The sequence below is a fragment of the Micromonospora solifontis genome (assembly GCF_003725545.1).
In the GTDB taxonomy this organism is placed as follows: domain Bacteria; phylum Actinomycetota; class Actinomycetes; order Mycobacteriales; family Micromonosporaceae; genus Micromonospora; species Micromonospora solifontis.
The window spans coordinates 57,672-101,048 of record NZ_RJLN01000010.1 but is presented as its reverse complement, the minus strand read 5'-3'; the positions used below and the strand labels follow the sequence as shown (position 1 = coordinate 101,048).

The following is a 43,377-nucleotide window of genomic DNA, read 5'->3' as shown; positions in this document are numbered from 1 at the left end:
CACGCTACCCGGTGGTTTCTGCCGTGTCAAACCGGTGTTTCGCGGTTTGTCGTGCTTCCACCCTTTTTCCGGGCACCCCGATTCGACCGACTTCCGTCGGACGTTCCGAGGATTTCAGCAGGACGGCCGCTGCGGTTTCCCGCTCGCTCGTCCGTTTCCCTGCCGGCCGATAACCTTACCCGGTTGGTTCCGCCTCGCCAAATCCGCCTCTCGGCGGATCCGGGGCACCACCCGGCTCTCCGGTCCTGCGCTCCGGCCTCCCAGGTCTTTCGCCTGTTTCGTCCGTTCCGCGCTGGCAGAGAAAAAGTTACGCGCCCAGCGGTTTGATCGTCAAATCCGCTGGGCGCGTCCCGCGTCACACTGTCGACGTACGGCTATTTGCGCAGCTCAACGCCGGCAAAGGAACGCTTGCCGCGGCGCAGCACCAGGTACCGGCCGTGCAGCAGGTCCGCCGGCGACACGGCGGCGTCCACCTCGGAGATCCGGGTGTTGTTCACGTAGGCGCCGCCCTCGGCGATCACCCGTCGGGCCTCCTTCATGCTCGGCACCAGGCCCGACTCCTTCAGCAGGCCGGCGACGTCCGGCAGCTCGTCGAGGTGGACCAGACCGGCCTCGGTCAGTGCCGCGCGCAGCGTCTCCGGCGACAGCTCGTCGAGCGCGCCGCGGCCGAAGAGCGCCTGGCTCGCCGCGACCGCCTGCGCCATCTCCCGCTCGCCGTGCACCAGCGTGGTCAGTTCCTCGGCGAGGGCGCGTTGGGCCAGCCGCGCCTGCGGACGCTCGGCGGTGGCCTTCTCCAACTCCTCCAGCTCCTGCCGGGAGCGGAAGCTGAAGTACCGCAGGTAGCGGGTGACGTCCCGGTCGTCGGCGTTGAGCCAGAACTGGTAGAAGGCGTACGGGCTGGTCATCTCCGGGTCGAGCCAGACCGCGCCGGTCTCGCTCTTGCCGAACTTGGTGCCGTCCGACTTGGTCACCAGGGGCGTGGTGAACGCCTCCACCGGACCGGCGCCGCGCCGGCGGATGTAGTCCACCCCGGCGGTGATGTTGCCCCACTGGTCGGAGCCGCCGTACTGGAGCTGGCAGCCGTGCCGGCGGTGCAGCTCGAAGAAGTCGTTGGCCTGGAGCAGCTGGTAGCTGAACTCGGTGTAGCTGATACCGGTCTCCAGCCGGGCCTTCACCACTTCCCGGGCCAGCATCTTGTTCACCGGGAAGTGCTTGCCGACGTCCCGGAGGAACTCCACCACCGACATCTCGCCGGTCCAGTCCAGGTTGTTGACCAGCTGGGCGGCGTTTTCCCCCTCGTACGAGACGAACGGGGCGAGCTGGTCGTGGATCCGCCGGACCCAGCCCTCGATCACCTCGGGCGGGTTCAAGGTGCGCTCGGCGCTCTCCTTGGGATCGCCGATCTGACCGGTGGCCCCGCCGACCAGCAGCAGCGGCCGGTGCCCGGCGAGCTGGAGCCGCCGCGCCATCACGACCTGCATCAGGTTGCCGACGTGCAGGCTGGGCGCGGTCGGGTCGAAGCCCACATAGAAGGTGGCGCTCCCGCCGTCGAGCAGCGCGCGCAGCTCGTCGAGGCCGGTCGAGTCCTGGATCAGGCCCCGCCACAGCAGGTCGTCGGTCAGGGAGTCCCGCCCCTGCGGGAGGTTGCTGTCGGTCACGGTCACCGATTCTCCCCCATCGCCGGCCCCGGCCCGTACCGGGTTTGCCGACGCGGGCGGCGGCTAGGCTGGCGGCGCCGTCGAGCGCGAGGAGAACCGCCGTGGAGATGCCGGACCTGACCGGGGGCTTCGTCGCCCTGCTGGGGCTGAAGTTCGACGAGGTCAGTGGAGACCGGGTGGTGATCCGCTGGCAGGTCCGCCCGGAGCTGCACCAGCCGTACGGGATCCAGCACGGCGGGGTCTACTGCGCGGTGGTGGAGACGGCGGCCAGCATCGGCGGCGCGCTCTGGCTGGGCGACCAGGGCAAGGTGGTCGGGGTGTCGAACCAGACCGACTTCCTGCGCGCGGTCCGGGACGGCGAGCTGACCGCGGTGGGCACTCCTGTGCACCGGGGGCGCAGCCAGCAGCTCTGGCTGGTGGAGATCACCGACGAGGGCGGCCGGCTGGTGTCGCGCGGCCAGGTGCGGCTACAGAACCTCACCGGCGGCTGATCCGGTCCGGGAACCGCAGCCTGGTCGATTCGCCCGAAAAGAGGTCCGCCGCGCGGATATCGTCGCGTCGATGAGACCACCCACCCCCGATCCGACGTGAGGAAGCTCCTCGCCGTCACCCTGGGCGTCCTGTCCGCCATCGGCGGCTTCGTCGACATCGGCGACCTGGTGGCGGCGAGCCAGGCCGGCGCCCGCTTCGGGATGGCCCATGCCTGGGTGCTGCTCGTCGGCGTCGTTGGCATCTGCGCGTACGCCGAGATGTCCGGACGGATCGCGGCGGTGAGCGGCCGGGCGGTGTTCGACCTGGTCCGGGAGCGGCTCGGGCCGCGGGTGGCGCTGCTCAACCTGGTCGCGTCCTGGCTGGTCACGGTGATCACCCTCGCCGCCGAGCTGGGCGGGGTGGCCCTGGCGCTGCAGCTGGCCACCGGGCTGAGCTACCTGCTCTGGGTGCCGGTGGCCGCGGCGGCGGTCTGGCTGGTGCTCTGGCGGCTGCGCTTCGAGCTGATGGAGCGGATCTTCGGGCTGGCCGGGCTGGCGCTGCTGGTCTTCGCCGTCGCGCTGTTCGCGCTGCCGACCGACTGGGCGCGGCTCGGCCACGGCGCGCTGCACGTCGGCTCCGCCGGTCAGGGCTGGTCGGTGTACTGGTTCGTGGCGGTGGCGCTGTTCGCCTCCACGGTCAGCCCGTACGAGGTGTTCTTCTTCTCCTCCGGCGGGGTGGAGGAGAACTGGAGCACCCGGGACCTGGCCCACGCGCGGTCGAACGTGCTGATCGGCTTCCCGGTGGGCGGGTTCCTGGCCCTGTCGCTGATCGCCGTCGCGGCGGTGGCGTACCACCCGTCCGGAACGTCGCTGGACACCCTCGACCAGGTGGCCCGGCCGGTGGCGACCGCGCTGGGCGGGGCCGGGCTGGCGGCCGTGGTGCTGGCGTTCTTCGCGGTGACCTTCGGCGCCGCGCTGGAGACCGGCCTGTCCGCGGCGTACGCGGCGGCGCAGTACTTCGGCTGGCAGTGGGGCAAGCGGGTCAGCCCCCGGGAGGCGGCCCGGTTCCACAGCGTGCTCCTGGTCAGCGTGCTGCTCGGGGTGCTGATGCTGATGACGACCGTGGACCCGGTGCGGCTCACCGAGTACATGCTGGTGCTCAGCGCGGTGGTGCTGCCGCTGACCTACCTGCCGATCCTGGTGGTGGCGAACGACCGCGGCTACCTGGGCGACCGGGTCAACGGGCGGTGGACCAACCTGCTCGGTGCGCTGTTCCTGCTGCTGATCGTCGCCGCGTCGGTGGCGGCGATCCCGTTGGCGATCATCACGAGGATGGGGCGGTGAGACTTCAGCTGGCCAAGCAACTGCTCGACCGGCAGATCGTCGACGCGGACGGCCGGCTGGTCGGCCGGGTCGACGACATCGCGTTCGCCGTCGACGCGGACGGCCACCCGTACGTGGACTGCCTGCTCACCGGGCAGGGGGCGCTCGGGCAGCGGATCGACGGCTGGATCGGCCGGCTGCTGGTGGCGGTCGCCGACCGGTTCACCGACGACCCGCCGGTGCCGCCGCTGCGCGTCCCGCTGGCCCAGGTCGCCCGCCTGGACAGCGCGGTACGGCTGCGCTGCCCGGCCAGCGAGCTGCCGCCCTCGCCGGTGGAGTCGTGGCTGCGCCGGCACCTGGTCGACCGGATCCCGGGATCGCACCGTGCGAGCGGGTGAGCTGCTCGGCCGGACCGCGTACGACCTGCACGGGCGGCGGCTGGGGCGGGTGGTCGACGTGGTGGTCCGGGGCGGCTGGCCGCCCGACCGGCTGCGGATCACCGACATCATCGTGGCCGGCCACTGGTGGACCCGGGTGACCTCGCGGCTGATCGGGCCCGAGCTGCACCCGTCGGGGCCGTGGCTGCTCCGGGCGGCCGCCCGGGTACTGGGCCGCAGCACCCACCAGTACCCGGTCGACGCGGTGCTGCTCCTGCCGCCGGTGCCCGGCTTCCCGTTCGGCTCGTCGAGCGAGGCGGGTTGACCCGCCGGCTCAGCTCCGGGCCTCGTCGAGGGCCGGGGCGTCGGCCACGTCCTCGGTGTCGTCGGCCCCGTCGGGTCGGTGCCGGCGAGCCCGACGGCGGATCCGCACCTCGGTGATGGCGTGGTGCTCGACCCCGCCGACCGCGAGGTCCCAGCCGTCCACCCGGACGCTCTCCCCCGCCACCGTGGGGATGTGCCCGAGGCAGATCAGCACCAGCCCGGCGATGGTGGTGTAGTCGCCAGGCGGCCGGTTGGGCAGCTCGACGCCGAGGTCGGTGAGGTCGTGCACGGGGAAGGTGCCGGGCAGGACCAGGGTGCCGTCCTCCTCGGTGCGGACCGAGCTGAGGTCCCGGTCGGTCTCGTCGTAGATCTCGCCGACGATCTCCTCCAGGATGTCCTCGAGGGTGACGATGCCGTCCACCGCGCCCCGTTCGTCCACCACCAGGGCGATGTGCTGGCGCTCCGCCTTGAACTGGCGCAGCGCGTCGACCACCGGCAGCGAGTCGGGCAGCAGCATCGGCGGGCGGGTGATCTCGTCGACCGGCCGGTCGTCGGGGACGCCGACCAGGTCGCGCAGGTGGATCACGCCGACCGCGTCGTCCAGGCCGCCGTGCCGGACCACCGGCGCCCGGGAGTGGCCGGTCGCGGCGAGGACCAGCCGGGCGGCCTCCGCGGTCGTGCCGCTGTCCAGGGTGAAGACCTGCAACCGGGGTACGAGCACCGCGCGCAGCTGCCGGTCGGCGATCTCCACGGCGCCGGCGATGATGGTCCGTTGCTCCTTGGTGAAGCCGTGGTTGCCGGCCACGATGTCGCGCAGCTCGTCCAGGCCGATCTCGTCCGGCTGGTGCTGCGGGTTCAGCCCGAAGAGGCGGACCACCAGGTCGCTGGTGGCGCCCAGCGCCCAGACGGCCGGCCGGGTGAAGGCGGCCAGCAGGTCGAGCGGGCGGGCCACGACCAGCGCCCACCGCTCGGCGGACTGCATGGCGATCCGTTTCGGCGCCAGCTCGCCGAAGACCAGGGTGACGAAGGTCAGGGCCAGCGTGACCGCGACGATGGCGACCGTCTCGGCGGCGTCACCCAGCACCCCGAGCAACGGGACGAGCGGCTTGGCCAGGGAGACCGCCGCCGCGGCGGAGGCCAGGAAGCCGGCCAGGGTGATACCGATCTGGATGGTGGCCAGGAAGCGGTTCGGGTCCTTGGCCAGCCGGGCCAGGGTCCGGCCGGCGCGGCTGCCGCGTTCCAGCCGCTGGAGCTGGCTGTCCCGCAGCGAGACCAGCGCCATCTCGCTGCCGGCGAAGGCCGCGTTGACGATCACCAGAACCCCGACCAGGGCCAGTTGGCTCCAGTAGCTCTGCACGCGGTTCTCTCCCTCGACCCGACCCGTCCGGCCGCGGTGGCCGACCGGTCGCCGCCCGGGGCACCGGCCGGCTTAGGGCCCCTCTGTGCCCCGCCGGCCGGCGGCTGAATCCTCCGACGCGCCCGGAGGCGGTTGTTAAAAAGGGGCCCCTGCTATGCACGAGGCGTTAAGAAGGGGCCCTTCCTTGCAGCCCGGTCAGCTGGGCGGCGCGGGCAGGTCGAGGACGTAGGCGTCACCCTCCGGGCGGAAGCCGAGCCGGTGGTAGTACGGGGCGACCATGCCCGGCGGGCTCACCACCCGGCGGAAACCCCGGTCGGTGAAGAGCCGGCTGCGCCGGTAGACGAACTCCCCGGGAGTGAAGTCGCGGAACGGCGGGGTGACGTAGTCCAGGTCGATCTGGGCGATCCCGCCGGCTTCGGCGTGCGACACCACGACGCCGACCACCTCGTCGGCCCGGACCACCAGGAAGGCCGAGCGGTCCCCCGCCGGGTCCCAGCGGAAGTCCGGGTTGAACCGGGCGATGTCGGCCGCGTGCACCCGCAGCGTGTGGGCCAGGAAGGCGTCGCCGGTGCCCACCTCGACCACCTGGTAGGTCTGCTCGTCGTGCCGGGTGCCCAGCAGCTTCCGCAGGTACCAGACGTTGATCACGGCGAGCACCACGTTCAGCCCGACCATCGGCCAGACCTGCACGGCGGCGTTGTAGCCGATCAGGATCAGGCAGCCGACCAGGTTGAGGGCGCGCAGCCGGAGGATGCGCGTCTGCAGCAGGGACCAGACCAGCAGCGCGGAGCCGGCCCAGCCGACGAGTTCCAGCCAGTTCACCCGGGGGAGACTAGTGGTCGCGCTGGTCAGCACCACCGGCGGGCAGCTCCAGCACGTACTCCTCGACCTCCTCGCCCCGGCCGGCGGCGTACCCGGCGTCCTCGCCGATCACGACGAAGCCGCACTTGCGGAGCACGGCGAGGGACGCGGCGTTGTCCTTCGCGGCGCGGGCGTGCACCGGCCGCTGCGGCAGCTCCCGCAGCAGCGCGGCGAGCGCGGCGGTGGCGTGTCCCCGGCCCCACCGGGCCGGGTCGATCCAGTAGCTGACCTCGGTGCGCTCCCCCACCGGGAAGGCAGCCACGTGCCCGACCACCTCGCCGTCGACCATGATCGTGCGGTTGACGATGCGCTCGTCGGCGCGGATCCGGGCCCAGTGCGCGTCGAAGGCGGCGCGGTCGGACGGGTCCTTCGGGCCGAACGCCGCCATCCAGTTGGCCTGCGGGTCCTGCTCGAAGGCGAAGAACACGGGCAGGTCGTCGTCACGTACCGGGCGGAGCCGCACCTCACTGGTCATCGCCGGAGGATACGCGGACCCGCCGACAGGTTCGGGACCTCTGGCCCGGTGCCGGTCCCGTCCGGCCCTGCCGGGCCCGCCGGCCGCCGCGCTACCAAGAAGGAGGAACGACGCAGCCGAGGAGGCCGGACCATGGGCAAGTACGTCTACGACTTCATCGAGGGCGACCGGAGCCGGGCCGACCTGCTCGGCGGCAAGGGCGCCAACCTGGCCGAGATGACCCGGCTCGGACTGCCCGTCCCGCCGGGGTTCACCGTCAGCACCGACGCCTGCCGGGCGTTCCTGGCCACCGGGTCGCCGCCGGCCGGGCTGTTCGAGGAGGTCAACGCGCACCTGCGGGAGATCGAGGCTCGGCTGGACCGGCGGCTCGGCGATCCCCGCGACCCGCTGCTGCTGGCCGTCCGCTCGGGCGGGCGCTACTCGATGCCCGGGATGATGGAGACCATCCTCGACATCGGGCTCAACGACGTCACGGTGGGCGGGCTGGCCGCGCGCAGCGGTGACGAGCGGTTCGCCTGGGACTCGTACCGGCGGCTGATCCAGATGTTCGGCCGCACCGTGCACGGCGTGCCGGCCGAGGAGTTCGAGCACGAGCTGGCGGCGGTACGGGCCACCGCCGGGCCGGGCGGGCCGAGTGCCGGGCAGCTGCGCGACCTGGTCGACACGTACAAGAAGATCTTCGTCCGACACGTCGGGCACGACTTCCCGCAGGCCCCGCACGAGCAGCTCTTCCTGGCCGTCCGCGCGGTGTTCGAGTCGTGGAACTCGGAGCGGGCGCGGATCTACCGGCGGCAGGAGCGCATCCCGGACGACCTGGGCACCGCGGTCAACGTGATGGCGATGGTCTTCGGGAACCTGGGGCCGGACTCCGGCACCGGGGTGGCGTTCACCCGCGACCCGGCCACCGGCGCTCCCGGCGTGTACGGCGACTACCTGACCGACGCGCAGGGCGAGGACGTGGTCGCCGGCATCCGCAACACCCTCCCCCTGCCGGAGCTGGCCCGGCTCGACCCGGTGAGCTTCCGCCGGTTGCGGGAGATCATGGCGACGCTGGAACGCCACTACCGGGACCTGTGCGACATCGAGTTCACCATCGAGCGCGGCCGGCTGTGGATGCTGCAGACCCGGGTCGGCAAGCGCACCGCGGCGGCCGCGTTCGTGATCGCCGCGCAGCTGGTCGACGAGGGGCTGATCACCGCGGACGAGGCGCTCACCCGGGTGACCGGGGCGCAGCTGGCCCAGTTGATGTTCCCCGCGTTCGACCTCGCCGGGGCGCCCGAGCCGCTGACCGTCGGGGTGGGCGCCTCGCCGGGCGCCGCAGTCGGGCGGGTGGTGTTCGACTCGGCCGCCGCCGCGGCCGCCACCGACCCGGTGATCCTGGTCCGCCGCGAGACCAACCCGGACGACCTGCCCGGCATGATCGCCGCGGCCGGGGTGCTCACCTCGCGCGGCGGGAAGACGTCGCACGCCGCGGTGGTCGCCCGGGGCATGGGGCGGACCTGCGTGTGCGGGGCGGAGTCGCTCGACATCGACGCCGAGCGCGGCGAGTTCGTCGTGGGCGACCGGGTGGTCCGGGCCGGCGACGTGCTCTCGATCGACGGCACCACCGGCCGGGTCTGGCTCGGCGCGGTGCCGGTGCAGCCCTCCCCGGTGGCCCGCTACCTCGCCGGGGAGCTGAGCCCGGAGGCGGACGGGCTGGTCGCCGCGGTGCACCGGCTGCTCGGCCACGCCGACGCGGTTCGCCGGCTGGGCGTCCGGGCCAACGCGGACACCCCGGAGGACGCCCGTCGGGCGCGCCGCCTCGGCGCCGGTGGCGTCGGGCTGTGCCGCACCGAGCACATGTTCCTCGGCGAGCGCCGCGAGCTGGTGGAGCGGTTGATCCTGGCCGACGGCCCGGCGGAGCGGGAGGCCGCCCTGGCCGCGCTGCTGCCGTTGCAGCGGGCCGACTTCGTCGGCATCCTGGCCGCGATGGACGGGCTGCCGGCGACGATCCGGCTGCTCGACCCGCCGCTGCACGAGTTCCTGCCCCCGCTGGCCGAGCTGACCGCGCGGGTGGCCCGCGCCGAGGCGCGCGGCGAGGATCCCGGCCGGGACGCCACGCTGCTGGCCGCGGTGCGCCGGATGCACGAGGCCAACCCGATGCTGGGGCTGCGCGGCGTACGGCTCGGGCTGGTCGTGCCGGGGCTGTTCGCCATGCAGGTCCGGGCGGTGGCCGAGGCGGCCGCCCAGCGGATCCGGGCCGGCGGCGACCCGCGCCCGGAGATCATGGTGCCGCTCGTCGGCGACGTCCGGGAGCTCGCCGCGGTGCGGGTCGAGGTCGAGCGGGTGCTCGCCGAGGTCGACGGCGCGCCGGAGATCCCCATCGGCACGATGATCGAGGTGCCCCGGGCGGCGCTGACCGCTGGGGAGATCGCCGCCGAGGCGCACTTCTTCTCCTTCGGCACCAACGACCTGACCCAGACGACCTGGGCGTTCTCCCGCGACGACGTGGAGGGCTCGTTCTTCGGCGCGTACCTAGAGCGGGGCATCTTCCCGGTGTCGCCGTTCGAGAGCATCGACGCGAAGGGCGTCGGGCGGCTGATCCGGCTGGCCGTCGCCGAGGGCCGGGCGGCCCGTCCCGAGCTGACCGTCGGGGTCTGCGGGGAGCACGGCGGCGACCCCGACTCGGTGGAGTTCTTCGCCGAGGCCGGGCTCGACTACGTGTCCTGCTCGCCGTACCGGGTGCCGATCGCCCGGCTGGCCGCCGGCCGGGCCGCCGTCGCCGCCACCACCGGCACGTCCGATTCCCGTTAGGAGGGCAGCGCGATGACCGCGATCTTCAACCCGACCGGGCTCGCCCCGGTGGCGCCGGTCCCCCGGCAGCCGGCGCCGGCCGCGCCGCCGGCCCCGGCACCGCCGCCCGGGCCGGTCGGCCCGGTGCTGGAGCTGCCCGGCACGCCGGCCGCCGCGCTCGTGCCGGTGACCCACGAGGGCCGGCCGATCGGTGCGTTCGTCCTGGACCGGGGGCGGGTGCGGTACCGGCGGGTGGTCGACCCGGACCAGTTCGTCGCGGCCGCCGCCGGGGCGTTCGCCGTCGCCGCCCTCACCGCCGCCGTCGCGGTGGTGGCCCGCCGCCGGCCGCCGGCCATCAACACCGTACGCATGGGACCGGGCGGCTGGGTGAGCCTGCGCGGCGCGCCGGCGCCCGCGCTGACCCCGGACCGGCGGCCGTGGTGGGCCCGGCTGCTGCGGGCCCGCCGGCTGGTGGTCGAGCGCTGACCCGCGCCGGGGTACGCCCCGCGGCGTACCCCGGCCCGGCCCGCCGGTCGGGGCGGCAGGCTGCCGGCCGGCGCGATCGACTCGGGGTGCGGCCGGACCGGTGCCAACCCGCACGCCGAGACCACCGGATGACGCAACCGGGGCGCCCCTCGCCGACCAGCCGGCGTGATCGACTCCGGCTGCGGCAGGGCGGGGTCACCCGGCACGCCGAGAGCACGGGATGCGGCAAGCCGAGGGGCGGTCCTCGACCGGTCGAATCGGTGCCTCGGCGGCCGGGCGGCCGGGTCGTCGCCGAGCGGGATCACCCGGGCGGGGGACGAACCGCACGGCGCATCCCGAAAGAGCCGCAAGGGCCCCGAGAATCGGGGACATGGCCAGCTCCCGGCGTTGTGCCCACCACCGCTACGGCCCCGCCGGCCACGTCCGCGCCCTGGCCGCTGCCCGGTTCCGGGCCGGCGGAGCACGGGTGGTGGGTCCCACGGCGGCCGGGCCACGGGCGCTCGGCCCCACGGCCGCCGCGCCGCTGGCGCTGGGGGCGGCCGCGCTCGGCGCGGTGGCGGTGGGCGCGCTGGCGATCGGCCGCCTGGCCATCCGCCGGGCGGTCATCCGGGAGCTGCGCATCGGCCGGCTGGAGGTGGCGGAGCTGGTGGTCCGGCGGCACGTCGACCCCGGCACGGACCGGCCCCCCGGGGCGCGCTGACGGGCGGCCAGCGCCGGCTGCGGTACGGCGGCTCAGCTCGCCGCGGACGCCGGATAGCCGTACAGGTCGAGCAGGCGTACCCGGGAGGCCTGGAGCCGGTCCACCACCACGGACATGAAGCGGGTGGTGAGCTGGCGGCCCAGCGCGTCGTCGGACTCCATCAGCCGGCGTACCCCGGCGGCGCTGAACTCGACGGCGGTGCTGCGCTGCACGGCGACCGCGCCGAACTGCCAGCGGTACGGCGGGAAGAGCCAGGACCAGCCGAGCACGCCGCCCGGACCGATGCTCTCGATCCCCACGTCGCCGCGGCCGGGCACCGGGAAGTCCAGCGCCACCTCACCGCCGCGGACCAGCCAGAACCGCTCGGCGGACTGGCCGGCGCGGAACAGCCGGTGCCCGGGGTGCCAGACCACCGGGCGGGCGTAGCCGGTCAGCCGGGGCAGCCACTCCTGTGGCAGCCCGGCGAGGAAGGGGTGTTCGCGGAGCATCTCCAGCGGGGTCATCACGCCTCCACGATCGGGTGAGGGACCCGGCAGCGGGCCGGGTCCCTCGTGGGCGGGGTCACTTCTCGGCACCGTGCTCCACGGTGATCGGGATCTCCCGCGCGGTCGGCTCGGTCGTGCCGACGGTCGCGGTGATCTCGAGGATGCCGTTCGCGTACCGGGCCGCGATCGTCTCCTCCTTGACGCCGGCGGGCAGCGGGATGAGCCGGGAGAAGGACCCGTAGTGGAACTCGGAGTGGACCTTGTCCGTGTGGCTCTCCCGGCGGACCACGTCCAGCCGCAGGGTCTCGCCGGTACGCGTGATCCGCACGTCCTTCGCCGGGTCGATGCCCGGCAGTTCGGCGCGGACGACGTACCGGTCGCCGTCGAGGTAGTCCTCGACCCTGATCGTCGGCGCCAGCATCGGCAGCCAGGACAGGTTCGTCCAGTCGAACGGCGCCAGCGCGCCGCCCCGGAACTTGGTGACAGTGGACATCTTCGACCTCCTTGTCGATCGTCCCGACTCCATCCCACTCCCGTACGACCCGGACCGTCAGGGCCGATGGTCCCGGGGTACGCGGGCACAGGGCCTCTGCCGGCCGGCGCACGGCGGGCGGACCCTGGAGGTGGACGAAGGAGGACGTGATGACCGACAGAGCTGGTGCACCGGTTGTCGTGGGTGTGGACGGATCCGCCTCGGCGCTGGCCGCGGTGCGGATGGCCGCCCGGGAGGCGGCGGCCCGGCACCGGCCGCTGCGGGTGGTGAACGCGTTCCTCTGGCCGCTGCTCGGCACCCCGCTGGGTCCGGTCGCTGTCGCGCTGCCCGACGAGGAGGTGCGGCAGGAGGCCGGGAAGCTGGTGGCGGAGGCGGTCGACGAGGCGCACAAGGTCGACGCCGAGCTGGAGGTCACCGGCGCGGTGGTCGACGGCGGTCCGGTCGCGGTGCTGCTGCGGGAGAGCCGGGACGCCGCCCTGATCGTGCTGGGCCATCGGGGCCTGGGCGGCTTCGCGGAGCTGCTGGTCGGTTCGGCGGCGGTGCACCTGTCGGCCCGCGCCGACTGCCCGGTGCTGGTGGTGCGGGACGAGCCGCGCGCCGACGGCCCGGTCGTGGTCGGGGTGGACGGCTCCGCACTCTCCGACGAGGCGGTCGGCTTCGCCTTCGCCGAGGCGGCACAGCGCGGCACCGAGCTGGTCGCCGTGCGGGCCTGGCTCTACCCGGCCGCGGTGGGGGCCCGCGAGGCCTACGGCGACATCATGCCGCTGGTGTACGACCCGGAGAAGCTCCGCGCCGACGAGGAGCGAGGGCTCGCCGAGGCGCTCGCCGGCTGGGCCGAGCGCTACCCGGAGGTCCCGGTGCGGCGGAAGCTGGTCGCGGCCAACCCGGCCCGGGCGCTGGTCGAGGAGTCCACCGACGCGCAGCTGACCGTGGTCGGCGCGCACGGCCGGGGCAGCCTCGGCGCGCTGCTGCTCGGCTCGGTCAGCCACGCGGTGCTGCACCACTGCCGCAGCCCGCTGGCCATCGTCCGGCACCACAAGGGTCGGGCCGCCGCCTGACCCGACCCCGGCTCCGCGCCGGCCGCCGCATCACGGCCGGCGCGAAGCCGCGCCTGGCGCGAAGTCGGAGCGGACGTCCGGTGCTCCGCCGAGACGCCGAGACGCCGAGACGCCGAGACGCCGAGACGTTGGGACGCCGGGACGCCGGCGGGCGGGTCGGGCGCGGCCGGCGCGGCTTCGGCGGGCAAATGCGGTCCGGCCGGGCCGTCGCCGTCGACAATGGCCTGAGCCGAACGGAAGGGATCCCCGATGAACCGACCTGTCGTGGTGGGGGTCGACGGATCGTCGTCCAGCCTGACCGCCGCCGAGCACGCCGCCCGGGCCGCCGTCCAGCGGTCCCGGCCGCTGCACCTCGTGCACGGCTATCTGCACCCGCTCGGCTACGGGGTGCCGCTCAACCCGTACGACCTCGGGGTGCCGGCCCCCACCGAGGCGGCGCAGCAGATGCTGGACCAGCTGGCGGCCGAGCTGGCCGAGCGTCATCCCACCCTGGCGGTGCAGGTCCGCCAGGTGGCCGGCGGTCCCGCCGCCACGCTGGTCGAGGAGTCCCGCCGGGCCGACCTGGTGGTGCTGGGCAGCCGGGGCGTGGGCGGCTTCGCCGGGCTGCTGCTCGGCTCGGTCAGTGGGCAGGTCGCCCAGCACGCGCACTGCCCGGTGCTGGTGGTACGCCCCGCCGAACAGCCGATCCCGGTGGACGGGCCGGTGCTGGCCGGGGTGGACGGTTCCGAGTCGGCGGCGCTCGCCGTCCGGCTGGCCGCCGACGAGGCGGTACGCCGGAACACAGAGCTGGTGCTGGTGCACGTCCGGGCGGCCGAACGCGGCGGCGCGGTGCCGGAGGAGGCGGCCGAGTCGGCGGCCGCCGGGCAGGCGGAGTCGGCGGAGCTGCTGGCCCGGGCGGCCGCCCGGATCCGGTCGGACCATCCGGTGCTGACCGTGGTGGAACGGCCGGTCCGGGCCGCCGCGCCGGAGCAGGCGCTGATCGCGGCGAGCGGGGAGGCGGCCCTGGTGGTGGTCGGGTCGCGCGGTCGGGGCGGCTTCGTCGGGCTGCTCCTCGGCTCGGTCAGCCAGGCGCTGGTGCAGCACGCCCACTGCCCCGTGCTGGTGGCCCACCCGTACGAGCCGGCGGACTGACGACCGATCGGGTCAGGCCGGGTCGCGGCCGGCGAGGAGCTCCTCGAAGCTGGTGGTGAGGGCGAACGGGTCGGCCGGTCCGGTCGCCGCGGGACGGCGGTCCACCTGCTCGGCCAGCTCCGCGCCGGCTCGCCGGATGCGGGCCCGCAGCGCCCCCTCGGCGCCGTCGCCCGACCAGTCCTCCGGGGCGGCGAAGACGGCCGTCGGCACGACCACCGCCCGCAGGTACGTGAACATCGGCCGGACCGCGTGCTCCAGGGCCAGCGAGTGCCGGGCGGTGCCGCCGGTCGCCCCGATCAGCACCGGGCGGTCGGCCAGGGTGTCCCGGTCGACCACGTCGAAGAACGACTTGAACAGCCCGTTGTACGAGGCGTTGAAGATCGGGGTGACGGCGATCAGGCCGTCCGCCGCGGCCACGGTGTCCAGCGCCTGCCGCAGGGCGGCCGGCGGGAAGCCGGTGAGCAGGTGGTTCACCACGTCGTGGGCGTGCTCGCGCAGCTCCACCGGGCGGATCTCCACCTCGGCGCCGCGCCGGACCAGCTCGTCGCGGGCAGCCGCGGCGAGCTGGTCGGCGAGCAGCCGCGTTGACGACGGCTGACCGAGGCCGGCCGAGACGACGGCCAGGGTACGGCGGGTCATCGGGCCTCCTCGGGCGCCTTGCCGGTCACGTCGTCGACGGCCCGGACCGTGCTGTCCGTGGCGCCGCCCGCGGCGGCCAGCAGCGAGGCGTGGGTCGGCGCGTCGGGCACGTGCGCCGGGCGCAGCGAGTCGAACTCCTTGCGCAGCACCGGGACGACCTCCTCGCCGAGCAGGTCGAGCTGCTCCAGGACGGTCTTCAGCGGCAGACCCGCGTGGTCGATCAGGAACAGCTGGCGCTGGTAGTCGCCGACGTACTCGCGGAAGCCGAGGGTGCGGTCGATGACCTGCTGCGGGCTGCCGACGGTCAGCGGCGTCTCCCGGGTGAACTCCTCCAGCGACGGGCCGTGGCCGTAGACCGGGGCGTTGTCGAAGTACGGCCGGAACTCGCGGACCGCGTCCTGGGAGTTGCGCCGCATGAACACCTGCCCGCCGAGGCCGACGATGGCCTGGTCGGCGGAGCCGTGGCCGTAGTGTTCGAAGCGCTGCCGGTAGAGGCCGACCATTCGCTGGGTGTGCTCCTTGGGCCAGAAGATGTGGTTGGCGAAGAAGCCGTCGCCGTAGTACGCGGCCTGCTCGGCGATCTCCGGGCTGCGGATCGAGCCGTGCCAGACGAACGGCGGCACGCCGTCGAGCGGGCGCGGCGTCGAGGTGAACGCCTGCAGCGGCGTGCGGAACCGGCCCTTCCAGTCGACCACGTCCTCCCGCCACAGCCGGTGCAGCAGGTCGTAGTTCTCGATCGCCAGGGGGATGCCGTTGCGGATGTCCTGCCCGAACCACGGGTAGACCGGGCCGGTGTTGCCGCGGCCCAGCATCAGGTCCACCCGGCCGTCGGCCAGGTGCTGGAGCATCGCGTAGTCCTCGGCGATTTTCACCGGGTCGTTGGTGGTGATCAGCGTGGTCGCGGTGGAGAGCACCAGCCGCTCGGTACGGGCGGCGATGTGACCGAGCATGGTGGTGGGCGAGGACGGCACGAAGGGCGGGTTGTGGTGCTCACCGGTCGCGAAGACGTCGAGGCCGACCTCCTCGGCCTTGCGCGCGATGGCCACCATGGCCTTGATCCGCTCATGCTCGGACGGCAGCCGCCCGTTGGTCGGGTCGACCGTGACGTCGCCGACGGTGAAGACTCCGAACTGCATGACCAGCTCCTCGCGTGACGTCCGGACCGCTGCGGCCCGGGATCGCACCGCACAACATACTTGACGAGTCAACTATTCCGTCGGGGCCCCGCCGCCGGGTGGCCCCGCTCACCCGTCCGGCCGTTCAGCGGCGGACGCGGGGCACGTGCCGGCGGTAGGCGCTCACCGTCGGGTCACCGGCCAGCCAGAACCGCCACGGGACGTCGTGCGCCCCGGTCACGCCGACCCGAGGGCCGGCCGTGACCGCCGCCTCCGACACCGCGGCGGCCGGCGGCCGCAGCCGGACCGGACCCTCGCCGAGCAGGTCGGCGCCGTAGACCGAGCGGTCGATGCCGAGGGCCGCGCAGAGTCGGGCCGGACCGCGGGCCAGATCCACGTCCCGGCGTACAGCGGGGCGGCGGGCCCGGGCGAGGTCGAGGCCCTCGACCACCTCACCGGCCCGCAGCAGCACCGCCGACGCCTCCCCGTCCGGGCCGGTGACCACGTTGACGCACCAGTGCATGCCATAGGTGAAGTAGACGTAGGCGTGCCCGGCGGGGCCGAACATCACGGCGTTGCGCGCGGTCCGCCCACGGTGGGCGTGTGACGCCGGATCCCCGGCGGTGCCGGCGTACGCCTCGACCTCGGTGATCCGGACGGTGACACCGTTGCCGGTGAGCCGGCAGCCGAGCAGTCCCCGGGCGGCCGGAACCACCGGGCCGGCGAGGAGGTCGGACAGGGTGGCGAGGTCGGTGCCGGTCACGGGGAAACCTTATCCGGCCCGGAAGATGAGCACGAATTGCTTTCAACGGGCTGTTGACAAGCGCTTGTTCAAGACTGTCTGATGGAGGGCATGGTCACGCTGAACAACGACCCGTTCACCGCTCCGGATGCTGCCCAGGCCCGCGCGCACCGCAACTACGCGGCGCTGATGCGGATCGCCGAACGGCACGCGGGCACGAACGCCCGGCGCCGGCGGTACGCCCACCCCGACGTGCCGGACGCGTACGAGGCGGCGACCCTGGTGATGGCCCTGGCGGGCGGCGCGGAGCTGGAGCCCGGCGAGGAACCGGTCGACCAGGCGGACCTGATGGCCGCGCTGACCCTGATCCCGCACGTCCGCGCCGAGGTGGACGCGCTCGAGACGGGCCTGTTGCAGGCGGCCCGCGGCCGGGGCATGACCTGGCAGGCGATCGCCTTCGGATTGGGGCTGGGCAGCGCCCAGGCGGCCCGGCAGCGCTACGAGCGGCTGACCGTCCGCACCGGCACCGGCGACTGACCCGTCCCCTCCAGCCCGGCACGGCAGTATGCCGGGCACCGGGGCCGGCGTGGGCTGTCGGACCGGCGGGCCAGACTGTCCGGACAACCGCCACGGGAGGACGGAATGACGCGCGAGAAGATGCTGGCGTACTGCCTGGCGAAGCCGGGGGCCTGGCTGGACCGGCCCTGGGAGGGCGACGAGGTGATCAAGGTGGGCAGCCGGATCTTCGCCTTCCTCGGCTCGCCCGAGGGCGAGGCCCGGGTCGGGGTGAAGTGCGGCCCGTCCCGGGACGTGGCCGACGAGTGGCTGCACCGCTTCCCCGCCGACGCGCGCCCCTCCCCCTACATCGGCCGGTCCGGGTGGAACACGCTGCGGCTGGACGGCGGCATCCCCGACGACGAGCTGATCGACGCCGTCGACGGCTCGTACGACGCCGTGGTGGCGAAGCTGCCGAAGCGCGAGCGCCCCACGCCCTGATCGCGGAACATCGGGACCGGGCCGCGGATCAGGCGCTCGCTCGGGCCAGGCTCACCCCGCTGGCGATGATGCCGATGTGACTGAATGCCTGCGGGAAGTTGCCGACGAAGCCACCGGTGGCCGGGTCGATCTGTTCCGACAGCAGACCGAGCGGGCTCGTCCGCGCACACAACGACCCGTACAGTTCGTGCGCCTCGTCGAGGCGCCCCTGCTGGACCAGGTTCTCGACCAGCCAGAAGCTGCACAGCACGAAGGCGCCCTCGTCGCCCTCGATCCCGTCCGGCGCTTCCTCGTGCAGGTACCGGTAGAGCAACCCGTCTCCGGCGGACAGCCGTTGTGCGACAGCGGCGGTGGTGGCGACCATCCGCGGATGGGTGGCCGGGATCACCCGGCGCAGGGGTAGGGCCAGCAGGCTCGCGTCCAGCACACCGCCGCCGTCGAGATGAGCGCTGAGCGTCTGTGCCTTCTCGTCCCAGGACCGCTCGAGGATCACCCGGGTCAGTTCGGCGGCCGCCGCCCGCCACCGTGCCGTCGGTTCGGGCAGGCCGAACCGTTCACCGAGGGCCGCCGCCCGGTCGAGCGCCACCTGACACATCGCGGCTGAGTAGGTGAACACCCGGCCGTCGTTGCGCAACTCCCAGATCCCTTGATCCGGTTCCCGCCACGCCCACTCGGCCGCGTCGGCGAGCCAGCGTAGTCGCGTCCACAGCGCCGGCTGGAGCTCCCCACCCGAGCGCACCCACTGGTCAGCACAGTCGAGCACCTCGCCATAGACGTCGTGCTGGCGCTGATCGGCCGCGCCGTTGCCCCAGTGGACCGGGGCCGAGCCGCGGTAGCCCTCCAGCCCGGGGTCCTCGACCTCGTCGGGCACGGGGCCGCCGTCGAGGGTGTACATGATCCGTGGTTGCCGGCTGCGCTCGAAGGCGTCGAGTACCCAGCCGAGGAACGCGTCCGCCTCGTTCTCGAACCCGATGCGGCGCATGGCGAAAACGCTAAAGGCGGCGTCGCGAACCCAGGCGTACCGGTAGTCCCAGTTGCGAACGCCGCCGATCGGCGCCGGCAGTGAGGACGTGGGGGCGGCGACCATGACGCCGTTGACCCAGTCGTCGCACAGTTTGAGAGTGATCGCCGACCGGCGGACCAGGGGTTCCTGGGGACCGCTGTAGGTGCAGCCGCCCATCCAGCGTCGCCACGCGTCCGCGGTCATCGCCAGCAGGCCCGCGGCATCGAAACAGTGGTGCCGGTGGATTCTGCCCCAGGAGAGAACCAGCTCCAGATGTTCCCCCTCCCGCAGGTCGACGGTGACCGGCAGGCTGGTCAGGGGCCGATTGGCGCGCAGGTGCAGGCGCAGGTCAGGCCGCCGGGCGGAGGTGACCTCCAAGCCGTCGAGCGCGGGGCGGAACTGGCCGCCGTCGCGGGGCCGCAGGTGGACGTCCAGCCGGACGGTGCCGTTGAGGACGCGCGCCGAACGGACGAGTTCGCTGCGGCCGGCCGGTACGTCGTCGGCCAGGTCGGCGCCGGAGCGCACCACGATCGCGTCGGTGATCTGGAGCAGGCCGGTGGCGGTGCGCAGCTCGGTGACGAGGACAGCGGTGTCCGGGACGTAGTGCTGCCGCGCCTCCCGCAACTCCTGGGCGGTGACGGTGAAGTGCCCGCCCCGCTCGGCGTCGAGCAGGCCGGCGAGCACCGGATCGGAGTCGAAGCGGGGTAGGCACAGCCAGGGGATCGAGCCGTCGAGGCCGACGAGCGCGACGGTGCTGCCGTCCCCGATCACGCCCAGGTCCTCCAGACGAAGGTAACCGTCCGGCCGACGCACCGGCCGCAGGGGAGGGTCCAGATCCAGCATGGCGCGCCGTCACCGGGCGAGGATCCGGCCACCGAACAGGGCCAGCGTCTCACCGGTGATGTAGCTGCTGTCCGCGTTGCTGGCGAAGAACAGGAAGGCGGGGGCGATCTCCTCGGGCTGCGCCGGCCGGCCCAGCGGTACGCCGTCGGTCTGGTCGCCGTATCCGGCCATCTGCTCGGGCGTACGGCTGGAGGCGTTCAACGGCGTCCACACCGGTCCGGGCGCCACACAGTTCACCCGGATGCCGCGTGCGATCAGTTCCGTCGCCAGCGACTTGGTGAAGGTGTGAATCGCTCCGTTGGTTTCCGCGTACCCGATGAGCGACGGGTTCCCCTCGAAACCGGCGACCGAGCCGCAGTTGACGATGCACCCGCCAGCTGGCAGGTGCGGCAGCGCCGCCCGCGCCATATAGAAGTAGCCCGACACGTTGGTGCGGAACATGTCGTCCAGATCGTCGTCTGGGACGTCCGCCAGCGACGAATACTGGAACAGGATGGCGGCGTTGTTGACGAGGATGTCCAGCCGGCCGAACTCGGCGACGGTGCGCTCCACGGCCGCGTTGCAGAACGAGGAGTCCTTCACATCTCCGGTCAGCACCAGACAACGCCGTCCCTCCTGCCGCACCAGTTCGGAAACGTGGTCCGCGTCCTCCTGCTCGGCGGGCAGGCAGACGATCGCCACGTCCGCGCCCTCCCGGGCGAACAGGACCGCCACGGCGGCGCCGATCCCACTGTCCCCGCCGGTGATCAGGGCGGTGCAATCGGTGAGTTTTCCGGATCCGCCCAGCGCGGCCGCCTGGTTGCGCGGGCGAGGATCCATGCGGGCGTCCAGTCCCGGCCTCGACTGGGACTGGCCGGGAAATGGCGGCGTCGGCTGCTCCACAACTCTGTTGTTCACTTCGCCCCCTTGAGCTCCGGGCGCGGATCCCCGTTGCCGAACGGCTCAAACCCGCCCGGGATCCGCCAGCGGACCGTGGTTGCGGGGGCACCGGCAGGGAAGGCGTCGGCGATGCGGCGGCTCGACGACAGAGCGCTACCGAGGCGCCCCGCCTGCCCGTGAGGGGCAGACGGGGCGACGGTCAGCGGGGCACGACCCGCTCGGCGGCCCAGTCCCGCCAGCCGGTGAGCTTGTCCGCGGCGGCGGCGAGCTGGTCGGCCACCGGCCCGGGGCCGGTGGAGCCGGGGGTGATCCGGGCGGCGAGGGCGGAGCGCACCGAGAGCACGTCCCGCACCGACGGGTCCAGGTGCGAGCTGATCGCGGCGAGGTCGTCGTCGGACACCTCGTCGAGGGCGCACTCCCGGGCCGCGCAGAGCGCCACCAGCTTGCCGGTGATCTCGTGCGCCTCGCGGAACGGCACGCCCCGGAGGACCAGCCAGTCCGCCACCTCGGTGGCGAGCGAGAAGCCCGCCGGCGCGTCGGCGACCAGGCGGTCGGCGCGTACCGTCATCGTGGAGATCATCCCGGCGAGGGCCGGCAGCAGCAGTTCCAGGGTGTCGACCGCGTCGAAGGCCGGTTCCTTGTCCTCCTGCATGTCCCGGTCGTACGTCATCGGCAGGCCCTTGAGCATGGTGAGCACGCTCATCAGCCCGCCGACCAGGCGGCCGGACTTGCCCCGGGCCAGCTCGGCGATGTCCGCGTTCTTCTTCTGCGGCATGATCGACGACCCGGTGGCGAAGGAGTCGTCCAGCTCCACCCAGCCGAACTGCTGCGAGGTCCAGAGCACCATCTCCTCGCCGAGGCGGGACAGGTGCACACCGATCATCGCGGTCACGAAGAGGAACTCGGCGACGAAGTCCCGGTCGGCGACCGCGTCCATCGAGTTGGCGAAGGACGTCCGGAAGCCCAGTTCCTTGGCCACCACCACCGGGTCCAGCGGCAGGCCGGAGCCGGCGAGCGCGCCGGCGCCGAGCGGGCTGATCGCCGTCCGGTGGTCCCAGTCGCGCAGCCGTTCCAGGTCGCGCAGCAGCGGGTGCACGTGGGCGAGCAGCCAGTGCCCGAAGGTGACCGGCTGGGCGTGCTGGAGGTGGGTCATGCCGGGCGCGGCGGTGTCCACGTGCCGGCCGGCCTGCTCGACCAGCGCCTCGGCCAGCTCGACCAGCCGGGCGGCCACCCCACGGGCGTGGTCGCGCAGGTAGAGCCGCAGGTCGGTGGCGACCTGGTCGTTGCGGGAACGGCCGGCGCGCAGCTTGCCGCCGAGGCTGCCGAGCCGCTCCAGCATGCCGCGTTCCAGCGCGGTGTGCACGTCCTCGTCGTCAACGGTGGGGCGGAACGCCCCGGAGGCGCAGGCGGCCTCCAGGTCGTCCAGCGCGGCCAGCATCCTGCCCAGTTCGTCGGGGTCGAGCAGACCCGCGCCGGCCAGCACCCGGGCGTGCGCCCGGGAGCCCGCGATGTCGTACGGGGCGAGACGCCAGTCGAACTGCACACTCACCGACAGCCGGGCCAGGGCCTCGGACGGGCCGCCGGCGAACCGCCCTCCCCAGAGGCTCGTGCGGTTGGCGGCGGCGCTGTTCTCGGTCAGGCTCTTGTCGTCCACCCCACCCATTGTGCTGTTCGCCATCAGGCGCCACCGAACCGGGCGTCCCGCGCGGCGGCCATCTTGCTGGGCAGGCCCCACAGCTGCACGAAGCCCTTGGCGAGGGACTGGTCGAAGGTGTCGCCGGTGTCGTAGGTGGCCATGCCGAAGTCGTAGAGGCTGGCCTCGGAGCGCCGGCCGGTGACCACGGCTCGGCCGCCGTGCAGGGTGAGCCGCACCTCGCCGGAGACGTGCCGCTGGGCGTCGTCGATGAACGCGTCCAGCGAGTTCCTCAACGGCGAGAACCAGAGGCCGTCGTAGACCAGCTCGCCCCAGCGCTGGTCGACGCCGCGCTTGAACCGGGCCAGGTCCCGCTCGACGGTGACGTTCTCCAGCTCCTGATGGGCGGTGATCAGCGCGATCGCGCCGGGCGCCTCGTACACCTCGCGGCTCTTGATCCCGACGAGCCGGTCCTCGACCATGTCGAGCCGGCCCACGCCCTGGGCGCCGGCCCGCCGGTTCAGCTCCAGGATCGCCTGGTACGGGGTGACCGTCTCGCCGTCGATGGCCACCGGCACGCCGGCGTCGAAGGTGATGACCACCTCGTCGGCGTCGCGCGGCTCTGCCGGGTCGGCGGTGTACGAGTAGAGGTCCTCGATCGGGCCGTTCCAGATGTCCTCGAGGAAGCCGGTCTCGACGGCGCGGCCCCACAGGTTCTGGTCGATCGAGTACGGCGACCTGGCCGTCACGTCGATCGGCAGCCCCTTCTCCTCGGCGAAGGCGATCGCCTTGTCCCGGGTCCAGGCGAAGTCCCGGGCCGGCGCGATGATCTTCAGGTCGGGCGCGAGGGCGCCCAGGCCGACCTCGAACCGGACCTGGTCGTTGCCCTTGCCGGTGCAGCCGTGCGACACGATGGTGCCGCCGTGCTTCTTCGCCGCGGTGACCAGGTGCTTGACGATCAGCGGCCGGGACAGCGCGGAGACCAGCGGGTAGCGGTCCATGTAGAGGGCGTTGGCCCGGATGGCCGGCAGGCAGTACTCGGCGGCGAACTCGTCGCGCGCGTCGACCACCTCCGACTCGACCGCGCCGCAGTCCAGGGCGCGCTGCCGGATCACGTTCATGTCCTCGCCGCCCTGGCCGAGGTCGACCGCGACCGCGACCACCTCGGCGCCGGTCTGCTCGGCCAGGTACGGAATGGCGACGGAGGTGTCGAGACCCCCGGAGTACGCCAGGACGACCCGCTCGGTCATATGGTGTTCCCTTCAACGTTCTCGTCCCGGCGGGCCCATCCGGCGAGCTTGTCGCCGAGCGCGGCCCCGCCGTCGGCCTCGCGGGCCACGACCAGGATGGTGTCGTCGCCGGCGATGGTGCCGACGATCTCGGACAGGCCCGCTCGGTCCAACGCGCTGGCCAGGTAGTGGGCTGCGCCCGGCGGGGTGCGCAGCACCGCGATGTTGCCGCTGGAGTCCACCCCGTTGAGCAGCTCGCGCAGCAGCCGGACGAGTCGGGCCGGCGCGGCCTCGGCCTCCCGCAGCGGCCGGTGGCCGTCCTCGGGGATCAGGTAGACGCCCCGCCCGTCGCCGCCGCGCGCGGTGACCGCCCCCAACTCCTTGAGATCCCGGGAGAGGGTGGCCTGGGTGACCTGGATGCCGTCACCGGCGAGCAGGTCGGCCAGCTCGGTCTGCGAATGGATGGCCTGCTCGCGGATCAGCTCGACGATGCGGGCGTGCCGCGCGGCACGGGTCAGCGGGGCGGTCATGGGTGGGATGCCTCCAGGAGAAACGTCAACAGCGCCTTCTGGGCGTGCAGCCGATTCTCCGCCTGGTCGAACACCGCGCTACGCGGCCCGTCGAGTACCTCGTCGGTGATCTCCTCGCCGCGGTGGGCGGGCAGGCAGTGCAGCACGATCACGCCGGCGGCGGCGTGGCCGAGCAGCGCGTCGTTCACCTGGTACGGCAGGAACGGGGTGATCCGGTCCAGCCCGTCGGACTCCTGGCCCATCGAGGTCCAGGTGTCCGTGGCGACCACGTCGGCGGCGCGGACCGCCTCGACCGGGTCGGTGAGCACCCGCACCGAACCGCCGGTGCCGGCGGCGATCTTCTCGGCCCGGGCCACGATCTCCGGGTCCGGCTGGAAGCCGACCGGCCCGGCGACCCGCACGTGCATCCCGGCGGTCGCCCCGGCCAGCAGGTACGAGTGGGCCATGTTGTTCGCCGCGTCACCGACGTACGTCAGGGTGCGCCCGGCGGTGGCCCCGCACCGCTCCCGGACGGTGAGCAGGTCGGCCAGCAGCTGGCACGGGTGGTACGTGTCGGTGAGCGCGTTGACCACCGGCACGGTGGCGTGCGAGGCGACCTCGGCGATCCGGTCGTCGCCGTGGGTACGCAGCACGATCGCCGCCACGTAGCGGGAGAGCACCCGGCCGGCGTCGGCCAGGCTCTCGCCCCGCCCGAAGTGGGTGACCTGGGTATCCACCACGAGCGGGTGGCCGCCCAGCTCGGCGATGCCGGCGTCGAAGGAGATCCGGGTGCGCAGGCTCTGCTTGTCGAAGAGCACCGCCACCGACCTCGGCCCGGCGAGCGGCTGGTGGCCGAAGCGGTCCGCCTTCATCCGCGCCGCGAGGTCGAGCACCGCCGACTGCTCGGCGGGCGAGAGGTCGTCGTCGCGCAGGAAGTGCCGGATCATGCGGGGACCTCCGTGGTGGTCGGGTCGGCGGAGTCCGGCGCGGGTGCGGCCGGGGTGGCCGCCGGAGCGGGGGCGGCCGCGTCGAGGGCGGCCGGGAGGGCGGCCAGGAGGGCGTCGACCTGCTCGGCCGTGAGGATCAGCGGCGGGGCGAGCCGGACCACGCCCGGCTGCACCGGGTTGACCAGGAAACCCGCCTCCCGCAGGGCGTTCGCCACCGTGCCGGAGACCGGCTGGTCGAGCACGACGCCGAGCAGCAGGCCGGCGCCGCGTACCTCGACGACCAGCGGGTGGCCGAGCGCCTCGATCCCGCGCCGCAGCCGCTCCCCGATCCGCTTGACGTGGTCGAGCAGCCCCTCGTTGGCGATCGTGGCGACCACCGCGAGGGCGGCCGCGCAGCTGACCGGGTTGCCGCCGAAGGTGGTGCCGTGCATGCCGGGCGTCAGCAGCTCGGCGGCCCGCCCGAAGGCCAGGCAGGCGCCGATCGGCAGGCCGCCACCGAGCCCCTTGGCCAGGGTGATGACGTCCGGCTCGACGCCCTCGGCCTGGTGGGCGAACCAGTGGCCGGTGCGGCCGACGCCGGTCTGCACCTCGTCGAGCACCAGCAGCGCGCCGTGCGCGGCGGTGATCCGCCGGGCCTCGGCGAGGTAGCCGGGCGGCGGGACGACGACGCCGTTCTCCCCCTGGATCGGCTCCAGGATCACCATGGCGGTGGCGTCGGTGACCGCCTCGGCGAGGGCCGCGGCGTCACCGTACGGGACGTGGGTGACGTCGCCGGGCAGCGGACGGAACGGGTCGGCCTTGGCCGGCTGGCCGGTGAGCGCCAGCGCGCCCATGGTCCGGCCGTGGAAGCCGCCCCGGGTGGCGACCACGTGGGTGCGGCCGGTCAGCCGGGAGAGCTTGAACGCGGCCTCGTTCGCCTCGGCGCCCGAGTTGGCGAAGAAGACCCGGCCGGGGCGGCCGGCCAGGGCCAGCAGCAGCTCGGCGAGGGCCACCGGCGGCTCGGCGACGAACAGGTTGGAGACGTGCCCGAGGGTGGCGACCTGCTTGGACACGGCGGCCACCACGGCCGGGTGGGCGTGGCCGAGGGCGTTGACCGCGATGCCGCCGAGCAGGTCGACGTACTCCCGGCCGGCCTCGTCGACCACGACGGCGCCGGAGCCGGAGACGAGCGCCAGCGGCGGGGTGCCGTAGTTGTCCATCATGGCCGCGCCCCAGCGCTCGACCAGCGTGCTCATGACGCGATCACCATCGTGCCGAACCCTTCCGACGTGAACACTTCCAGCAGCGTGGAGTGGGCGACCCGGCCGTCGACGACGTGCGCGGCGGGCACTCCCCCGCGCACCGCCCGCAGGCAGGCCTCCATCTTGGGCACCATCCCCGACTCCAGGGACGGCAGCAGTTTCGCCAGGTCGTCGGTGGTGATCTCGCTGACCAGGCTGGCGGTGTCCGGCCAGTCGGCGTAGAGGCCGGCGACGTCGGTGAGGACGACCAGCTTGCGGGCCTGCAGGGCGACCGCGAGCGCGGCGGCGGCGGTGTCCGCGTTGAGGTTGTGCAGCACGCCGTCGGCGTCCGGTGCCACGGTGGAGATCACCGGGATCCGGCCGGCCGCGATCAGGTCGGCCACCGCCGAGACGTCCACCGACTCCACGTCGCCGACCTGCCCGACGTCGACCGCCTCCCCGTCCACGTACGCGGGCCGGCGCACCGCGGTGAACAGGCCGGCGTCCTCGCCGGAGAGGCCGACCGCGAACGGGCCGTGGGCGTTGATCAGGCCGACCAGCTCCCGGCCGACCTGGCCGACGAGGACCATCCGGACGACGTCCATCGCCTCCGGGGTGGTGACCCGCAGGCCGCCCTTGAACTCGCTGGCGATGCCGAGCCGGCCCAGCATGGCGGAGATCTGCGGCCCGCCGCCGTGCACGACGACCGGCTTGAGGCCGGCGTACCGGAGGAAGACCATGTCGGCGGCGAAGGCCCGCTGCAGCTCGGGGTCGACCATGGCGTTGCCGCCGTACTTGACCACGACGGTGGCGCCGGAGAAGCGGGCCAGCCAGGGCAGGGCCTCGATCAGCGTCTCGGCCTTGGCCTGGGCCCGGGTGAGGTCGGCGGTGAGGCTCATGCCCGAGCCCGCCTTTCGTCCCGCGCGGCGTTCCTCGCGTTCACGTCGAGTACGCCGAGTTCTCGTGCACGTACGCGTGCGACAGGTCGTTGGTCCAGATCGTCGCCGCGGCGTCGCCGGCGTGCAGGTCGATCCGGATGGTGACGTCGCGCCCGGTGAGGTCCACCTTGGACCGGTCCTCGGCGGCGGCCCCGCCCCGGCACACCCAGACCCCGTTGACGGCGACGTCGACCTCGTCCGGCTCGAACGCGGCGGCGGTGGTGCCGACCGCGGCGAGGATCCGCCCCCAGTTCGGGTCGTTGCCGAACAGCGCGGTCTTGACCAGGTTGTTGCGGGCCACCGAGCGGCCCACCTCGACCGCGTCGTCCTCGTTCGCCGCGCCGGTCACGTCGATGGCGATCTGCTTGGTGGCGCCCTCGGCGTCGGCGATGAGCTGCTGGGCCAGGTCGTGGCAGGCGGCGGTGACCACGGCGGCCAGCTCGGCCTCGGTGGGCTGGATGCCGGACGCGCCGCTGGCCAGCAGCAGCACCGTGTCGTTGGTGGACATGCAGCCGTCGGAGTCGATCCGGTCGAAGGTGACCCGGGTGGCGGCGCGCAGCGCGGCGTCCAGGGTCTCCGGCCCGGCGACCGCGTCGGTGGTGAGCACGCAGAGCATGGTGGCCATCGCCGGGGCGAGCATGCCGGCGCCCTTGGCCATCCCGCCGACGGTCCAGCCGCTGCCCCGGGCCACGGTGTTCTTGGCCCGGGTGTCCGTGGTCATGATCGCCTCGGCGGCGGCCTGACCGCCGTCCCGGGCCAGGCCGCGGACCGCGGTGCGGACCCCCGGCAGCAGCTTGTCCATGGGCAGCCGCTCGCCGATCAGGCCGGTGGAGCAGACCGCGACCTCGCCGGCGCCGACCATCAGGCGGGGGCTGCTGGCGGTGAGCACGGCGGCGGTGTGCTCGGCGGTGGCGTGGGTGTCCTGGAAGCCGGCCGGGCCGGTGCAGGCGTTGGCGCCGCCGGAGTTGAGCAGCACGGCGCGGACCACGCCGCCGCGCACGACCTGCTGGGTCCAGAGCACCGGGGCGGCCTTGACCCGGTTGGCGGTGAAGACACCGGCGACCCCGGCGTCGGGGCCGTCGTTGAGGACCAGGGCGACGTCGCCGGCACCGCCGGCCTTCAGCCCGGCGGCCACGCCGGCCGCCCGGAAGCCCCGCGGGGCGGTGACGCTCATGGGGCCACTCCAAACCCGGACAGTCCGGTGGTCTCGGGAAGGTCGAACATGAGGTTGGCGTTCTGCACGGCCTGGCCGGCCGCGCCCTTGCCCAGGTTGTCGACGGCGCTGACCACGATCACCCGGCCGGAGTCGACGTCGACGGCGGCCTGGAGGTGGCAGGAGTTCGAGCCGGCCGTGGCGGCGGTGTGCGGCCAGGCGCCCTCGGGCAGCAGGTGCACGAAGGGCGCGTCGGCGTACGCGGCGGCGAGCACCTCGCGCGGGTCGGCGTCGCCGGTCGGCACGGCGGTGACGGTGGCGAGGATGCCCCGCGGCATGGGGGCGAGCACCGGCGTGAAGGAGAGGCTCGTCGCCCCGGTGGCCTGCTTGATCTCCGGCACGTGCTGGTGCGCGCCGACCTTGTAGGGCGACAGGTCGCCCATCACCTCGCTGCCGAGCAGGTGGGCCTTGGCTGCGCGGCCTGCGCCGGAGGTGCCGGAGGCGGCCACCACCACCACGTCGGTGGGGAAGACCGCGCCGGCGGCGATCAGCGGGGCGAGCGCCAGGGTGGTGGCGACCGCGTAGCAGCCGGTGCTGGCCACCCGCTGCGCCGCCGCGATCGCGGCCCGCTGGCCGGGCAGCTCGGGCAGGCCGTAGGTCCAGGCGCCGGCGTGCGCGCCGCCGTAGTAGCGGGCCCAGGCGTCGGCGTCCCGCAGCCGGTGGTCGGCGCCGAGGTCGACCACCTTGACCGGGTCGGGGAGGGCCGCGGCGAGGGCCGCCGACTGGCCGTGCGGCAGCGCCAGGAAGACCAGGTCCGCGTCGGCCAGGGCGGTCGGGTCGGTCGCCCCGAACACCAGGTCCAGCCCGGCGAGCTGCGGGTGTACGGCGGCGACGGGCCGGCCGGCGGAGGAGTGCGCGGTGGCGGCGATGAGGTCGAACTCGGGGTGGCCGGCGAGCAGGCGCAGCAGCTCGCCGCCGGCGTACCCGCTCGCCCCGGCGACCGCAACCCGGATGCCCATGCTTACCTCCGTATGACTATGCAGTCGAGGTTAGCAGTGGATCAGGCTCTCTGCAAGTTCATACAGTGCACCGCATGAATCTACGGTCGGCTCGGCTCGCATTGACGGCCCATTGGGGACCGGTGCTGGGAGAGCGCTCTCACAGCCCCGTTCCGCCGGGTCGAGCGCCGCTCCACCGCGCCCGCACCACCCCGTGCCCGCCAACACCAACGCGGGCTGAAGGAGCGGTCCCTTGCCTACCCGTAGGCGGCCAGTCGCAGATCACCCTGCCGTGCACGGCCTGAGGCGGCAGCGGCGCCACCTGACGACCTCGACTCCAACCGGTCCCGGCCCGAGCGACGGCCGGCGCTGACGGCGACGGCCCGGCGGGAACTCCCGCTGGGCCGTCGCCGCGTACCTGGGGTCGTCAGGCGCCGCGCAGGGTGGCGCCGAAGCGCTGCGCCGCGAGCGCGACCGCCGCGTCCCGGGCGGCCACCGCCTCCTCGACGGTCAGCGTCCGGTCCGGGGCCCGGAAGGTCAGCTTGTACGCCAGCGACTTCCGGCCCGCGCCGAGCTGCTCGGACGCGTACACGTCGAAGAGCCGGACGCCCTCGAGCAGCGCACCGGCCCCCTCGACCAGGGCCCGCTCCACCTCGGCGGCCGGGACCGACTCGTCCAGCACCAGCGCCACGTCGATCAGCGCGGGCGGGAACGTGGAGATGGCCGGCCCGGACACCAGCGGCGCGGCGGGCAGCGCGTCCAGGTTCAGCTCCATGGCGCTGGTCCGGCGGGGCAGCTCCAGCGCCGCCACCACCACCGGGTGCAGCTCGCCCGCGTAGCCGACCGGGGTGTCGTCGACCCGCAGCTCGGCGCAGCGCCCGGGGTGCCAGGGGGCGTGTTCCGCGGCCCGGACGGTGACCCGGTCGGCCGGGATGCCGGCGGCGGCCAGCACCATCCGGCCGGCCTCGACGGCGTCCGCCCAGCCGGCCGCCCGACCCGCGCCCCACCAGCCGGCCGGCTCGATCTCGCCGGCCAGCGCCACCGCGACGTGTCGCGGCTGGTCCGGCACCACCGCGTCGGCGGCGGCGAACTCCTCGTCGGTGGGCCGCCGGTCCACGCCCATCGCCGGCGGGCTGCCGGCACCCGGACGCGGGTGGAAGACCGCGCCGATCTCGTAGATCGCCACGTCCCGCTGGCCCCGGCCGACGTTGCGCTTGAGGATGCCGAGCAGCGGGCCGAGCAGCGTGGTGCGCAGCAGCGGCTCCTCCTCGGACAGCGGGTTGGCCACCCGGACCGCCGGCCGGCGCGGGTCGTCGGCGGGCAGGCCGAGCTGGTCGGCGAGGTCGGCGGAGACGAACGGATGGGCGAGAACCTCGACGTACCCGCGCTCGGCGAGCGACCGGGCGACCGCCCGGCGGCGCACCTGCTGCCAGGTCAGGCCCCGGCCGGCCGGTGCGGTGGGCAGCTCCGACGGCACCCGGTCGTACCCGTCGAGGCGGACCACCTCCTCGACCAGGTCGGCCGGGTCGGTGAGGTCGGGCCGCCAGCTCGGCGGGGTCACGGTCAGCACCTCACCGGCGCCAGCGGCGGGCACGCCGACCTCGCCCGGGTCCTCGCCGAGCCGGTCAGCGCCCCGGACGACCGTGCAGCCGACCTGCTCCAGCAGCTCGACCACCCGCTCCGGCGGGTAGCTCACCCCGATCCGGCGCGACGGCAGGTCCGCCGGCAAGGTGACCGGGGTACGGGGCCGGACGTGGTCGATGTCGAGGATCTCCTCGCCGACCGCGCCGCCGCCGTGCTCGGTGAGCAGCCGTACCGCCTTCTCCAGCGCGACCAGCGCGAGCGCCGGGTCGACGCCGCGCTCCCAGCGCTTGGCCGCCTCGCTGAACAGCTTGTGCCGGCGAGCGGTCCGGCCCACCATCGCCGGGTCCCAGTGCGCCGCCTCGAACAGCACGTTCGTGGTCGAGGCGACGACCTCGCTGGTCTCGCCGCCCATCACCGCGGCGAGCGAAACGGGCCCGGTGTCGTCGCAGATCACCATGTCCTCGGCGACCAGCGTGCGGGTGACGCCGTCCAGGGTGGTCAGCTTCTCCCCCGGCGCGGCGCGGCGGACCACCAGCGGGCCGCTGATCCGGTCGGCGTCGAAGGCGTGCATCGGCTGGCCGAGTTCGAGCATCAGGTAGTTGGTGATGTCGACCGGCAGCGAGATGCTGCGGATGCCGGCCACGGTGAGCCGCTGGGCCAGCCAGCCGGGGGTCTGCGCGGTCGGGTCGACGCCGCGCACCATCCGGGCGGCGAACCGGTCGCAGCCGACGGTGTCCCGCACCTGCACCGGGTAGGCCGGCTCGGCGGTGGCGCCGGGCGCCGGGACGTCGGCCGGGTCGCGGAACGGCACGCCGAGGGCGTGCGACAGCTCTCGGGCGATGCCGCGCACGCTGAGCGCGTAGCCGCGGTCCGGGGTGATCTCCATCTCGACCACGACGTCGTCGAGGCCGACCACCGGGCGGGCGTCGTCGCCCGGCTTCGCCGGAGTGTCCTCGGGCAGCACGATGATGCCCGAGTGGTCGTCGCCCAGGCCCAGCTCCTTAGCGGAGCAGATCATGCCGTGGGAGTTGCGCCCGTACGTCTTGCGCGCGCCGATGGCGAAGTTGCCGGGCAGCACGCCGCCGGGGAGGATCACCACCACCCGGTCGCCGGGGGCGAAGTTGCGCGCCCCGCAGACGATCTCCTGCGGCTCGCCGGTGCCGTTGGCGGCCCCGACGTCCACCCGGCAGAACCGGATCGGCTTCTTGAAGCCGGTCAGCTCCTCGATCTCCAGGACCTCACCGACCACCAGCGGACCGGTGACGGTCTCCCGCAGGTCCACGATGGACTCGACCTCGATGCCGAGGTCGACCAGCGCCTGCTCCAGGTCGCCGGCGGGCAGGTCGGCGGGGAGGTCGACGTACTCCCGCAGCCAACTGACAGAAACTCGCATGACTGTTAAACCACCGTCTCCGTAACTCGTGCCCGGACCGTCTACGCGCCGAACGCGCGGGTGAACCGCACGTCGCCCTCGGCCATGTCCCGCATGTCGCTGACCCCGTGCCGGAACATCACGGTCCGGTCGATGCCCATGCCGAACGCGAATCCGGAGTAGACCTCCGGGTCGATGCCGCAGGCCCGCAGCACCCGCGGGTTGACCATGCCGCAGCCGCCCCACTCGACCCACTGCGGGCCGTCCCGGTGCTCCGGGAACCAGACGTCGAACTCGGCCGACGGCTCGGTGAACGGGAAGTAGTGCGGCCGGAACCGGGTCTTCGCGCCCTCGCCGAACATGGCCCGGGCGAAGTGGTCCAGCGTGCCGCGCAGGTGCGCCATGGTGATGCCCTTGTCCACCACCAGGCCCTCGACCTGGTGGAAGACCGGGGCGTGGGTGGCGTCCAGCTCGTCGGTGCGGTAGACCCGGCCGGGCACCACCACGTAGATCGGCGGCTTGCGGGTGAGCATGGTGCGCGCCTGCACCGGCGAGGTGTGGGTGCGCAGCACCAGGCCGGAGGACTCGGCGCCCTCGGGTGCGGCGATGTGGAAGGTGTCCATCAGGCCGCGCGCCGGGTGGTCGGCGGGGATGTTCAGCGCGTCGAAGTTGGTCCACTCCAGCTCGACCTCGGGCCCCTCGGCCACCTCGTAGCCCATCCCGATGAACAGGTCGCTGATCTGCTCCATCAGGGTGCTCAGCGGGTGCCGGGCGCCGCGCGGCCGCCGGTCGTACGGCAGGGTCACGTCGACCCGCTCCTCGACCAGCACCCGCTCGGCCCGCTTCCGCTCCAGGGTCTCCTGCCGGGCGGCGTACGCGGCCTCGATGGCGCGGCGGGCCTCGTTGACCCGCTTGCCGGCGTCGGCCTTGGCGGCCGGCGGCAACGCGCCGATCTCCCGGCGGGCCAGCGAGACCGGGGCCCGGTCGCCGAGGTGCGCGGGGCGCAGCGCGGCCAGCGCGTCCGGGTCGCCGGCGGCGGCGAACGCCTTCTCGGCGTCGGCCACGGCCCCGGCCAGGGCGTCCGGATCGAGCAGGGCGACCTGCTTCGGGTCGTACGGATCGTTGCGGTAGCTCATGGTGAACGGGCACTCCCTCACGGCGGCGCCGGCCCGCACGGGCGGCTAGGCGAGTCTACGGACGCGCGGCTTCGCCGCAGCCCGCCGGTGGGAGGTACGCAGGGGGAAGGGTCAGACCCGCCGCCCGCCGACACCGGCGGGCTGGCTAAACGAACGCCGTGGCGCGTTCATCATCCGGCTGACTCCCCTGCTCTGTCGCCCGCGCGACCCGTCGGCCGGCGCAGTGCTCTCGCTGAAGCGTACAGGCAGACGGCCGCGGCCGCAGCCAGGTTCAGGCTCTCGGCGCGCCCGTGCAGCGGCACCCGCACCCGGGCGTCGGCCGCCGCGGTCAGGTCCTCGGGCAGGCCGTGCGCCTCGGAGCCGAAGAGCCACGCGGTGGGGTCGGCGAGCCGGCCGGCGTCGGCCAGGTCGTCCAGGTCGCTGTCGCCGTACCCGGTGGTGGCGAGGACGGTGAGTCCGGCGGCCCGCAGCGCGTCGACCACCGCGACCGGGTCGGCGGCGCGCACCACGTCGACGTGGAAGAGGCTGCCGGCGGAGGCCCGCACGCACTTGCCGTTGTACGGGTCGACCGCGTCGCCGGCGAAGATCACCGCGCCCGCGCCGGCCGCGTCGGCGGTGCGCAGCACGGTGCCGGCGTTGCCCGGGTCGCGGATCTCGGCGAGCACCGCGACCAGCCGCGGCCCGCGCGCCAGGGCCTGCTCCAGGGGTACGTCGAGGTGCCGGCAGACCGCGACCAGGCCCTGCGGGGCGACGGTCTCGGTGAGCGCGGCGAGGGCCTCGTCGGTGACCTCGGAGACCGGGAGGTCGGCCCGGGCGGCCGCGGCGGCCAGCTCCGCGTACCGGTCGAGGGCGGCCGGGGTGCCGAAGAGCTCGACCACCGTGCCGGCGCGGGCCAGCGCCTCGCGGACCGCCTGCGGCCCCTCGGCCAGGAACCGGCCGGTGTTGTCGCGGTCCCGGCGGCGGTGCAGCCGGCGGGCCGCGACGACCCTGGGGGTACGCGGGGTGAACGGGCCGGAGATAGCGTCGAGGCGCCTCCCGCGCGATGGTGACGGCATGGGAGACGCCTCGATCTGCTGGTACGGGTGGATCAGGCGGCCTGGGCCGCGGCGCCACCGGTGCCCTCGGCCGCCACGGCGGCGCGGGCCAGCTCGACGATCGCGGCGAACGCCGCGGCGTCGTTGACGGCCAGGTCGGCCAGGATCTTGCGGTCCACCTCGATGCCGGCCAGGCGCAGGCCCTGGATCAGCCGGTTGTAGGTCATGCCGTTGGCCCGGGCACCCGCGTTGATCCGCTGGATCCAGAGCTGCCGGAAGTCGCCCTTGCGGTCGCGACGGTCCCGGTAGGCGTACTGCATCGAGTGCAGCACCTGCTCCTTGGCCTTGCGGTAGAGGCGGGAGCGCTGACCGCGGTAGCCGCTCGCGGTCTCCAGCAGGGTACGACGCTTCTTCTGGGCGTTCACAGCCCGCTTGACGCGTGCCATCTCAACTCCTTCTTCGGTTCAGGTGGCGCGCGTCAGCGGCCGAGCAGCTTCTTGATTCGCTTGACGTCGGCCTTGGCCAGCTCGACCGTGCCGGTCAGCCGCCGGGTCTGGGTGGAGGCCTTCTTCTCCAGGTTGTGGCGGAGGCCGGCCTGCTGGGCAACGATCTTGCCCTTGCCGGTCACCTTGACCCGCTTGCCCATACCCGTGTGGCTCTTCATCTTCGGCATTTGGAACGTCTTCTCCCCTGTTACTCGCCGGTGTTCTCGGCGACTGCGCCGGTCTCGCCGGCTGCTGCGGTCTCGCCGGTCGCCGCGGTCTCACCGGCTGCCGGAGCGGCGGACTCCTCCGCGGCCCGGTCCCGGGGTCCACCGCGGGACGCCGTGGCGGCGACCGCGGAGGCCTTGACGGCCCGGTGCGGAGCGAGAACCATGATCATGTTTCGGCCGTCCTGCTTCGGCGCGGCCTCGACGTATCCCAGGTCCGTGATCTCGGACTCGAGCCGGCGCAGGAGCCGGTAACCCAGCTCCGGGCGGCTCTGCTCGCGACCGCGGAACATGATCGTCACCTTGACCTTGTCGCCGGCCTTGAGGAACCGCACCACGTGACCCTTCTTGGTCTCGTAGTCGTGCGGGTCGATCTTCGGCCGGAGCTTCATCTCCTTGATGACGGTCTGTTGCTGGTTACGCCGCGCTTCGCGCGCCTTCAGTGCGCTCTCGTACTTGAACTTGCCGAAGTCCATGAGCTTGCACACCGGCGGGCGCGCCATCGGCGCAACCTCGACCAGGTCCAGGTCGACGTCCGCGGCCAGCTGCAGGGCGCGCTCCAGCGGGACGATGCCCACCTGCTCACCCTCAGGGCCGACCAGTCGGACCTCACGTGCCCGGATCTGCTCGTTCACGCGTGGTTCGACGCTGATGGGGCCTCCTCGAGTCGAGTCTCCTACGGTGCCGACTCCGCGGGCTCCCGGGCGGGAGCCGACCCGGAAAGCAGAAGGCCCCGGCGCATGCCAGGGCCCGCTCGACCGGTCGGCACGATCCTATGATCGCGCATCCGGGACCGGGACATGCCCGGAACCGGGGACCGGACCCGGCCACCTACAGGGGCGACTCGGGTGGGAGCAGGCGCTCCGCTTCAGGACTGCCCACACGTCGGTGACGGGGGCAGTCTGGTCGACTCCGCAACACTACACCCCCACCCCTGCGCCCCCCAAACCGGGGCCGCGCCGCCGGCGGGGCGAGGTGAGGGGCCTCGTTCCCGGAAATAGTGGTCATCCGCCGCCCGATGACCACTGTTTCCGGGAAACAGCGTCCTCGCCTCCGCCGGAGGATGCTCGGCGGGCGGTGGGGCGGGAGGGTCGCGGGGCGGGGGGCTCAGCGCGGGGTGGCGCCGGAGGCGAGGGTGGCCAGGTGGGCCTGGTGCAGGCGGCGCAGGGCGCGCACGGCCTCGACGGCGTGTTCCTTGTCGGCGGCCTGGAGGGCGACCATCGGGAGCAGGTCGTCGTCGTGCAGCTCCAGGCTGGCCCACGGGGCGCCCCGGTCGAACCGGACCCCGCGGATCACCTCCCAGGGCAGCTCGTACGAGCCGATCACGTTGCGGACCCGGACACCCCGGGCGTCGGCCACCACCCGGGGCCGGGTGAAGAGCAGGATGGCGAGGGCGCCGAAGACGCCCAGCCCGACCATGGCGAGCTGGTCGCCGCGCTGGAAGGTGCCGTACCCGTCGCCGGTGGCGCCGGTCAGCGAGGTGGCCCCCGCGCTGAACACCACCAGCAGCGCGGCTGCGGACACCCAGCAGACCAGCCGGATCCGGCGCGGTCGCACGGTCACCACGGAATCGCTCACGAAACCAGTCTGCCATCCGTCCCGGGCACGGGCTCGGCCGCCACACGGATCGGCGCCCGCCGGCGACGTACGCCGGCCACCAGCACCGCCAGCACGGTGAGCGTCGCGCCGACCAGCACCGGAAGCCGGACCCCGGCGCCCCCGGGCAGCACCGTGTCCAGCAGCAGCGCCCCGCCGAGCTGGCCGGCGACCAGCGCGAGGCCGGTGCGCAGCACCCCGGCGGCACGGACCCCGACCAGCAGGGCGAGCACGATGCTGACGCCGAACAGGCCGCCGACGTAGAGCCACCACTGGGTGGGCCAGCCGGAACGGGTGACCAGCGCGCCGGCCAGCCCCGCCAGGGCGAGGATCGTCGCGGTGCTGACCGCGAAGTTCACCGCCAGCCCGGCGGCCGGGCCCACGGCCGCGGCCAGCCGCCCATTGAGCGCGGACTGCAGCGCCACCGCCAGACCGCCGGCGACCGAGAGCAGCACCAGCCCCACCGCCAGGTCGCCCACCGGCCGGCCGAGCTGGGCCAGGGTCACCGCGGCGATCCCGAGCAGCGCCCCGGCCACCCGCGGCCCGGTGAGCGGCAGCCGGCCCGTGGCGGCCAGCCCGGCCCGGTCGACGGCCAGCCCGCCGAGGCTGCCCCCGGCCACCTGGGCGATCGTGAAGACCGCCACGCCCAGCGCCGGTACCACGAACGGGCCGATCACCACGATCGCCGCCCCGCCGAGCCCGCCCAGATACGCCCACCAGGGCAGGCCGGCGCGCCGCAACCCGGCCAGCCCGGCGCGCATCGACGGCACGGCGGCCAGCCCGAGCAGGACGATCAGGCAGCCGCCGAGGTTGTTGACCACCGCGCCGACGAGCGGGTCGCCGGTCCGCTCCCCCAGCTCGGCGTTGACCACCCCCTGCGCGGCCGAGGCCACCCCGCCCAGGACCACCACGGTCAGGGCGGCCGGGACCGGCAGCGGCCTCACAGCCGGCAGGCGTGGATGTTGGTGACCAGGATGGCCCGGGCACCCAGCTCGTAGAGCTCGTCCATGATCCGGTGCACGTCGTCGCGCAGGACCATCGCCTGCACGGCGACCCAGCCCTCCCGGTGCAGCGGGGAGACGGTCGGCGACTCGATGCCCGGGGTGAGCGAGCTGGCCCGGTCCAGCAGGCCGGCCGGCACGTCGTAGGCGAGCATCACGTACCGGCGGGCGACCAGCACGCCGTGCAGCCGGCGCAGCAGCTGCTCCTGCTGGGCGCAGCCGGGCGCGCCGACCCGGCGGACCAGCACCGCCGAGGAGCGCAGCAGCGGCTCGCCGAAGACCACCAGGCCGGCCTGGCGCAGGGTGGCGCCGGTCTCCACCACGTCGGCGACCACGTCCGCGACGCCGAGGCGGATGGCGTTCTCCACCGCGCCGTCCAGGCGGATCACGTCGGCCTTGACGCCCAGCTCGGCCAGGTGCCGCTCGACCAGGCCGGGGTACGCGGTGGCGATCCGGTGGCCGCCGAGCTGCTGCACCGAGTCGACGTCGTCGGGGCGGGCGGCGAACCGGAAGGTGGCCCGGCCGAAGTTCAGGTCGACGACCTCCTCGGCCGGGGCACCGGAGTCGACGAGCAGGTCCCGGCCGGTGATGCCGACGTCGAGGTCACCCGAGCCGACGTAGGTGGCGATGTCCTTGGGGCGGAGGTAGAAGAACTCGATGTCGTTGGGCTCGTCCCGGCAGACCAGGTCCTTCGGGTCGGTGCGCTGGCGGTAGCCCGCCTCGCGCAGCATCTGGGCGGCGGACTCGGCCAGCGCGCCCTTGTTGGGTACGGCGACACGCAGCATGGGAGTGCTCCTTCGTTCGATCGGATGATCAGCGGACGGGCACTCAGAGATGTCGGTAGACGTCCTTCAGTTCGAGGCCGGTGGCGAGCATCAGCACCTGGGCCTGGTAGAGCAGCTGGGAGATCTCCTCGGCGGCCCGCTCCGGGCCCTCGTGCTCGGCGGCCATCCACGACTCGGCCGCCTCCTCGACGACCTTCTTGCCGATGAAGTGCACGCCCTTGGCGAGCGCGTCGACCGTGCCCGAGCCCGGGGTGCCGGCGGCGGCCTTGGCCTGCAGCTCGGCGAACAACTCCTCGAACGTCTTCACGGAAGGCGATTCTTCCAGCCGTCCCGGGTGACCACGCGCGCCGGGTCCGGCCGCGTCGCCTTCCTCACGGGCGGCCAACCGCGCCAGCTCGCGCTGCGGGAGGTGGCTGGCCGGGCCGCCGGCCACCACCAGCGCCGCCACCCGGTCCGGGTAGGCCTGGGCGAGCAGGTGCGCCGCGACCGCGCCCGAGGAGTGGCCCAGCAGCGCGACCGTGCCGGCCGCCGGTCCCGCGCCCGCCGCCGGCGTCAGCGCCGGGTAGCGGCGCTCCACCTCGCCGAGGTGGCGGTGTCCGGTGGTCGCGGAGACCGCCACCTCGGCGACCCGGAGTCGATCACCCGCCGTCCGGCCACCCCGGGCGGGAGGCCGCGGCGGGCGCACGTCAGGCGAAGCCCACGCGGTGGGTGGTGGCGGCGTCCAGGTTGCGAATGGCCAGGGCGGCGTCCAGTGCCGCCACGGTGGCCGCCCAGCCCTTGTCCTCCGCCGAGCCGGGCAGACCGGCCCGGTCGCGGGCCTGCTCGATGGTCTCCACGGTGAGCACCCCGTGCGCCACCGGCTTGCCCTCGTCCAGCGCGACCCGGGTCAGCCCCTCGGTTACCGACTGGCAGACGTAGTCGAAGTGGGCGGTGGCGCCCCGGATCACCACGCCGAGGGCGACCACCACGTCGTAGCGGCGGGCCATCGCCTGGGCCACCACGGGCAGCTCGACCGAGCCGGCGACCCGGGCCACCACCGACCGGGCGCCGCACGCCTCGGCGGCGGCCACCGCCCGGTCGACCATGTGGTCGGTGAGGTCGCCGTGCCAGCGCGCCGCCACGATGCCGACGGTCAGCCCGGCGGCGTCCACCGCGGTCACGCCCGGCTCCCCGAAACCCGCCATCCCTACGCTCCGATCTCGTCGCCGGCGACCGGGCGGCCCATCGGCGCCTCGGTCACCTCGTCCAGCCCCTCCAGGAGGTGGCCCATCCGGTCCCGCTTGGTCCGCAGGTAACGCACGTTCTCCGGGTTCGACCGGATGGGCAGCCCCTCGCGGCCGCTCACCGTGAGGCCGTAACCCTCCAGGCCGGCCCGCTTGGCCGGGTTGTTGGTCAGCAGCCGCATCGAGCGGACGCCGAGGTCGTAGAGGATCTGCGCGCCGGTGCCGTAGTCGCGCGCGTCGGCGGGCAGCCCCAGGTCGAGGTTCGCGTCCACGGTGTCCCGGCCCTGGTCCTGCAACTGGTACGCCTGCAGCTTGTGCAGCAGGCCGATGCCGCGTCCCTCGTGCCCGCGCACGTAGAGCACCACGCCCCGACCCTCCTGGCCGACCCGGGCCAGGGCGGCCTGCAACTGCGGGCCGCAGTCGCAGCGCAGCGAGCCGAACACGTCCCCGGTGAGACACTCGGAGTGCACCCGCACCAGCACGTCCCGCCCGTCGCCGAGGTCGCCCATGACCAGCGCAACGTGCTCGGCGGAGTCGAAGTCGCTGCGGTACCCCAGCGCCCGGAACACCCCGTACGGGGTGGGCATCCGCGCGTCGGCGACCTGCTCCACCTGCTTCTCGGTACGCCGCCGGTAGGCGATCAGGTCGGCGATGGTGACCAGGGTCAGGCCGTGCTCGGCGCAGAACTTCTCCAGGTCGGGCAGGCGCATCATGGTGCCGTCGTCGTTGACCAGCTCGCAGAGCACCCCGGCCGGACGCAGCCCGGCCAGCCGGGTCAGGTCCACGGCCGCCTCGGTGTGCCCGGGCCGGCGCAGCACCCCGCCCTCGCGGGCGCGCAGCGGCACCACGTGCCCCGGGCGGGCCAGGTCGGTCGGGTCGGTCGACGCGGCGGCGAGCAGCCGGATGGTGTGCGAGCGGTCGGCCGCCGAGATGCCGGTGTCGATCCCCTCCCGGGCGTCCACCGTCACCGTGTACGCGGTGCCCCGCCGATCCTGGTTGGTGTGGTGCATGGGCGGCAGGTCCAGCCGGTCGCACTCGCTCTCGGTGAGCGGCACGCAGATGTAGCCCGAGGTGTACCGGACCATGAACGCGACCAGCTCCGGGCTGGCCAGCTCGGCCGCGAAGATCAGGTCGCCCTCGTTCTCGCGGTCCTCGTCGTCGACCACGACGACGGGCCGGCCGGCGGCGATGTCCGCCACCGCCTGCTCGATGGAGCCAAAGGTGGTGCTCATGCCACGGCCTCCGAGTACGTCGGCGGGATCGGGGTGCGGGCCGGTGGGGTGGCCCGGGAGGTCCGCCACCAGGCGGCCAGGCCGGCCAGGCAGAACCCGCCGTAGACCAGGTACATGGCGGCCGACGGGTAGAAGCCGCCCTGCAGCAGCAGCGGCACGCCGACCGCGTCCACGGCGATCCAGATCAGCCAGAACTCCACCCAGCCGCGCGCCATGCCGTAGGTGGCGAGCAGGCTGCCGACCAGGATCCAGGCGTCCGGCAGCGGCCCCCACGAGCCGAGCGCGGCCAGCACCGGGTACGCGGCCGCGGTGCCGACCGCGGCGGCGGCGAGCAGGCCCAGCCGCTCCCACCAGGTGGCCCAGCGCGGGGTGACGGCCGGCTGCTCCCCGGAACCCGCGCGGCGGTTGCGCGACCAGCGCCACCAGCCGTACACGCTGACCGCGAAGAAGAAGACCTGCCGGCCGGCCTGGCCGTAGAGGTCGTGCGCCTGCGGGGTGGCGAAGACCCCGCCGAGGAAGACGGTGAACAGCAGCGCGTTGCCGATCATGCCGACCGGCCAGGCCCAGACCAGCCGGCGCAGCCCGAACAGCGCGGAGGCGAGGCCGAAGACGTTGCCGACGATCTCCCGGACCAGCACCGGCGAGCCGGCGACGTGGACCTGGGCGTCGAGCAGCCAGCCGAGCGGGCCGGTCATCGGGCACCTCCGGCGAGCCGGTCGCCGAGCAGCCGCTCGACGTACTTGGCGAGCACGTCCACCTCGAGGTTGACCGGGTCGCCGGCGTCCTTCGTACCGAGGGTGGTGAGCTTGAGGGTGGTGGGGATCAGCCCGACGGCGAACCAGTCGTCGCCGACCTCGGCGACGGTCAGCGAGACCCCGTCGACGGTGATCGAGCCCTTCTCCACCACGTACCGGGCCAGGCCGGCGGGCAGCCGGAAGCGGACCGTCTCCCACTGCGCGGCCGGCTCCCGGGAGATGACCTCGCCGACCCCGTCGACGTGGCCCTGCACGAGGTGCCCGCCGAGCCGGCTGTTCAGCGCCGCGGCGCGTTCCAGGTTGACCGGGTCGCCCGGGCGCAGCGCCCCGAGCGCGGTACGCCGCAGCGTCTCCCCCATCACGTCGGCGGTGAAGACGCCGCCGTCGACGTCGACCACGGTCAGGCAGACCCCGTTGACCGCGATGGAGTCCCCGTGGCGGGCGTCCGAGGTGACCAGCGGGCCGCGGATGGCGACCAGCGCGGAGTCGCCTCCGGTCTCGGTGGTCCGGACGACCTCGCCCAACTCCTCGACGATGCCGGTGAACATGTCAGGCCTCCCTCTTCCGGGGCAGCGCGGTGATCCGCAGGTCGGGGCCGACCTGCGTAACGTCGGTGAGCTCCAGGTCGATGGCGTCGGCGATGGTCGTCACGCCCGCGTCGAGCAGGGCGGTGGGGCCGGCGCCGAGCAGCTTCGGCGCGACGTACCCGACGACCTTGTCGACCAGGCCGGCGGCGAGGAACGCGCCGGCCAGCCGGGGGCCGCCCTCCAGCAGGGCGGCCCGGACGCCGCGGTGGTGCAGCTCCGCGAGCAGCGCGGGCAGGTCGACCCGGCCGTCCGGGCCGGCGCCGACCTCCGCCGCGGTGGCGATCCAGGTCCGGGCGGCGCCGTCGCGGACCCGGGCGTCGGCCGGGGTACGCCCCGAGCTGTCCACCACCACGCGCAGCGGCTGCCGGATGGCCAGGGTGCCGTCGCGCAGGTTGCGGGCGGTGAGCCGGGGATCGTCGGCGAGCACGGTGCCCACCCCGGCGATCACCGCGTCGACGGTGCCGCGCAGGGCGTGCACGTCGATCCGGGCCGCCTCCGAGGTGATCCACATGCTGCTGCCGTCGGCGGCGGCGGAACGCCCGTCGAGGGTGGCCGCGTACTTCCAGATGACGTACGGCCAGCCGCGGCGCATCGAGGTGAGCCAGGCGATGTTGCCGGCCTCGGCCTCCTCGGCGCGTACCCCCGTGGTGACCTCGATCCCGGCGGCGCGCAGGGTGGCCGCGCCGCCGGAGGCGACCGGGTTGGGGTCCGGGACGGCGATCACGACCCGGGCGACGCCGGCCGCGATGAGCGCGTGGCTGCACGGGCCGGTGCGGCCGGTGTGGTCGCAGGGTTCCAGGGTGACCACGGCGGTGCCGCCGCGGGCCCGCTTGCCGGCCTGCGCGAGCGCGACGATCTCGGCGTGCGGACCGCCGGCGTACGCGTGGAAGCCCTCCCCGACGATCTCACCGTCCGGATCGAGCAGCACGCAGCCGACCACCGGGTTGGGGCTGGTGGTGCCGAGGCCGCGGGCGGCCAGCGTGATCGCGCGACGCATCGCCTCGTCGACGGAGACGCTCGCCATCGCCTGCCCCTGCCCTCTCGCTCGCCGGTCGCGCGCGGGCGGGGCGGGAAACGGCGGCACGGGTGCCGCGGACAGGCGGCGGCGGAGATCCCGGGGACGGCGCAGCCGACCCCGGGGAGCCCGGACGGCAGCCGATCACCCGGCGGCCGGCAGGGGCCTCCCCGTCCCGCGCGCTGTCTCCCATCCGGACTTTCTGGGGGCGGACGAACCGCTCCCCAACCGTCGGCCCCGGATTCTCACCAGGTCCACCGTCCGGCCGAAGCCGTCCGGGTCGCGGGCTTACCACGGTCGGACCGTGGATCACCGCCGGTTCGGAATTTCACCGAGCCCCGCCAGCGCGTGGTGGGTACACGGGAAGTCTTACACGTTCGGCCGGGGTTGGCGCCACAGAGGCGAGGTACCTCACAGGGAGAACAGGGGTGTCACGGAACGCCCCTACGCCGGTCGACCGCGACGTACGACCCGGGTTGGCTCTTGGCGACCGTTTTCATCTCCGACGCCACCGCGATCGCCTCGAGGGGGTCG

46 protein-coding genes and 1 riboswitch (1 of these 47 cut by a window edge) are annotated in these 43,377 nt (G+C 74.0%); of the genes, 11 read left to right on the top strand and 35 right to left on the bottom strand.

What is annotated here, in order from left to right; all coding sequences use genetic code 11:
• Positions 1-374: 374 nt before the first annotated feature.
• Entirely contained in the window at positions 375-1,658 is a 1,284-nt protein-coding gene (gene tyrS / locus EFE23_RS05815) for a tyrosine--tRNA ligase (RefSeq protein ID WP_123239854.1), read from the bottom strand.
• A gap of 107 nt (positions 1,659-1,765) precedes the next feature.
• Between tyrS and EFE23_RS05810 the strand changes: the two genes are divergently transcribed.
• The 4 genes from EFE23_RS05810 (at position 1,766) to EFE23_RS05795 (ending at position 4,153) form a co-directional block, all read left to right on the top strand.
• A complete protein-coding gene (locus EFE23_RS05810) occupies positions 1,766-2,149 on the top strand; it encodes a PaaI family thioesterase (RefSeq protein ID WP_199736940.1) in 384 nt (127 codons plus the stop codon).
• A gap of 96 nt (positions 2,150-2,245) precedes the next feature.
• Positions 2,246-3,472, top strand: coding sequence for an NRAMP family divalent metal transporter (locus EFE23_RS05805; RefSeq protein WP_123239840.1), 1,227 nt, complete (start codon positions 2,246-2,248; stop codon positions 3,470-3,472).
• Complete coding sequence (locus EFE23_RS05800) at positions 3,469-3,849, top strand: hypothetical protein (RefSeq protein WP_123239839.1); 381 nt, start codon at positions 3,469-3,471, stop codon at positions 3,847-3,849. The genes EFE23_RS05805 and EFE23_RS05800 overlap by 4 nt, the downstream gene beginning before the upstream one ends.
• Positions 3,836-4,153 (top strand): PRC-barrel domain containing protein, encoded by a 318-nt coding sequence (locus tag EFE23_RS05795; protein ID WP_123239838.1) that lies wholly within the window; start codon positions 3,836-3,838, stop codon positions 4,151-4,153. Before EFE23_RS05800 ends, EFE23_RS05795 begins: the two co-directional genes overlap by 14 nt.
• 9 nt (positions 4,154-4,162) lie before the next feature.
• Here EFE23_RS05795 and EFE23_RS05790 read toward each other — a convergent pair whose 3' ends face one another.
• From EFE23_RS05790 to EFE23_RS05780, 3 genes are all read right to left on the bottom strand, one after another.
• The gene (locus EFE23_RS05790; RefSeq protein WP_123239837.1) at positions 4,163-5,509 is read right to left on the bottom strand and encodes a hemolysin family protein; all 1,347 of its coding nucleotides are present in this window, start codon (positions 5,507-5,509) and stop codon (positions 4,163-4,165) included.
• A 195-nt stretch (positions 5,510-5,704) separates the two neighbouring features.
• The gene (locus EFE23_RS05785) at positions 5,705-6,331 is read right to left on the bottom strand and encodes a YgjV family protein (RefSeq protein ID WP_233600886.1); all 627 of its coding nucleotides are present in this window, start codon (positions 6,329-6,331) and stop codon (positions 5,705-5,707) included.
• Positions 6,332-6,341: 10 nt separating this feature from the next.
• Entirely contained in the window at positions 6,342-6,845 is a 504-nt protein-coding gene (locus EFE23_RS05780; RefSeq protein ID WP_123239852.1) for a GNAT family N-acetyltransferase, read from the bottom strand.
• 132 nt (positions 6,846-6,977) lie between these two features.
• On the opposite strand from EFE23_RS05780, the gene ppdK reads away from it, so the two are divergent.
• From ppdK to EFE23_RS05765, 3 genes are all read left to right on the top strand, one after another.
• Positions 6,978-9,638, top strand: coding sequence for a pyruvate, phosphate dikinase (ppdK, locus tag EFE23_RS05775; protein WP_123239836.1), 2,661 nt, complete (start codon positions 6,978-6,980; stop codon positions 9,636-9,638).
• Positions 9,639-9,650: 12 nt separating this feature from the next.
• Complete coding sequence (locus tag EFE23_RS05770) at positions 9,651-10,103, top strand: hypothetical protein (RefSeq protein ID WP_123239835.1); 453 nt, start codon at positions 9,651-9,653, stop codon at positions 10,101-10,103.
• A 370-nt stretch (positions 10,104-10,473) separates the two neighbouring features.
• Positions 10,474-10,803 (top strand): hypothetical protein, encoded by a 330-nt coding sequence (locus EFE23_RS05765; RefSeq protein WP_199736938.1) that lies wholly within the window; start codon positions 10,474-10,476, stop codon positions 10,801-10,803.
• A 32-nt stretch (positions 10,804-10,835) separates the two neighbouring features.
• Here EFE23_RS05765 and EFE23_RS05760 read toward each other — a convergent pair whose 3' ends face one another.
• Both EFE23_RS05760 and EFE23_RS05755 read right to left on the bottom strand, forming a co-directional pair.
• Positions 10,836-11,306, bottom strand: a complete 471-nt coding sequence (locus EFE23_RS05760; protein ID WP_123239834.1) for a cyclic nucleotide-binding domain-containing protein — start codon at positions 11,304-11,306, stop codon at positions 10,836-10,838.
• A gap of 58 nt (positions 11,307-11,364) precedes the next feature.
• On the bottom strand, positions 11,365-11,781 hold the full coding sequence (locus EFE23_RS05755; protein WP_158675836.1) for an Hsp20/alpha crystallin family protein: 417 nt from the start codon (positions 11,779-11,781) through the stop codon (positions 11,365-11,367).
• A gap of 149 nt (positions 11,782-11,930) precedes the next feature.
• On the opposite strand from EFE23_RS05755, the gene EFE23_RS05750 reads away from it, so the two are divergent.
• Entirely contained in the window at positions 11,931-12,839 is a 909-nt protein-coding gene (locus EFE23_RS05750; protein ID WP_123239832.1) for a universal stress protein, read from the top strand.
• Positions 12,840-13,088: 249 nt separating this feature from the next.
• Positions 13,089-13,970 (top strand): universal stress protein, encoded by an 882-nt coding sequence (locus EFE23_RS05745; protein ID WP_123239831.1) that lies wholly within the window; start codon positions 13,089-13,091, stop codon positions 13,968-13,970.
• Positions 13,971-13,982: 12 nt separating this feature from the next.
• Here the strand turns inward: EFE23_RS05745 and EFE23_RS05740 are convergent, their stop codons facing one another.
• From EFE23_RS05740 to EFE23_RS05730, 3 genes are all read right to left on the bottom strand, one after another.
• The gene (locus EFE23_RS05740) at positions 13,983-14,609 is read right to left on the bottom strand and encodes an FMN reductase (protein WP_123239830.1); all 627 of its coding nucleotides are present in this window, start codon (positions 14,607-14,609) and stop codon (positions 13,983-13,985) included.
• Positions 14,606-15,745, bottom strand: a complete 1,140-nt coding sequence (locus EFE23_RS05735; protein WP_123239829.1) for an LLM class flavin-dependent oxidoreductase — start codon at positions 15,743-15,745, stop codon at positions 14,606-14,608. The genes EFE23_RS05740 and EFE23_RS05735 overlap by 4 nt, the downstream gene beginning before the upstream one ends.
• A gap of 124 nt (positions 15,746-15,869) precedes the next feature.
• Complete coding sequence (locus tag EFE23_RS05730; RefSeq protein WP_123239828.1) at positions 15,870-16,487, bottom strand: DNA-3-methyladenine glycosylase; 618 nt, start codon at positions 16,485-16,487, stop codon at positions 15,870-15,872.
• Between the two features lie 81 nt (positions 16,488-16,568).
• Between EFE23_RS05730 and EFE23_RS05725 the strand changes: the two genes are divergently transcribed.
• Both EFE23_RS05725 and EFE23_RS05720 read left to right on the top strand, forming a co-directional pair.
• Complete coding sequence (locus EFE23_RS05725) at positions 16,569-17,003, top strand: DNA-binding protein (RefSeq protein ID WP_233600883.1); 435 nt, start codon at positions 16,569-16,571, stop codon at positions 17,001-17,003.
• 105 nt (positions 17,004-17,108) lie between these two features.
• The gene (locus EFE23_RS05720; RefSeq protein WP_123239827.1) at positions 17,109-17,462 is read left to right on the top strand and encodes an MmcQ/YjbR family DNA-binding protein; all 354 of its coding nucleotides are present in this window, start codon (positions 17,109-17,111) and stop codon (positions 17,460-17,462) included.
• 28 nt (positions 17,463-17,490) lie between these two features.
• Here EFE23_RS05720 and EFE23_RS05715 read toward each other — a convergent pair whose 3' ends face one another.
• The 26 genes from EFE23_RS05715 to EFE23_RS05590 form a co-directional block, all read right to left on the bottom strand.
• The gene (locus tag EFE23_RS05715; RefSeq protein ID WP_199736937.1) at positions 17,491-19,278 is read right to left on the bottom strand and encodes a glycoside hydrolase family 15 protein; all 1,788 of its coding nucleotides are present in this window, start codon (positions 19,276-19,278) and stop codon (positions 17,491-17,493) included.
• A 39-nt stretch (positions 19,279-19,317) separates the two neighbouring features.
• On the bottom strand, positions 19,318-20,127 hold the full coding sequence (locus EFE23_RS05710; RefSeq protein ID WP_123239825.1) for an SDR family oxidoreductase: 810 nt from the start codon (positions 20,125-20,127) through the stop codon (positions 19,318-19,320).
• A 259-nt stretch (positions 20,128-20,386) separates the two neighbouring features.
• Positions 20,387-21,850, bottom strand: coding sequence for an argininosuccinate lyase (gene argH, locus EFE23_RS05705; protein WP_123239824.1), 1,464 nt, complete (start codon positions 21,848-21,850; stop codon positions 20,387-20,389).
• Between the two features lie 14 nt (positions 21,851-21,864).
• Positions 21,865-23,070 (bottom strand): argininosuccinate synthase, encoded by a 1,206-nt coding sequence (locus tag EFE23_RS05700; protein ID WP_123239823.1) that lies wholly within the window; start codon positions 23,068-23,070, stop codon positions 21,865-21,867.
• The gene (locus tag EFE23_RS05695) at positions 23,067-23,579 is read right to left on the bottom strand and encodes an arginine repressor (RefSeq protein WP_123239822.1); all 513 of its coding nucleotides are present in this window, start codon (positions 23,577-23,579) and stop codon (positions 23,067-23,069) included. The genes EFE23_RS05700 and EFE23_RS05695 overlap by 4 nt, the downstream gene beginning before the upstream one ends.
• Positions 23,576-24,505 (bottom strand): ornithine carbamoyltransferase, encoded by a 930-nt coding sequence (gene argF, locus EFE23_RS05690; protein ID WP_123239821.1) that lies wholly within the window; start codon positions 24,503-24,505, stop codon positions 23,576-23,578. Before argF ends, EFE23_RS05695 begins: the two co-directional genes overlap by 4 nt.
• Positions 24,502-25,740, bottom strand: coding sequence for an acetylornithine transaminase (locus EFE23_RS05685; RefSeq protein WP_123239820.1), 1,239 nt, complete (start codon positions 25,738-25,740; stop codon positions 24,502-24,504). The genes argF and EFE23_RS05685 overlap by 4 nt, the downstream gene beginning before the upstream one ends.
• Positions 25,737-26,624 (bottom strand): acetylglutamate kinase, encoded by an 888-nt coding sequence (argB, locus tag EFE23_RS05680; RefSeq protein WP_123239819.1) that lies wholly within the window; start codon positions 26,622-26,624, stop codon positions 25,737-25,739. The genes EFE23_RS05685 and argB overlap by 4 nt, the downstream gene beginning before the upstream one ends.
• Before the next feature lie 40 nt (positions 26,625-26,664).
• Positions 26,665-27,837, bottom strand: a complete 1,173-nt coding sequence (gene argJ / locus EFE23_RS05675; RefSeq protein WP_123239818.1) for a bifunctional glutamate N-acetyltransferase/amino-acid acetyltransferase ArgJ — start codon at positions 27,835-27,837, stop codon at positions 26,665-26,667.
• Positions 27,834-28,835, bottom strand: coding sequence for an N-acetyl-gamma-glutamyl-phosphate reductase (gene argC / locus EFE23_RS05670; protein ID WP_123239817.1), 1,002 nt, complete (start codon positions 28,833-28,835; stop codon positions 27,834-27,836). Before argC ends, argJ begins: the two co-directional genes overlap by 4 nt.
• A gap of 406 nt (positions 28,836-29,241) precedes the next feature.
• Positions 29,242-31,791, bottom strand: a complete 2,550-nt coding sequence (gene pheT, locus EFE23_RS05665) for a phenylalanine--tRNA ligase subunit beta (protein WP_123239816.1) — start codon at positions 31,789-31,791, stop codon at positions 29,242-29,244.
• A 41-nt stretch (positions 31,792-31,832) separates the two neighbouring features.
• Positions 31,833-32,906 carry a phenylalanine--tRNA ligase subunit alpha gene (gene pheS / locus EFE23_RS05660; RefSeq protein ID WP_123239849.1) on the bottom strand — a complete coding sequence of 358 codons (1,074 nt, stop codon included), beginning with the start codon at positions 32,904-32,906 and terminating at the stop codon, positions 31,833-31,835.
• A 170-nt stretch (positions 32,907-33,076) separates the two neighbouring features.
• The gene (locus EFE23_RS05655) at positions 33,077-33,961 is read right to left on the bottom strand and encodes a TrmH family RNA methyltransferase (RefSeq protein ID WP_123239815.1); all 885 of its coding nucleotides are present in this window, start codon (positions 33,959-33,961) and stop codon (positions 33,077-33,079) included.
• A 32-nt stretch (positions 33,962-33,993) separates the two neighbouring features.
• A complete protein-coding gene (rplT, locus tag EFE23_RS05650) occupies positions 33,994-34,386 on the bottom strand; it encodes a 50S ribosomal protein L20 (RefSeq protein WP_030335718.1) in 393 nt (130 codons plus the stop codon).
• A gap of 32 nt (positions 34,387-34,418) precedes the next feature.
• A complete protein-coding gene (gene rpmI, locus EFE23_RS05645) occupies positions 34,419-34,613 on the bottom strand; it encodes a 50S ribosomal protein L35 (protein WP_073835294.1) in 195 nt (64 codons plus the stop codon).
• Positions 34,614-34,633: 20 nt separating this feature from the next.
• The gene (infC, locus tag EFE23_RS05640; protein ID WP_123239814.1) at positions 34,634-35,284 is read right to left on the bottom strand and encodes a translation initiation factor IF-3; all 651 of its coding nucleotides are present in this window, start codon (positions 35,282-35,284) and stop codon (positions 34,634-34,636) included.
• Positions 35,285-35,756: 472 nt separating this feature from the next.
• Positions 35,757-36,227: a PH domain-containing protein gene (locus tag EFE23_RS05635; RefSeq protein ID WP_233600882.1), complete on the bottom strand. Its 471-nt coding sequence runs from the start codon at positions 36,225-36,227 to the stop codon at positions 35,757-35,759.
• Complete coding sequence (locus EFE23_RS05630) at positions 36,224-37,189, bottom strand: DMT family transporter (RefSeq protein ID WP_123239813.1); 966 nt, start codon at positions 37,187-37,189, stop codon at positions 36,224-36,226. The genes EFE23_RS05635 and EFE23_RS05630 overlap by 4 nt, the downstream gene beginning before the upstream one ends.
• On the bottom strand, positions 37,186-38,031 hold the full coding sequence (hisG, locus tag EFE23_RS05625) for an ATP phosphoribosyltransferase (protein WP_123239812.1): 846 nt from the start codon (positions 38,029-38,031) through the stop codon (positions 37,186-37,188). Before hisG ends, EFE23_RS05630 begins: the two co-directional genes overlap by 4 nt.
• Positions 38,032-38,074: 43 nt before the next feature.
• Positions 38,075-38,338, bottom strand: a complete 264-nt coding sequence (locus EFE23_RS05620; protein ID WP_043324932.1) for a phosphoribosyl-ATP diphosphatase — start codon at positions 38,336-38,338, stop codon at positions 38,075-38,077.
• Positions 38,339-38,717: 379 nt separating this feature from the next.
• Positions 38,718-39,215: a 6,7-dimethyl-8-ribityllumazine synthase gene (ribH, locus tag EFE23_RS05615; RefSeq protein WP_123239811.1), complete on the bottom strand. Its 498-nt coding sequence runs from the start codon at positions 39,213-39,215 to the stop codon at positions 38,718-38,720.
• Between the two features lie 2 nt (positions 39,216-39,217).
• Positions 39,218-40,486, bottom strand: coding sequence for a bifunctional 3,4-dihydroxy-2-butanone-4-phosphate synthase/GTP cyclohydrolase II (locus EFE23_RS05610; protein ID WP_123239847.1), 1,269 nt, complete (start codon positions 40,484-40,486; stop codon positions 39,218-39,220).
• The gene (gene pnuC / locus EFE23_RS05605; protein WP_123239810.1) at positions 40,483-41,181 is read right to left on the bottom strand and encodes a nicotinamide riboside transporter PnuC; all 699 of its coding nucleotides are present in this window, start codon (positions 41,179-41,181) and stop codon (positions 40,483-40,485) included. Before pnuC ends, EFE23_RS05610 begins: the two co-directional genes overlap by 4 nt.
• Entirely contained in the window at positions 41,178-41,789 is a 612-nt protein-coding gene (locus EFE23_RS05600) for a riboflavin synthase (protein ID WP_123239809.1), read from the bottom strand. The genes pnuC and EFE23_RS05600 overlap by 4 nt, the downstream gene beginning before the upstream one ends.
• A gap of 1 nt (position 41,790) precedes the next feature.
• Complete coding sequence (ribD, locus tag EFE23_RS05595; protein WP_123239808.1) at positions 41,791-42,852, bottom strand: bifunctional diaminohydroxyphosphoribosylaminopyrimidine deaminase/5-amino-6-(5-phosphoribosylamino)uracil reductase RibD; 1,062 nt, start codon at positions 42,850-42,852, stop codon at positions 41,791-41,793.
• 168 nt (positions 42,853-43,020) lie between these two features.
• A riboswitch (FMN riboswitch) is annotated at positions 43,021-43,193 on the bottom strand.
• Positions 43,194-43,274: 81 nt separating this feature from the next.
• Positions 43,275-43,377 carry the end of a GGDEF domain-containing response regulator gene (locus EFE23_RS05590; protein ID WP_123239807.1) on the bottom strand. It continues 854 nt past the right edge of the window, so the window shows 103 of its 957 coding nt (coding positions 855-957); the start codon falls outside the window, past its right edge; it ends in the stop codon at positions 43,275-43,277.

Bases quoted from the DNA above. Each gene is read 5' to 3' on its own strand.
- EFE23_RS05740 (WP_123239830.1), bottom strand. From the start codon at position 14,609: ATGACCCGCCGTACCCTGGCCGTCGTCTCGGCCGGCCTCGGTCAGCCG.
- ribD (WP_123239808.1), bottom strand. From the start codon at position 42,852: ATGGCGAGCGTCTCCGTCGACGAGGCGATGCGTCGCGCGATCACGCTG.
- EFE23_RS05765 (WP_199736938.1), top strand. From the start codon at position 10,474: ATGGCCAGCTCCCGGCGTTGTGCCCACCACCGCTACGGCCCCGCCGGC.
- ppdK (WP_123239836.1), top strand. From the start codon at position 6,978: ATGGGCAAGTACGTCTACGACTTCATCGAGGGCGACCGGAGCCGGGCC.
- EFE23_RS05695 (WP_123239822.1), bottom strand. From the start codon at position 23,579: ATGACCGCCCCGCTGACCCGTGCCGCGCGGCACGCCCGCATCGTCGAG.
- EFE23_RS05745 (WP_123239831.1), top strand. From the start codon at position 13,089: ATGAACCGACCTGTCGTGGTGGGGGTCGACGGATCGTCGTCCAGCCTG.
- EFE23_RS05760 (WP_123239834.1), bottom strand. From the start codon at position 11,306: ATGACCCCGCTGGAGATGCTCCGCGAACACCCCTTCCTCGCCGGGCTG.
- EFE23_RS05725 (WP_233600883.1), top strand. From the start codon at position 16,569: ATGGAGGGCATGGTCACGCTGAACAACGACCCGTTCACCGCTCCGGAT.
- EFE23_RS05710 (WP_123239825.1), bottom strand. From the start codon at position 20,127: ATGGATCCTCGCCCGCGCAACCAGGCGGCCGCGCTGGGCGGATCCGGA.
- EFE23_RS05780 (WP_123239852.1), bottom strand. From the start codon at position 6,845: ATGACCAGTGAGGTGCGGCTCCGCCCGGTACGTGACGACGACCTGCCC.
- EFE23_RS05810 (WP_199736940.1), top strand. From the start codon at position 1,766: ATGCCGGACCTGACCGGGGGCTTCGTCGCCCTGCTGGGGCTGAAGTTC.
- rplT (WP_030335718.1), bottom strand. From the start codon at position 34,386: ATGGCACGCGTCAAGCGGGCTGTGAACGCCCAGAAGAAGCGTCGTACC.
- EFE23_RS05700 (WP_123239823.1), bottom strand. From the start codon at position 23,070: ATGACCGAGCGGGTCGTCCTGGCGTACTCCGGGGGTCTCGACACCTCC.
- argB (WP_123239819.1), bottom strand. From the start codon at position 26,624: ATGAGCCTCACCGCCGACCTCACCCGGGCCCAGGCCAAGGCCGAGACG.
- EFE23_RS05610 (WP_123239847.1), bottom strand. From the start codon at position 40,486: ATGAGCACCACCTTTGGCTCCATCGAGCAGGCGGTGGCGGACATCGCC.
- EFE23_RS05685 (WP_123239820.1), bottom strand. From the start codon at position 25,740: ATGAGCACGCTGGTCGAGCGCTGGGGCGCGGCCATGATGGACAACTAC.
- pnuC (WP_123239810.1), bottom strand. From the start codon at position 41,181: ATGACCGGCCCGCTCGGCTGGCTGCTCGACGCCCAGGTCCACGTCGCC.
- EFE23_RS05750 (WP_123239832.1), top strand. From the start codon at position 11,931: ATGACCGACAGAGCTGGTGCACCGGTTGTCGTGGGTGTGGACGGATCC.
- EFE23_RS05770 (WP_123239835.1), top strand. From the start codon at position 9,651: ATGACCGCGATCTTCAACCCGACCGGGCTCGCCCCGGTGGCGCCGGTC.
- argJ (WP_123239818.1), bottom strand. From the start codon at position 27,837: ATGAGCGTCACCGCCCCGCGGGGCTTCCGGGCGGCCGGCGTGGCCGCC.
- pheS (WP_123239849.1), bottom strand. From the start codon at position 32,906: ATGAGCTACCGCAACGATCCGTACGACCCGAAGCAGGTCGCCCTGCTC.
- pheT (WP_123239816.1), bottom strand. From the start codon at position 31,791: ATGCGAGTTTCTGTCAGTTGGCTGCGGGAGTACGTCGACCTCCCCGCC.
- hisG (WP_123239812.1), bottom strand. From the start codon at position 38,031: ATGCTGCGTGTCGCCGTACCCAACAAGGGCGCGCTGGCCGAGTCCGCC.
- EFE23_RS05720 (WP_123239827.1), top strand. From the start codon at position 17,109: ATGACGCGCGAGAAGATGCTGGCGTACTGCCTGGCGAAGCCGGGGGCC.
- argC (WP_123239817.1), bottom strand. From the start codon at position 28,835: ATGGGCATCCGGGTTGCGGTCGCCGGGGCGAGCGGGTACGCCGGCGGC.
- EFE23_RS05600 (WP_123239809.1), bottom strand. From the start codon at position 41,789: ATGTTCACCGGCATCGTCGAGGAGTTGGGCGAGGTCGTCCGGACCACC.
- argF (WP_123239821.1), bottom strand. From the start codon at position 24,505: ATGATCCGGCACTTCCTGCGCGACGACGACCTCTCGCCCGCCGAGCAG.
- ribH (WP_123239811.1), bottom strand. From the start codon at position 39,215: ATGGCGGGTTTCGGGGAGCCGGGCGTGACCGCGGTGGACGCCGCCGGG.
- argH (WP_123239824.1), bottom strand. From the start codon at position 21,850: ATGGGTGGGGTGGACGACAAGAGCCTGACCGAGAACAGCGCCGCCGCC.
- EFE23_RS05755 (WP_158675836.1), bottom strand. From the start codon at position 11,781: ATGTCCACTGTCACCAAGTTCCGGGGCGGCGCGCTGGCGCCGTTCGAC.
- EFE23_RS05655 (WP_123239815.1), bottom strand. From the start codon at position 33,961: ATGCCGTCACCATCGCGCGGGAGGCGCCTCGACGCTATCTCCGGCCCG.
- rpmI (WP_073835294.1), bottom strand. From the start codon at position 34,613: ATGCCGAAGATGAAGAGCCACACGGGTATGGGCAAGCGGGTCAAGGTG.
- EFE23_RS05735 (WP_123239829.1), bottom strand. From the start codon at position 15,745: ATGCAGTTCGGAGTCTTCACCGTCGGCGACGTCACGGTCGACCCGACC.